50 protein-coding genes (1 of these 50 cut by a window edge) are annotated in these 56,974 nt (G+C 73.8%); 28 read left to right on the top strand and 22 right to left on the bottom strand.

The genetic code is table 11. The features are described 5' to 3' along the window. The 4 genes from hisG to AAT21_RS30865 form a co-directional block, all read left to right on the top strand. Positions 1-166, top strand: partial view of an ATP phosphoribosyltransferase gene (gene hisG / locus AAT21_RS30880; protein WP_046780303.1) — the 3' portion only. It extends 683 nt beyond the left edge of the window; the window shows 166 of its 849 coding nt (coding positions 684-849); its start codon lies off the left edge, out of view; it ends in the stop codon at positions 164-166. Between the two features lie 65 nt (positions 167-231). Beyond that, the gene (locus AAT21_RS30875) at positions 232-696 is read left to right on the top strand and encodes a PH domain-containing protein (protein WP_046780302.1); all 465 of its coding nucleotides are present in this window, start codon (positions 232-234) and stop codon (positions 694-696) included. A 200-nt stretch (positions 697-896) separates the two neighbouring features. Then, positions 897-2,339 carry a hemolysin family protein gene (locus AAT21_RS30870; RefSeq protein ID WP_079026077.1) on the top strand — a complete coding sequence of 481 codons (1,443 nt, stop codon included), beginning with the start codon at positions 897-899 and terminating at the stop codon, positions 2,337-2,339. After that, entirely contained in the window at positions 2,336-3,379 is a 1,044-nt protein-coding gene (locus AAT21_RS30865; protein ID WP_046780301.1) for a hemolysin family protein, read from the top strand. Before AAT21_RS30870 ends, AAT21_RS30865 begins: the two co-directional genes overlap by 4 nt. Before the next feature lie 70 nt (positions 3,380-3,449). Here AAT21_RS30865 and AAT21_RS30860 read toward each other — a convergent pair whose 3' ends face one another. Further along, a complete protein-coding gene (locus AAT21_RS30860) occupies positions 3,450-5,384 on the bottom strand; it encodes an AAA family ATPase (protein WP_046780300.1) in 1,935 nt (644 codons plus the stop codon). A gap of 389 nt (positions 5,385-5,773) precedes the next feature. Further along, the gene (locus tag AAT21_RS30855) at positions 5,774-6,409 is read right to left on the bottom strand and encodes a uridine kinase family protein (protein ID WP_046780299.1); all 636 of its coding nucleotides are present in this window, start codon (positions 6,407-6,409) and stop codon (positions 5,774-5,776) included. 109 nt (positions 6,410-6,518) lie between these two features. On the opposite strand from AAT21_RS30855, the gene AAT21_RS30850 reads away from it, so the two are divergent. The 5 genes from AAT21_RS30850 (at position 6,519) to AAT21_RS30835 (ending at position 10,860) form a co-directional block, all read left to right on the top strand. Next, the gene (locus AAT21_RS30850) at positions 6,519-7,886 is read left to right on the top strand and encodes a peptidase C39 family protein (protein ID WP_046780298.1); all 1,368 of its coding nucleotides are present in this window, start codon (positions 6,519-6,521) and stop codon (positions 7,884-7,886) included. A gap of 97 nt (positions 7,887-7,983) precedes the next feature. Then, positions 7,984-8,415: an SPW repeat protein gene (locus AAT21_RS30845; RefSeq protein WP_046780297.1), complete on the top strand. Its 432-nt coding sequence runs from the start codon at positions 7,984-7,986 to the stop codon at positions 8,413-8,415. 188 nt (positions 8,416-8,603) lie between these two features. Beyond that, positions 8,604-8,756 (top strand): SCO1431 family membrane protein, encoded by a 153-nt coding sequence (locus tag AAT21_RS37190; protein ID WP_167350637.1) that lies wholly within the window; start codon positions 8,604-8,606, stop codon positions 8,754-8,756. A 94-nt stretch (positions 8,757-8,850) separates the two neighbouring features. Continuing rightward, positions 8,851-9,540: a TetR/AcrR family transcriptional regulator gene (locus tag AAT21_RS30840; protein WP_046780296.1), complete on the top strand. Its 690-nt coding sequence runs from the start codon at positions 8,851-8,853 to the stop codon at positions 9,538-9,540. Between the two features lie 147 nt (positions 9,541-9,687). Beyond that, entirely contained in the window at positions 9,688-10,860 is a 1,173-nt protein-coding gene (locus tag AAT21_RS30835; protein WP_046780295.1) for an acyl-CoA dehydrogenase, read from the top strand. A 51-nt stretch (positions 10,861-10,911) separates the two neighbouring features. On the opposite strand, the gene AAT21_RS36270 is transcribed toward AAT21_RS30835, so the two are convergent. Next, positions 10,912-11,118, bottom strand: a complete 207-nt coding sequence (locus AAT21_RS36270) for a hypothetical protein (protein WP_412180358.1) — start codon at positions 11,116-11,118, stop codon at positions 10,912-10,914. A 473-nt stretch (positions 11,119-11,591) separates the two neighbouring features. Between AAT21_RS36270 and AAT21_RS30825 the strand changes: the two genes are divergently transcribed. Continuing rightward, entirely contained in the window at positions 11,592-12,725 is a 1,134-nt protein-coding gene (locus tag AAT21_RS30825) for a hypothetical protein (protein WP_046780293.1), read from the top strand. A 46-nt stretch (positions 12,726-12,771) separates the two neighbouring features. After that, entirely contained in the window at positions 12,772-13,863 is a 1,092-nt protein-coding gene (locus AAT21_RS30820; protein ID WP_046780292.1) for a phosphotransferase family protein, read from the top strand. 55 nt (positions 13,864-13,918) lie between these two features. Here the strand turns inward: AAT21_RS30820 and AAT21_RS30815 are convergent, their stop codons facing one another. Continuing rightward, positions 13,919-14,389, bottom strand: a complete 471-nt coding sequence (locus AAT21_RS30815; RefSeq protein WP_046780291.1) for a hypothetical protein — start codon at positions 14,387-14,389, stop codon at positions 13,919-13,921. Positions 14,390-14,605: 216 nt separating this feature from the next. Between AAT21_RS30815 and AAT21_RS30810 the strand changes: the two genes are divergently transcribed. From AAT21_RS30810 to fxsA, 4 genes are all read left to right on the top strand, one after another. Beyond that, complete coding sequence (locus AAT21_RS30810; RefSeq protein ID WP_030663734.1) at positions 14,606-15,046, top strand: Lrp/AsnC family transcriptional regulator; 441 nt, start codon at positions 14,606-14,608, stop codon at positions 15,044-15,046. 68 nt (positions 15,047-15,114) lie between these two features. Next, positions 15,115-16,743 (top strand): amidohydrolase, encoded by a 1,629-nt coding sequence (locus AAT21_RS30805; RefSeq protein ID WP_046780290.1) that lies wholly within the window; start codon positions 15,115-15,117, stop codon positions 16,741-16,743. A gap of 364 nt (positions 16,744-17,107) precedes the next feature. After that, positions 17,108-17,905, top strand: a complete 798-nt coding sequence (locus AAT21_RS30800; RefSeq protein ID WP_046780289.1) for a polyprenol monophosphomannose synthase — start codon at positions 17,108-17,110, stop codon at positions 17,903-17,905. 79 nt (positions 17,906-17,984) lie between these two features. Further along, entirely contained in the window at positions 17,985-18,578 is a 594-nt protein-coding gene (gene fxsA / locus AAT21_RS30795) for an FxsA family membrane protein (protein WP_046780288.1), read from the top strand. An 85-nt stretch (positions 18,579-18,663) separates the two neighbouring features. Here fxsA and AAT21_RS30790 read toward each other — a convergent pair whose 3' ends face one another. From AAT21_RS30790 to AAT21_RS30780, 3 genes are all read right to left on the bottom strand, one after another. Then, positions 18,664-19,038: an RNA polymerase-binding protein RbpA gene (locus AAT21_RS30790; protein WP_007262928.1), complete on the bottom strand. Its 375-nt coding sequence runs from the start codon at positions 19,036-19,038 to the stop codon at positions 18,664-18,666. A gap of 313 nt (positions 19,039-19,351) precedes the next feature. Further along, complete coding sequence (locus tag AAT21_RS30785) at positions 19,352-20,734, bottom strand: MFS transporter (protein WP_046780287.1); 1,383 nt, start codon at positions 20,732-20,734, stop codon at positions 19,352-19,354. Between the two features lie 67 nt (positions 20,735-20,801). Next, the gene (locus tag AAT21_RS30780; RefSeq protein ID WP_046780286.1) at positions 20,802-21,572 is read right to left on the bottom strand and encodes a glycerophosphodiester phosphodiesterase family protein; all 771 of its coding nucleotides are present in this window, start codon (positions 21,570-21,572) and stop codon (positions 20,802-20,804) included. A 172-nt stretch (positions 21,573-21,744) separates the two neighbouring features. Between AAT21_RS30780 and AAT21_RS30775 the strand changes: the two genes are divergently transcribed. Further along, the gene (locus AAT21_RS30775; protein WP_046780285.1) at positions 21,745-23,247 is read left to right on the top strand and encodes an SCO1417 family PLP biosynthesis transcription factor; all 1,503 of its coding nucleotides are present in this window, start codon (positions 21,745-21,747) and stop codon (positions 23,245-23,247) included. Between the two features lie 106 nt (positions 23,248-23,353). Here the strand turns inward: AAT21_RS30775 and AAT21_RS30770 are convergent, their stop codons facing one another. Together AAT21_RS30770 and AAT21_RS30765 are read right to left on the bottom strand one after the other, a co-directional pair. Further along, entirely contained in the window at positions 23,354-24,922 is a 1,569-nt protein-coding gene (locus AAT21_RS30770; RefSeq protein ID WP_046780284.1) for a P-loop NTPase family protein, read from the bottom strand. A 68-nt stretch (positions 24,923-24,990) separates the two neighbouring features. Next, entirely contained in the window at positions 24,991-25,185 is a 195-nt protein-coding gene (locus AAT21_RS30765; protein WP_030031218.1) for a hypothetical protein, read from the bottom strand. Between the two features lie 300 nt (positions 25,186-25,485). Here AAT21_RS30765 and AAT21_RS30760 point away from each other — a divergent pair, with 300 nt between their 5' ends. Further along, on the top strand, positions 25,486-25,902 hold the full coding sequence (locus tag AAT21_RS30760; protein WP_046780283.1) for an ankyrin repeat domain-containing protein: 417 nt from the start codon (positions 25,486-25,488) through the stop codon (positions 25,900-25,902). A 320-nt stretch (positions 25,903-26,222) separates the two neighbouring features. Then, the gene (locus AAT21_RS30755; RefSeq protein ID WP_046780282.1) at positions 26,223-27,620 is read left to right on the top strand and encodes a hypothetical protein; all 1,398 of its coding nucleotides are present in this window, start codon (positions 26,223-26,225) and stop codon (positions 27,618-27,620) included. 150 nt (positions 27,621-27,770) lie between these two features. Here the strand turns inward: AAT21_RS30755 and AAT21_RS30750 are convergent, their stop codons facing one another. The 5 genes from AAT21_RS30750 to AAT21_RS30730 all read right to left on the bottom strand — a co-directional run bounded on the left by AAT21_RS30750 (position 27,771) and on the right by AAT21_RS30730 (position 31,718). Then, positions 27,771-28,799 (bottom strand): hypothetical protein, encoded by a 1,029-nt coding sequence (locus tag AAT21_RS30750; protein WP_046780281.1) that lies wholly within the window; start codon positions 28,797-28,799, stop codon positions 27,771-27,773. Further along, positions 28,796-29,368, bottom strand: a complete 573-nt coding sequence (locus AAT21_RS30745; protein WP_046780280.1) for an RNA polymerase sigma factor — start codon at positions 29,366-29,368, stop codon at positions 28,796-28,798. Before AAT21_RS30745 ends, AAT21_RS30750 begins: the two co-directional genes overlap by 4 nt. Before the next feature lie 93 nt (positions 29,369-29,461). Further along, positions 29,462-30,328 (bottom strand): 5-oxoprolinase subunit C family protein, encoded by an 867-nt coding sequence (locus tag AAT21_RS30740; protein WP_046780279.1) that lies wholly within the window; start codon positions 30,326-30,328, stop codon positions 29,462-29,464. After that, entirely contained in the window at positions 30,325-30,954 is a 630-nt protein-coding gene (locus AAT21_RS30735) for a 5-oxoprolinase subunit B family protein (protein ID WP_063838166.1), read from the bottom strand. Before AAT21_RS30735 ends, AAT21_RS30740 begins: the two co-directional genes overlap by 4 nt. Beyond that, positions 30,951-31,718 (bottom strand): LamB/YcsF family protein, encoded by a 768-nt coding sequence (locus AAT21_RS30730; protein WP_046780459.1) that lies wholly within the window; start codon positions 31,716-31,718, stop codon positions 30,951-30,953. Before AAT21_RS30730 ends, AAT21_RS30735 begins: the two co-directional genes overlap by 4 nt. Before the next feature lie 116 nt (positions 31,719-31,834). On the opposite strand from AAT21_RS30730, the gene AAT21_RS30725 reads away from it, so the two are divergent. The 3 genes from AAT21_RS30725 to AAT21_RS30715 all read left to right on the top strand — a co-directional run bounded on the left by AAT21_RS30725 (position 31,835) and on the right by AAT21_RS30715 (position 39,315). Next, positions 31,835-33,337, top strand: coding sequence for a hypothetical protein (locus AAT21_RS30725; protein WP_235439290.1), 1,503 nt, complete (start codon positions 31,835-31,837; stop codon positions 33,335-33,337). Between the two features lie 295 nt (positions 33,338-33,632). After that, positions 33,633-34,535: a hypothetical protein gene (locus tag AAT21_RS30720; protein WP_030964622.1), complete on the top strand. Its 903-nt coding sequence runs from the start codon at positions 33,633-33,635 to the stop codon at positions 34,533-34,535. A gap of 52 nt (positions 34,536-34,587) precedes the next feature. After that, complete coding sequence (locus AAT21_RS30715; protein WP_046780276.1) at positions 34,588-39,315, top strand: hypothetical protein; 4,728 nt, start codon at positions 34,588-34,590, stop codon at positions 39,313-39,315. Between the two features lie 150 nt (positions 39,316-39,465). Here AAT21_RS30715 and AAT21_RS30710 read toward each other — a convergent pair whose 3' ends face one another. Beyond that, a complete protein-coding gene (locus tag AAT21_RS30710) occupies positions 39,466-39,900 on the bottom strand; it encodes a hypothetical protein (RefSeq protein ID WP_046780275.1) in 435 nt (144 codons plus the stop codon). A 384-nt stretch (positions 39,901-40,284) separates the two neighbouring features. On the opposite strand from AAT21_RS30710, the gene AAT21_RS30705 reads away from it, so the two are divergent. The 4 genes from AAT21_RS30705 to AAT21_RS30690 are packed head-to-tail and all read left to right on the top strand — an operon-like array spanning position 40,285 to position 44,623. Continuing rightward, positions 40,285-43,125: a nitrate- and nitrite sensing domain-containing protein gene (locus AAT21_RS30705; RefSeq protein WP_046780274.1), complete on the top strand. Its 2,841-nt coding sequence runs from the start codon at positions 40,285-40,287 to the stop codon at positions 43,123-43,125. Beyond that, on the top strand, positions 43,122-43,559 hold the full coding sequence (locus AAT21_RS30700) for a roadblock/LC7 domain-containing protein (RefSeq protein WP_030964627.1): 438 nt from the start codon (positions 43,122-43,124) through the stop codon (positions 43,557-43,559). Before AAT21_RS30705 ends, AAT21_RS30700 begins: the two co-directional genes overlap by 4 nt. A gap of 55 nt (positions 43,560-43,614) precedes the next feature. Continuing rightward, the gene (locus AAT21_RS30695) at positions 43,615-44,016 is read left to right on the top strand and encodes a DUF742 domain-containing protein (protein WP_030964628.1); all 402 of its coding nucleotides are present in this window, start codon (positions 43,615-43,617) and stop codon (positions 44,014-44,016) included. Then, entirely contained in the window at positions 43,997-44,623 is a 627-nt protein-coding gene (locus tag AAT21_RS30690; RefSeq protein WP_030389931.1) for a GTP-binding protein, read from the top strand. Before AAT21_RS30695 ends, AAT21_RS30690 begins: the two co-directional genes overlap by 20 nt. Positions 44,624-44,781: 158 nt before the next feature. On the opposite strand, the gene AAT21_RS30685 is transcribed toward AAT21_RS30690, so the two are convergent. The 4 genes from AAT21_RS30685 to AAT21_RS30670 are packed head-to-tail and all read right to left on the bottom strand — an operon-like array spanning position 44,782 to position 47,530. Continuing rightward, on the bottom strand, positions 44,782-45,972 hold the full coding sequence (locus AAT21_RS30685; protein WP_046780273.1) for a lipid-transfer protein: 1,191 nt from the start codon (positions 45,970-45,972) through the stop codon (positions 44,782-44,784). Continuing rightward, the gene (locus AAT21_RS30680; RefSeq protein ID WP_046780272.1) at positions 45,969-46,439 is read right to left on the bottom strand and encodes a Zn-ribbon domain-containing OB-fold protein; all 471 of its coding nucleotides are present in this window, start codon (positions 46,437-46,439) and stop codon (positions 45,969-45,971) included. The genes AAT21_RS30685 and AAT21_RS30680 overlap by 4 nt, the downstream gene beginning before the upstream one ends. A gap of 58 nt (positions 46,440-46,497) precedes the next feature. Then, complete coding sequence (locus AAT21_RS30675) at positions 46,498-46,836, bottom strand: DUF962 domain-containing protein (RefSeq protein WP_046780271.1); 339 nt, start codon at positions 46,834-46,836, stop codon at positions 46,498-46,500. Between the two features lie 13 nt (positions 46,837-46,849). Further along, positions 46,850-47,530, bottom strand: a complete 681-nt coding sequence (locus tag AAT21_RS30670; protein WP_079026095.1) for a M15 family metallopeptidase — start codon at positions 47,528-47,530, stop codon at positions 46,850-46,852. 29 nt (positions 47,531-47,559) lie between these two features. On the opposite strand from AAT21_RS30670, the gene AAT21_RS30665 reads away from it, so the two are divergent. Next, positions 47,560-48,069 (top strand): NUDIX domain-containing protein, encoded by a 510-nt coding sequence (locus AAT21_RS30665; protein WP_200904490.1) that lies wholly within the window; start codon positions 47,560-47,562, stop codon positions 48,067-48,069. A 198-nt stretch (positions 48,070-48,267) separates the two neighbouring features. Here the strand turns inward: AAT21_RS30665 and AAT21_RS30660 are convergent, their stop codons facing one another. Beyond that, a complete protein-coding gene (locus tag AAT21_RS30660; RefSeq protein ID WP_046780268.1) occupies positions 48,268-50,940 on the bottom strand; it encodes a glycoside hydrolase family 31 protein in 2,673 nt (890 codons plus the stop codon). A 270-nt stretch (positions 50,941-51,210) separates the two neighbouring features. On the opposite strand from AAT21_RS30660, the gene AAT21_RS30655 reads away from it, so the two are divergent. Beyond that, a complete protein-coding gene (locus tag AAT21_RS30655; protein WP_046780267.1) occupies positions 51,211-53,193 on the top strand; it encodes an acetoacetate--CoA ligase in 1,983 nt (660 codons plus the stop codon). A 108-nt stretch (positions 53,194-53,301) separates the two neighbouring features. Beyond that, the gene (locus tag AAT21_RS30650; protein ID WP_046780266.1) at positions 53,302-54,231 is read left to right on the top strand and encodes a hypothetical protein; all 930 of its coding nucleotides are present in this window, start codon (positions 53,302-53,304) and stop codon (positions 54,229-54,231) included. 60 nt (positions 54,232-54,291) lie between these two features. Here the strand turns inward: AAT21_RS30650 and ptsP are convergent, their stop codons facing one another. Together ptsP and AAT21_RS30640 are read right to left on the bottom strand one after the other, a co-directional pair. Then, positions 54,292-55,962 (bottom strand): phosphoenolpyruvate--protein phosphotransferase, encoded by a 1,671-nt coding sequence (gene ptsP / locus AAT21_RS30645; RefSeq protein WP_046780265.1) that lies wholly within the window; start codon positions 55,960-55,962, stop codon positions 54,292-54,294. Between the two features lie 74 nt (positions 55,963-56,036). Continuing rightward, positions 56,037-56,486 (bottom strand): PTS sugar transporter subunit IIA, encoded by a 450-nt coding sequence (locus AAT21_RS30640; RefSeq protein ID WP_046780264.1) that lies wholly within the window; start codon positions 56,484-56,486, stop codon positions 56,037-56,039. Between the last annotated feature and the right edge of the window lie 488 nt (positions 56,487-56,974).

Here is a 56,974-nt window from a genome sequence, read left to right as displayed (position 1 = left end):
CACCCCGGGCCTGGAGTCGCCGACCGTCTCCCCGCTCCACAACGAGGGCTGGGTCGCGGTCCGCGCCATGGTCCCCGCCAAGGAGGCCCAGCGCATCATGGACGACCTGTACGAACTCGGCGCACGCGCGATCCTCACCACCTCGATCCACGCCTGCCGCCTCTGAGGACCCGCGTGCCCGACCGGCACGCCGCCCCCTCACCCGTACGCCACCCCAGAAGGCAACGCACCATGGCCGAGTCCGCCGCCCCGCCCGCACCGCCCACCCTGCCGGTCACCTTCCGGCCGACCCGCACCCGGGCCGTCCTGCTGGGCGTCGGGCTCGCCATGTTCGCCACCATCACGGCCATCGCCGTACTGCTGGAACGCCTCCAGCCGGGTGAGCGCATCAGCTTCGTCTTCACCGCCGTCCTGCTGACCTCCGTCCTCGTCCTGCTCAGCCGCCCCAAGGTGGTCGCCGACGAGGAAGGCGTCACCGTCGTCAACCTCACCAACACCCGCCGCCTGGCATGGGCCGAGATCCTCCGGGTCAACCTCCGCCCCGGCGACCCGTGGGTGTTCCTGGACCTCAGCGACGGCACCAGCCTGCCCGTACTCGGCATCCAGCCGGGCGTGGCCAGGCAGCAGGCCATCAACGACGCGCGGGCCCTGCGCACCCTCGCCGAAATCCGCGGAACCGGCACGAACGAGCACTGACCGCACCGAACCTCGTCGCTGCGTACCGTTGCGGCCGCGATCCCAATGACTACCCTGGTGGCGGGGCGCAGCCGTGCGCCCTCCCACCGGCCCCGGGACCCCGAGGCCCGCGGGCACCTGCAACTCGAGGAGTGACTCCCTCCAGCAATGGACGGACCGTCCGGTAATACCCGCGCCGCCCTCCCCACGGAGGCGGCGGCATGACCATCCCGCTACTCCTGCTCGCGGCGGCATTCGCCCTGATCCTCGCCAACGGATTCTTCGTGGCGGCCGAGTTCGGCCTCGTCACCGTGGAACGCCCCGAGGCCGAGCGCGCCGCAGCCGACGGAGACCGCCGTGCCCGCACGGTCGTCAAGGCCCTGCGGGAGCTGTCCTTCCAGCTCTCCGGCACCCAGCTCGGCATCACCATCACCTCCCTCGTGGTCGGCATGCTCGCCGAGCCCGCCCTCGCCGCACTGCTGGCCGGGCCGCTCTCCGCGACCGGCCTCCCCAAGGGAGCCGCATCCGGCGTCGCCGTCGTCATCGGCATGCTGCTCGCCTCCGCCGTCCAGATGGTCGTCGGCGAGCTCGTCCCGAAGAACTGGGCGGTCTCCCGGCCCCTCCAGGTGGCCCGCTTCGTCGCCGGCCCCCAGAACGCCTTCTCACGGGTCTTCCGGCCCGTCATCGCCGGCCTCAACGCCGTCGCCAACCGGCTCGTACGGGCCCTCGGCGTGGAGCCCACCGAGGAGATGGCCTCCGCCCGCACCCCGGGCGAACTCGTCTCCCTGGTCCGCCATTCGGCCCAGGCCGGCGCCCTCGAACAGGACACTGCAGACCTGTTCGTGCGGACGCTGTCGCTGGGGGAGCTGACGGCCCAGCACGTCATGACCCCCCGGGTGAAGGTCAGCGCCCTCCAGCAGACGGCCACCGCGGCCGACGTGCTGAACCTGACCCGTGCCACGGGACTGTCCCGCTTCCCGGTCTACCGCGAACGCATCGACGAGATCACCGGCGTGGTCCACCTCAAGGACGCCCTCGCCGTCGCCGAGTCCGAGCGCGACCGCATCAGCGTCGGCCGGATCTGCGTCCGCCCGCTGCTGGTGCCCGGCTCCCTGCCCGTGCAGCCGCTGCTGGAGCGGCTGCGCAGCGAGCAGCCCATGGCCGTGGTCGTCGACGAGTACGGCGGCACCGCCGGCGTCGTCACCCTGGAGGACATCGTGGAGGAACTCGTCGGGGAGGTCCGCGACGAGCACGACCTCGCCGAGGACGAGACCCCCGAACTCGCCGCCGTGCCCGCCGAGGACGGCCGCCCCTCCTGGGAGGCCGACGGCAGCTGCCGCGTGCAGACCCTGCGCCGGATAGGCCTGGAGGTCCCCGAGGGCCCCTACGAGACCGTCGCCGGCCTCGTCGCCGACCTCCTCGGCCGGATCCCCGCCCCCGGGGACCGCGCCGACCTCCCCGGATGGAAGCTGTCCGTCCGCAGGGTCGGCCGCAACCGGGCGGAACGCGTCCGGCTGGTCCGGCTGACGGCCGTACCCGCCGCGGGCTCCCACCGGCAGGCCGACCGGCAGGCCGCGGGCCCGGCCGGCGCCCCTGTGCCCGGCTCCGGCCGCCACGGCGACGCCGCCCCGCAGCCGGCCGCGCTGGAAGGCGCCGCCCGGTGAACGCGCTCCAGCTCGTCTTCGCCCTGCTCCTGGTCCTCGCCAACGGCTTCTTCGTCGGCGCCGAGTTCGCACTCGTCTCCGTACGGCGCAGCCAGATCGAGCCCCTCGCGGCCGAGTCCAAACGGGCCCGCCAGGTGCTCCACGGCCTGGAGAACCTGCCCCGCATGATGGCCGCCGCGCAGTTCGGCATCACCATCTGCTCCCTCACCCTGGGCGCCGTCGCCGAACCCACCGTGGCCCGGCTCCTGGAGCCCGTCTTCCACGCCGTCCACGTCCCGCAGGGCCTGATCCACCCCCTCGGCTACGCCCTCGCGCTCGCCGCCGTGGTCTTCCTGCACCTGGTCATCGGCGAGATGGTCCCCAAGAACCTCGCCATGGCCGCCCCCGAGAAGACCGCCCTGTGGTTCAGCCCCGGCCTGGTCGCCTTCGCCCGGCTGTGCGGGCCGGTCACCACCGCGCTCGGCGCCTGCGCCAAGGTCGTCCTGAAGCTCTTCAAGGTCGAGCCCAAGGACGAGGTCGAGGCCGCCTACACCTCCACCCAGCTCGGCCGGCTCCTCAAGGACTCCCGGCAGGCCGGGCTCCTGGAGCCGGTCGAGCAGGAACGGCTGGAGGACGCCCTGGAACTGGGCAGCCGCCCCGTCACCGACGTTCTCCTCGACCGGGACCGCCTGGTCACCGTCGGCCCGGCCGTCACCCCCCGGCAGATCGAACAGCTGACCGTACGCACCGGCTACTCCCGGTTTCCCGTCCGTGCCGACAGCGGCGCCTTCATGGGCTACCTGCACGTCAAGGACGTACTGGACCTGGAGGACCGGGAACGGGCCGTGCCCCAGCGGGTCTGGCGGCGCATGACCACACTGTGCGCCACCGTCCCGCTGGACGACGCCCTCGGCGTCATGCGCCGCGACGCCACCCACCTGGCCCAGGTCGCCGACCAGAGCGGGCGGGTCCTCGGCCTGGTCACCCTGGAGGACGTCCTGGAAATGCTGGTCGGCGAGGTCCGCGACCCGGCGCACCGGGTCCCGGCGGGCCGCCCGTAGCCCAGCGGGCCGCAGCGACCGCACACCGCCGGTCCGGCCCCGCCGTCCGTTTCCGTCAGCCGCCGGTCCCCTACAGGGCCGGCGGCTCCGGGCGTTCCTGGGGGCCGCGGCCCGACAGGACCTCCCCGTACGCCTGCATCAGGTCCGGCAGCCGCAGGGTGGCCAGGTCGTCACGCGACGGCTCGCCCGCGAAGCCCGCCAGCCGCAGGTCCCGGTACGCGCAGCTCTTCTCGTACAGGGTGCGCAGGAAGCGGCCGTTGCCGAGCTCGTCGATCCAGCCCTGCTCCACCACGTGGCCGCTGATGCTGCGCAGCTCCTCCAGGGCCTCCTCGTCCCACCGGTCGCCGTTGGCGTCCGCCAGGACGCCGCCGATCGCCGTCAGCTCGGGCGGCCGGTAGCTGGGGAAGTCCACCCGCGTGGTGAACCGCGACGACAGCCCCGGATTGGCCGCCAGCAGCCGGTCCATCCCGGCCGGATACCCGGCCAGGATCACCACCAGGTGGTCCCGGTTGTCCTCGGCCCGCTTGAGGAGCACCTGCAGGGCCTCGTCGCCGTACGCGTCACCCTTGCTGTAGCCCGTGTTCGACAGCGAATACGCCTCGTCCACGAACAGCACCCCGCCGATCGCCGAATCGATCAGCTCGTTGGCCTTCACCGCGGTCTGCCCCAGGAACTCGCCCACCAGATCCGCCCGTTGCGCCTCGACGAGATGGTCCCCGCCGAGCAGGCCCAGCGCGTAGAAGACCCGGCCCAGGATCCGCGCCACCGTGGTCTTGCCGGTGCCGGACGGGCCGGAGAACACGAAGTGCCGTTTCGGTGGCTGCACCGGCAGACCCTGACCCGCCCGCAACCGCGCCATGTGCAGTTGCGCGGAGAGCGCCTTCACCTGCCGCTTGACCGGCTCCAGGCCCACCATCCGCTCCAGCTCCGCCAGCGCCTCCGCCAGCGCCGCCGGGTCCGGAGGCCCGGCCGGCAGCCCGTCCGCCGAGCCCTGCGGCGGGACGGGCGCCTTGCGCCGTACGCCCTCCGTCCGGCCGGGCGGAGGAGGGGGCGGGGCCAGCGGATCGAGCCCCGCCGGACCGTCCGCGGCGAGATCCTGGACGGGCCCGCCGCCCAGCGGTACGCCCCCCAGGGCGACCGCCGCGAAGTCCCCGCCGGCCGGGGACGGGCCGTGCGCCGCGTAGCCGCCGTACCCGGAGTACCCGGCCAGGCCCGCCAGATCGGCCATCCCGTCGGTGTCGTCGCCGTCCTCGATGGCCGTCAGCCGGGCCGCCGTGTCCATGAACGAGGGATCCACCCGGTGCACCGCCCGGTACAGCGGCAGCGCCGCCGCGCTGCGGCCCGTTCCCTCGTGCGCCCGCGCCAGCCAGTACCGCAGCTCCTTGCGCTGCGGCTGCTCGCTGCGGCAGCGCATCAGCGCCGCCGACAGCAGCGGCTCCGCCTGCCCGTACATCTCCAGCCGGACCCGCGCCATCCCGCCGAACAGGCCCGCCTCGATCCCCAGCAGCGGATCGTTCACCAGCGGCTCGGTGTGCCGGACCAACTGCTCCCAGTCCTTGACCAGATAGGCCCGGCAGGCGTGCAGGAACCGCACCTGCGCGTCGGTGTCGACCGGCGGCAGCGCGGCGAGGGCCTGGTCCAGCTCGGGCACATGGCGGCCGTCCAGCCAGTGCGAGGCGTGGGCGAGCAGCAGGTCCCGCCGGTTCTCCAGCACCGGCTGCACCCACCAGCCCAGCCAGTACCAGGAGTTGAGGGTCCTGCGGTGGCGGGCCCGCTGCTCGCCGAAGCGGTCCCGGTGCGCGTACATGCGCAATAACGCGTTGCCCGTGTCGACCCGCAGCGCGTGCAGGCCCAGCCACGCGTCGGCCATCGAGGGGTCGAGCCGCACGGCCGTCCGGAACTCCTCCTCGGCCTGCGGGTAGGCGCCCATGGTGCAGGCGTCGACCCCCCGCAACCAGGCGAGTTCGGCCGGGGCGTGCATGCTGCCCGGCGTGGCGAAATCCATCACGTCCCCCCACAAGCCTGCCCGTGGTGCGCGGCAACCCCCGCTCCGAACGCGCGAGTTGTCCGGTGCCCCCGCCTGACGTCGCTGAAATCAGGGCTGCATCGTACCTGCGCTTTCGCGCCTTACGTAGGGTGCGGCGGGCCCGGTTCAGGAGCGGACGCGGCACGGCCGAGGTGACACAGAGTGAACGTCGGGGGTGTGTGTGCCTCACGCGGTACCCCTGCCGAGGGGGCTCGCGGGCAGAACGAAGCCCCCGATCACGGGGGAACAACCGGGGGCTTCGTGTGCGCGGCGGCCGGTGAAGGCCCCGCATTGAGAACGTAAGGCCGCTGCGGTCCCCAGGTCAAGCAGGTCGGCGCAGGCCCGGCCGGGCGGAAATCCGAGGCCGATCAGGCCCGGGGGAGTTCGTCACGGTCGGTGAGGGAAGCCGGGTCTCCCGCCGTCGCTCCGGTCCCGGAAGACCACTCGTATCCCGTACGGCTCTGGCGTACCAGAGTGTCGGCGAAGGGGCGCGAAGGATCACTGGAGAAGTGCGCACGCTCCGCGCGCTCCCATCCGTCCCAGAAACCGGCGAGTTCGCGCCCGTCCCGCTCACGCCCCCGCAGCCAGGACTCCGTCCGCGGGGTCTCCATCCACAACAGCCGTGCCAGGTGCGGGCGCAGCGCCCGCCGCCCCGCGCCGACCCCCTCCACCAGCAGCACCGGCGCCGGCTCCAGCACCCGCTCCGGTCCGAAACGGCGCTCCACCCAGTCGTACGGCGCCCAGTGCGCGGGCCGGCCGTCCGCGAGCGGCTCCAGCACCTGCACGCGCAGCCGCTTCTCCCAGTCGAACAGCTCCGCGTGGCTGGCCACGTCGTCCAGGTGCAGCACGGGCGCCCCGCCCAGCGCCTCGGCGAGCCGCCCCGCGAAGGTGCTCTTCCCGGATCCGGCGTGCCCGTCGATCCCGATCAGGCGCACCGGCCCGAGCGAGGCGGGCAGGACGGCGAGCTCCCGGGCGAGTGGCTCAAGTGACTGGTGCGGCTCCACCCGACCAGCGTAGACAAGCCCGACACGACCCGTGGCTTGGGCCCTCGCCCGCCGGGAACCTGGAAGGGTGACACCACCGAAGCGCCGACCCACCCCGGGGGACCACGCGATGACCGCACCCACGCCACGCAGGGCCGTACTCGTCGCCGCGCTCGCGGTGGCCACCGCGGCCACCGCCGCCTCCGTCCCCGGCGGCGGCTCCCCGGCGGCCGCCGCCGGGGCCCCGCGCGCGCAGGGCCCCACCGTCGACAACCGCTTCTGGTTCTCGTACGGCCACTGGCGGGCCGGCACCCACCGGGGCACCGCCGCCGTCGCCGGCGCCCGCCCCGGCCTGGAGATCCGTACGGCCGTCGGCCGCACCGAGTACGCCGACCCGCACACCGGGCGCAAGAGCACCTGGGAGTACGCCACCTGGACCTCCCCGGTGCACGGCTCCACGGTGCCCGCCACCGAGGCCGTCACCTCCTGGAACGCCCGCACCCCGGCCGGCACCTGGATCCAGGTCGAGCTGCGCGCCACCTACACCGACGGCGTCACCGGCCCCTGGTACGTGATGGGCCGGTGGGCCTCCGGCGACGCGGACATCCGGCGCACCTCGGTGGACGGCCAGACCGACGGCCGGTCCACCGTGTGGACCGACACCCTCGCGGTCGACGCGCCCGCCGCGGCCGGCGGCCTGCGCATCGCCGGCTGGCAGCTGCGCCTGACCCTCCACCGCCGGCCCGGCGCCGGCGCCGGCCCGACGGTGTGGCTGGCTGGCGCGATGGCCTCCGACGTCCCCGACCGGTTCACCGTCCCCGCCTCCCGCCCCTCCGGCACCGCCCACGAGCTCGTCGTCCCGCGCTACTCGCAGCAGACCCACAGCGGGCGCTATCCCGAGTACGACAACGGCGGCGAGGCCTGGTGCAGCCCCACCTCCTCCCAGATGGTCATCGAGTACTTCGGCCGCAAGGCCGACCCCGCCGCCCTTGCCTGGGTGGACCCCGCCTACTCCGACCCGCAGGTCTGCCACGCCGCCCGCTCCACCTACGACGCCGCCTACAAGGGCTGCGGCAACTGGTCCTTCAACGCCGCCTACGCCGCCACCTACAGCGGCCTCGCCGGGGTCGTCACCCGCCTCGCCTCCCTGACCGACCTGGAGACCGTGGTGAGGGCCGGCATTCCCGCCATCACCTCCACATCCTTCCGCGCCGAGGAGCTCACGGGCGCCGGCTACAGCACGGCCGGCCACCTGATGACCGTCGTCGGCTTCACCGCCGCCGGGGACGTGGTCGTCAACGACCCCCACGCCCCCGACAACCCGTCCGTGCGCCGGGTCTACCGGCGTGCCGAATGGGAGAACATCTGGCTGCGCACCAAGCGCACGGCCGCCGCCGGGAAGATCGCCTCCGGGAGCGGCGGGGTCTGCTACCTCTACGCGCCCGCCCTGCCGGGACCGGGTCAGGTCCGGGCCCTGCGGGCTGTCGGCGTGCTGTGAGGAAGCGCGAAAATTGCCCGTTGACCGGGCAGCCCGGAAGGGCGGAATATTATGGGGTAAATGGCACATAAAGGCTTCTCATAGGAGGCGGCCCGCCATGACCACCCACCCCAGCATCGAGCACCACCCCGACCTCGCCGAGATGCGCACCCGGTTCGAGCGGGTGACCACCACTCCCCGGGCGCAGGCCGTCGAAGCGCTGGCCCTGATAACCGGCATATACCTGGCCGCCTCTCCGTGGATCGCGGGATTCGGCATCCTGCTCCCGTTGGCGATCAACAACCTGATCGTCGGCCTGGCGTACTGCCTGTGCATGGGCGGCCTGGGCTCCGCCTACGAGCGCACCCACGCGATGGCGTGGACCGCGGTCGCCCTGGGCGCCTGGACGATCATCGCCCCGTGGGCCATCGTCGGTGAGATGGATGCCACGCGCGCGGTGGTCAGCAACGTGATCACCGGCGCCGTCGCCCTGTGCCTCGGCCTCGCGATGGCGGCCATGGCCGGCCGCAGGGGCGAGACCCGGGTCTGACGCGGAAGCCGTCCGAGACGAAAACTGTCGGAAACCGACGCCGGAAGGAACCGGAGGCCGGGCCCCGAACCGCACCGCGCACCAGTCGGAGCGGCCGGGGCCCGGCGGCGTGGCGTGCGTCACCAGTGACCCTCGTCTCCCTGACCCCGCCTACCGCGAATGCCGCGAACGCTGGCACATTGGACACCATGACCGCAGACACCGCCGCCCCGACCGCATCCTCCGGGAGTCTCGCCCGTACCGGGGGCCCCAAGGAGGACTCCAGCTGGCTGGAGCACGTACTCGGCTGGACCCTCGTGGTCGTCGTGGCCATGTTCGTCACCCAGGTCGGCTGGCTCTGACGCCCTCTGACGCCTTCCCGAGCGGGGGGCGGGCCTGACGCCCCGGTCTGCCATACTTCGGCCATCCTGTGGCAGTTCGAGGCTGGGGCCGAATTTGGACAATAGTCAACAGCGTGGAGTGACCGGGCGCTCGCAGGTTCGCAGGGCCGAACTCATAGCCATCGGGCGCAAGTTGTTCGCCGACACCCCCTACGACACGCTCTGCATGGACGACATCGCCAAACAGGCCGGCGTCGCCAAAGGGCTGATCTACTACTACTTCAAGAGCAAGCGCGGCTACTACCTCGCCATCGTCGAGGACTCCATGGCCGGACTCGTCGCCCGCGCCGGCGGCGACACCGGCCTCCCCAACGCCGAGCGACTCCACCGCACCCTCGACGGCTACCTCGAATACGCCGAGCACCATCACGCCGCCTACCGCACCATCGTCACCGGAGGCGTCGGCTGCGACGCCGAGGTGCTCGCCATCCGCGACACCGTACGCGAGGAACTGCTCGCCGCCATCGCCGAAGGCGCGTACGGGCGCCGCGCCCTCCCGCCGATCGCCCGTCTCGCCCTCGTGGGCTGGCTCTCCGCGGTCGAAGGGACCACCCTGGAATGGATCGGCGGGCCGAGCGTCCCGGACCGGCCCGGACGCGCCCGGCTCGGAGCCCTGCTGGTACGCCAGCTGCGCGCGACATTGGCGGTGATCGAGGAGTTCGCCCCGGAGTGTCCGGCACCTCCCCCTGCCGAAGAGCCGTTCGAAACGGTCGGTGATCTTGCCCCGGTGACGGGAAGCCCCTGATCGGGCATACTCAAGCCGCCGCAGCCGCTGAACAGCCTCTTCCGTGACCCGGGAGGGCAGCACCGGCTGCACAGAGCCCGAGATCCGGCGGCGCGTCCCACACCTCACGCGCCGCCGCCATGCCCGACCAGGGAGGAGAGCGCCGCCATGACAGACCGCGCCCCGCAGCCGGTGGACCGACAGCTGCCCACCGAGGAGTCCCGCGACCTCCTCGCCCTCGTACGTGAGATCGCCCAGCGCGAGATCCGTCCCCGGGCCGCCGAGGAGGAGGACTCCGGGCGGTTCCCCCGAGAGGTCTTCACGCTGCTCTCCGAGGCCGGGCTGCTCGGCCTCCCGTACCCCGGCGAGTACGGCGGCGGCGAGCAGCCGTACGAGGTCTACCTCCAGGTCCTGGAGGAGCTGGCCGCGGCCCGCCTGACCGTCGGTCTCGGCGTCAGCGTGCACTCCCTCGCCTGCCACGGCCTCGGCGGCTACGGCACCAAGGAGCAGCAGGCCGCCCACCTGCCCGACATGCTCGGCGGCGGCCTCCTGGGCGCCTACTGCCTCTCCGAGCCGGCCGCCGGCTCCGACGCCGCCTCGCTGAGCACCAAGGCGGTCCGCGACGGCGACGACTGGATCATCACCGGCACCAAGGCCTGGATTACCCACGGCGGCGTCGCCGACTTCTACACCGTCCTCGCCCGCACCGGCGTCGAGGGCCCCAAGGGCATCACCGCCTTCCTGGTCCCCGGGGACGCGGAGGGCCTGACGGCGGCCGTGCCCGAGAAGAAGATGGGCATGAAGGGCTCGCCCACCGCCCAGCTGCACTTCGACGGCGTACGCGTACCCGACTCCCGCCGTATCGGCGAGGAGGGGCAGGGCTTCTCCATCGCCCTGGCCGCGCTCGACGCGGGCCGGCTGGGCATCGCGGCCTGCGCCATCGGCGTCGCCCAGGCGGCACTGGACGAGGCCCTCGCCTACGCGCTGGACCGCAAGCAGTTCGGTCACCCCATCGCGGACTTCCAGGGGCTGCGCTTCATGCTGGCCGACATGGCCACCAAGATCGAGGCGGGCCGGGCGCTGTACCTCGCCGCCGCGCGGCTGCGGGACGCGAGCAAGCCGTTCTCCCGGCAGGCGGCCATGGCGAAGCTGTTCTGCACGGACGCGGCGATGGCCGTCACCACCGACGCGGTGCAGGTCCTCGGCGGCTACGGCTACACCGCGGACTTCCCCGTCGAGCGGCTGATGCGCGAGGCGAAGGTGCTCCAGATCGTCGAGGGCACCAACCAGATCCAGCGCATGGTCATCGCCCGCCACCTGGCCGGGCCCGAGACGCGCTGACGCGATCCGACGCGATCCGACGCGGTCCGGCGCGGTCCGGCGCGGGACGGGTCAGTACAGCCCGCTGCTGATGGAAGGCCAGACCGGCGAGGACGTGAGGCGCGACCACTCCGGGTCCCGCCGGCCGGGCAGGGTCCGGCCGGCGTCGGCCCAGCGGGCCAGCAGGTCCCGGTAGATCGGCGGATCGGGCACCTGCTGCTCGCGTTGCGGCTCACGCCGAAGGGGGCGCTGAACCGATTCTTCGAAACCCGAGGACATCGGACGGCGCCTTCGGCCCGTTGAAGACTGAAGCGTGCTCATACCGGGCCAACGCCGCACCGAAGCCACGGGTAATCGCCCCCGCGGTACGCGTATCCGTTCGACGGGTCATAGGAGCGGCGGGGGCGGAGCGGGGCGGGGGCGAACGCAGGCGGGCGCGACCGGCTCCCGCCCCCACGCCACCGCCGCGCCCCTGGCTCCCGCCTTGCTGTGGTTTGCCTCGAAGCCGCCCCGCGCCTCTGGCCTCCGCCCCGCTGTGTGGCCACCCCCGCACCGCCGCGGCGCCTTCCACTCCCGCCCCGCTGTGCCGCCGCCGCCGCATCGCCGCCGCGCCTTCCACCCCCGCCCCGCCCCCCGGCCACTTCGTGCCCTGCTGTCAGGGCGTGCCAGAAGGGTGGTCGGCAGGTGGGATTCTGACGTACCGTCATATCCGCTCGCGCCGCCCCCGACGTCACCCGCCCCGGAGGTCCGTCATGCCCGCAGACCGGCCCGTCGCCCTCGACGAGTACCCCATCCACCAGGCCCCCTTGTCGATGAAGCACCTCGTGAGCGGCGACCGGAACGCCTACGACCGGTGCATCTTCCACGTCTTCGACCACGCCGGCCGCGCCGTCCTGATCCTCGGCCTCGGCGTCTACCCCAACGCCGGAGTCATCGACGCCTACGCCACCCTCCGCCTCGGCGACGAACTCCTGGCGGTCCGGGCCTCCGACGCCCTCACCGACGACCGGATGAACCTCTCCGTGGGACCCCTGTCCATCACCGTCGACGTACCGCTCCAACGGCTCACGCTGCGCTGCGCCCCCGACGCGGACGACCCGCACGGGCTCTCGTACGACATCACCTGGACCGCGGAGTTCCCCGCCGTCTGGGAGCCGCACCACATCCAGCGGCGCGGCGACCGGCTCATGCTGGAAGGACGCCGCTTCGTCCAGGCCGGCAACGTGACGGGCACGATCCGCGCCAAGGGGGAGGAGTTCACCCTCACGGCGGGGGAGTGGACCGGTACGCGCGACCGGAGTTGGGGCGTGCGCCCGATCCCCGGCGAGGAGGGCGGCCGGGCGGCCGAGGAGTACCGTCCCGACGGCTTCCACTGGCTCTGGATCCCGGTCCGCTTCGCCGACCGCTTCGTCATGGTCATCGCCCAGGAGGACGCCGACGGCCACCGCACCCTGAACGAGGCCGTGCAGGTCTTCCCCGAGGGCAGCGGCCGCGCGGACGTCCAGCTCGGCTGGCCGCACACCGAGATCCGCTACCGCCCCGGCACCCGGCACCCCGAGAGCGCCACCGTCCACCTCACCGACCCGTCCCGGAAGCCCCTGGAACTGGGCGTGGAGATACTGAACTCCTCCCCGCTCGCCGTGGGCGCCGGCTACCCGCCCGCAAGTGACTGGCAGCACGGCACCTGGCAGGGCCGCGGCTGGAGCGACCGCCGGGTCTACGACCTCTCCCACCCCGCCGCCCACCCCATGGCCGCCTTCGGGGTCACCGACCACTCGGCCCGCTTCACCCTCGACGGGCAGACCGGTCACGGCATCTTCGAGCACGGCAGCTTCGGGCGCCACGATCCGAGCGGCTTCGCCGGCTACTCCTCCGTCGCCCCGTAAGCCGCACCTCCCGATCCAGGACCCGAGCGTGAGAAGAGGGGTACCCATGGCAACCGCACCACGTCCGCGCACCTCCACCCGCGAACCCGAGGAGCTCGGCCGACGACTCGGCGCCTGGCTCGACGGCAGGCTCCCCGGGGCGAAGATCACCAACATCTCCGTCCCCGGCTCGAACGGGATGTCCAGCGAGACCCTGCTCTTCGACATAGAGCACCCCGACACCCCGCTGAGCGCCTGCGCGCTGCGCCTCGCCGCCGACCCGGCGGCCTACACCGTCTTCCCGACCTACGACATGCCGCGCCAGCACCGCGTGATGAGCCTGGTCGCCGAGCACACCGACCTGCCCGTCCCGCGCGTGCAGTGGCTGGAGGAGGACGCGGGGCCGCTGGGGGCGTCGTTCTTCGTGATGGCCCGCGCGGAGGGCAGGGTCCCGCCCGACGTCATGCCCTACACCTACGAGGGCAACTGGCTGCACGCGGCGACGGATGCCGAGCGCGGAGCGCTCCAGGAAGCCAGCATCTCCCTGCTGGCCCGGTTGCACGACCAGTTCCCCGCGAAGGAGGCCGAGTTCCTCCTGCCCGAGGGCGAGGGCAGCCCGCTGCGCCGGCACGTGGACGCCCAACGCGCCTACTACACCTGGGTGGTGGGCGGGCTCGCGCCCTCCCCGCTGATCGAGCGGGCCTTCGCCCGGCTTGAGGAGCTGTGGCCGGCCGACGAGGGTCCCGCAGTTCTGAACTGGGGTGACGCCCGTATCGGCAACGTCGTCTACGACGGATTCACGCCGGTGGCCGTCCTGGACTGGGAGATGGCGGCGTACGCTCCGCGCGAGGTGGACCTCGGCTGGACCGTGTACCTCCACCGGTTCTTCCAGGACCTCACCGTGAGCTTCGGCCAGCCCGGCCTGCCGGACTTCCTGCGCCGCGAGGACCTGGAGCGCCGCTACGCCGAACTGACCGGCCACATGCCGCGCGACATGGAGTTCCACACTCTGTACGCCGCCCTGCGGCACGCGATCGTGATGCTGCGCATCGCCTACCGGCAGGCCCACTTCGGCGAGGTCGAGGTCCCGGCGGACCCGGACGGCCTGATCCTGCACCACGCCAGCCTGGCCGCCATGGTGCAGGGGACGTACTGGTAGGGGAACGGGGGAGCGGAGGAGGGAAATTGGACGGGCGGCGCGCCCCCGGCGGTCCTCAGGCCGCCTGGGCGTGCTGCTGGCGCGTCTGCGCCTGCGGCTGCGGCAGCACCGGGCGCACGACGCGGATGGGGCGCGAGCCCGGGCCGCCGACGTGCGAGAACGGCTGCGTCCGCCAGTCCAGGCCCTGGGGCAGGGCCGGCAGGGTGAGGGAGTCGGCCTCCGGCGCCTGCGCCGGCTGGTTCGTGCCGAGGCAGGGCAGGGCGTCGCCGGCGGGCCGGCCGGTGCCGGCGCACACGGTGAGCCCGAAGGGGTTCCACGGGGTCAGGCAGAGCGCGTGCTGCGGCAGGTACTCCTCGTCCGCGACGAGGGCGATGGACTGGCCGCAGTCGGGGCAGATCGCGTGGTGGATCTCGAACCCCTCGGTGTCGTCGAGGTATTCGCCGTCCTCGGGGTAGGTGTCGTCCCCGGAGGCGAGCGGTTCGAGAGGCTCCGGTTCGGTGCGACCGGCGCGCTGGTTGTTCGGCATGGATGTACTCCCCCTTGGGTGGGCCGGGCGGGCAGGTTCTTCGGCCTCGGCCACAGCAACCACTTCCCGCCGTGCGTCACGAGTAACCACAACGGACCGGCCTCCCCCTGCATACCCGTGTGGCCTTGGTCACATGCCCGGCGCAGATGCCTCCAGTGGGCGGACAGCACTGGGCCTGGAGTGCCTTTGGCCGTAAGTTGAGCGGCTATGAGTGCAATGGAGGAGCTGGACCGCCAGATCGTGGATCTGCTCGTGCGGGACGGGCGGATGAGCTACACGGATCTGGGCAAGGCCACGGGACTGTCCACGTCGGCGGTCCATCAGCGGGTACGCCGTCTTGAGCAGCGCGGGGTGATCCGCGGTTACGCGGCCGTGGTCGACCCGGAGGCCGTCGGCCTGCCGCTGACCGCATTCATTTCGGTCAAGCCCTTCGACCCGAGCGCCCCGGACGACATCGCCGACCGGCTGTCCGGCGTACCCGAGATCGAGGCCTGCCACAGCGTCGCGGGCGACGAGAACTACATCCTCAAGGTGCGCGTCGCCACCCCGCTGGAGCTGGAGGACCTCCTGGGCCGGCTGCGCGCCCTCGCCCACGTCGCGACCCGTACGACCGTGGTCCTTTCCACCCCCTACGAGGCACGCCCGCCCCGCGTGTGACACCGGGGACGGTCCCGTGGGGGACCCGGCGGTCGGAAGGGGCGGGGCGACGCGGGACACTGGTCGGCATGACTGACCGCACCGCCCACTCCGCCGACGCCGCCGGAGCGCCGACCAGGACCGTCCTCCTCCGCGGGGGCGAGGTACACAGCCCCGCCGACCCCTTCGCCACGGCGATGGTCGTCGAACGCGGCCATATCGCCTGGGTCGGTTCCGAGGGCGCCGCCGATGCGTTCGCCCAGGGCGTCGACGAGGTCGTCGATCTCGGCGGCGCGCTCGTGACCCCCGCCTTCACCGACGCGCACGTCCACACGACCTCCGCGGGTCTGGCCCTGACCGGGCTGGACCTGACGGGAGCGCGGTCGCTGGCCGCCGCGCTGGACCTGGTCCGCGCGTACGCCGCGAGCCGGCCCGCCGACCGGGTGCTCCTCGGGCACGGCTGGGACGCCGCCCGCTGGCCCGAGCGGCGCGCGCCGCGCCGCGGCGAGCTCGACGAGGCCACCGGCGGCCGCCCTCTCTATCTGAGCCGTATCGACGTGCACTCGGCCGTGGTCACCACCGCCCTGCTCGACCTGGTCCCCGGGGTGCGCCCCGAAGGGGACCTGCCGCTGACCGCCGACGACCACCACGCCGTACGGCGGGCCGCGCTCGCCGCCGTGACCCCGGCCCAGCGCGCCGAGGCGCAGCGGGCCGCGCTGGACCGGGCGGCCTCGCTCGGCATCGGTTCCCTGCACGAGTGCGGCGGGCCCGACATCTCCTCCCCCGAGGACTTCACCGCTCTGCTCGCGCTGGCGGCGGAGCGGCCCGGGCCGCGCGTGTTCGGGTACTGGGCCGACCGGGACCTGGGCCTGGCCAGGGAGCTGGGGGCCGTGGGGGCGGCGGGCGACCTCTTCGTGGACGGCGCCCTGGGTTCGCACACCGCCTGTCTGCACGCCCCGTACGCCGACGCCTCGCACACGGGGACGGAGTACCTGGACGCGGTCGCCGTCGCCGAGCATGTGGCGGCCTGTACGGAGGAGGGGCTGCAGGCCGGCTTCCACGCCATCGGCGACGCGGCGATCACCGCAGTGGTCGAGGGTGTCCGGGCGGCGGCCGAGAAGGTGGGCCTGGCCAGGGTCCGTGCGGCCCGGCACCGGGTCGAGCACGCCGAGATGATGACCCCGGCCACCATCGCCGCCTTCGCGGAGCTGGGGCTCACGGCGTCGGTGCAGCCCGCCTTCGACGCGGCGTGGGGCGGCGAGGACGGGATGTACGCCGACCGGCTCGGGGCCGACCGCGCCCGCACCCTCAACCCGTACGCGGCCATGCTGAAGGCCGGGGTGCCGCTGGCCTTCGGTTCGGACGCGCCGGTGACCCCGCTCGACCCGTGGGGCACCGTGCGGGCGGCCGCCTTCCACCGGACGCCCAAGCACCGGGTGTCGGTACGGGCCGCCTTCACCGCGCACACCCGGGGCGGCTGGCGGGCCCTGGGCCGCGACGACGCGGGGATCCTCGTCCCCGGCGCCCCGGCCGACTACGCCGTCTGGCAGACCGGCGAGCTGATCGTCCAGGCCCCGGACGACCGGGTCGCCCGCTGGTCCACCGACCCCCGCTCGGGCACCCCCGGACTGCCCGATCTGACCCCCGGATCCGAACTGCCGGTGTGCCTGGCCACCGTCGTCGGGGGCCGGGAGGTATTCGTACGCCCACAGGGGTGATCCGGTCGGCCTCGGTTCGGTGCGGGCGGCCGGACCCGGATAGGTTCGGCCGGGTCCACCACAGGACGTCGTGCCGGACGGATCCGTCTGCTCAGCGCGCCCGCGCCTCGGGGGCGAGGGAAGGTTTCGCCGGGCGGCGGGTGGCCCCGGGTCGGGGTCCGGCGGTCCAGTAGACAACGGTCACGGCGGCCCGCAGCCAGCGGGAGTCTGATCGGCCCGAAGGACCGCGGGCCCCGACCACCCGCTACGGCGCGGCCGGGGCGGCCCGGGTGTCGGCACCGCCGGGGCGGGCCGTGGCCGATGTTCTAGAGTCATCCTCTGCGACCGGACGTACAGGACGTGCAAGCGCACAAAAGGGGACTCAGTGAGCGACGGCGGACAGCGGACCCATGGCCCGCTCGGTACAGCCTTGGTGATCATTCCGACCTACAACGAGGCGGAGAACATCGGGCTGATCGTCGGCCGTGTCCGGGCGGCGGTTCCCGAGGCCCACATCCTGGTCGCCGACGACAACAGCCCCGACGGCACCGGCAAGCTCGCCGACGAGCTCGCGGCCGGCGACGACCATGTGCACGTTCTGCACCGCAAGGGCAAGGAGGGGCTGGGCGCCGCCTACCTCGCGGGCTTCGTCTGGGGCCTGGACGAGGGCTACGGCGTGATCGTCGAGATGGACGCCGACGGCTCCCACCAGCCCGAGGAGCTGCCCCGCCTGCTGACCGCGCTGGCCGGGGCCGATCTGGTCCTGGGCTCGCGCTGGGTGCCGGGCGGCCGCGTCGTCAACTGGCCCAAGACCAGGGAGTTGCTCTCGCGCGGCGGTTCGACGTACTCCCGGCTGATGCTGGACGTCCCGATCCGGGACGTGACCGGCGGCTACCGGGCCTTCCGGCGGGAGACGCTGGAGGGGCTGGGCCTGGAGGAGGTGGCCTCCGCGGGCTATTGCTTCCAGGTGGACCTGGCCCGCAGGGCCGTGAAGAAGGGGTTCCGCGTGGTGGAGGTCCCCATCACGTTCGTCGAGCGTGAGTTCGGCGACAGCAAGATGAGCAAGGACATCGTCGTGGAGGCCCTGTGGCGGGTCACCCAGTGGGGCCTCAAGGCCCAGGCGGCCAAGCTGCTCGGCAAGGACACCGGCAAGGACTCGGGCAAGCGGGACAGCAGCGCCTGAGCGGCGGGGCGCCCCCTAAGGGCTGTCCCGTACCTCCGGCTGAGGACACTCTTATCCGGACCCAGGCACACTGGGTGCTATGACGACCGGCACTGGATCCCTGCGAACGGGTACCCCGACGGCCCCCCGTCGGCGTTCGCCCGCCCGAACCTTCCTTCCCCTGGCCATCGCCGCCTGGCTGATCCTGGAGATCTGGCTGCTCGGGATGGTCGCCGACGCGACCGGCGGGCTCGCCGTGGCGGCGCTGATCGCCGGCGGACTGGTCCTGGGCGGGATGGTCATCAAGCGCGCCGGGCGCCGGGCCTTCAAGAACCTTACGGACACCTTCCAGCAGGCGCAGCAGGGCGTGCAGCCCACCCCGCAGCGGCCTGGCCGGGGCAACGGTCTGACCATGCTGGCGGGCCTGCTCCTCATGCTGCCGGGCCTGCTCTCGGACGTGGCGGGCCTGCTCCTGCTGCTCCCGCCCGTCCGGGCCTGGGCCGGCCGCAGGGCCACCCGTTCCCTGGAGCGGAAGATGGCCGCGGCTCCCGCCGGCAGCTTCGGCGACGCCTTCCAGCAGGCCCGTATCCACTACCCCGACGGCAAGGTCGTCCAGGGTGAGGTCGTCCGTGAGGACCGCCCGGGCCCGCAGGAAGGCCCGGACACCACCTATCGCCCGCCGCTCACGCCGTAGGGCCGCGCCGCAGGCACGGGAACGCCGAGGGGCCCCGCCACACAGTGTGTGGCGGGGCCCCTCGGCTTGTGCGTTCGTCCGGCTGTCAGGCGGACTTGCGGCTGTCCCGCGGATGCACGGCAATGTTCATGGCGCCGGAACGCAGGACCGCCAGCCGTTCGGCCAGCACTTCCTCCAGCTCCTCGCGAGTGCGTCGCTCCATGAGCATGTCCCAGTGCGTTCGCGCAGGCTTGCCCTTCTTCTCTTCGGGCCCGTCCCCGTCCACCAGGAGTGCCATGGCGCCGCACGCCTTGCACTCCCACTCCGGCGGAATCTCTGCCTCAACCGAGAACGGCATCTCAAATCGATGTCCGTTCTGGCATGCGTACTCCACCGCCTGGCGCGGGGCCAGATCGATGCCGCGGTCCGTCTCGTAGCTGGTAACCACGAGGCGCGTACCGCGGAGAGCTCGCTCACTCATGAATCGTGCCTCCCGGGCTTGTCGCCCACAGGACAGGTGTCGCTGTCGTCGTCATCCGGTCAACGTCCGGTCGGCGGTATAGATTCCCGCTCCGGGTCGTGCGTCGCCCGTCGTACCGCCCCTTGTTGTACCCACCAGTGCCCGTTTTGTCACATCTGGCAGCAGATGTCACCCAACGTCTAGACTTCTTTAGCGCGCAGTAACGGTCCGCCTGGCAGGCCAAAGGCGTACACTACCGGCCCTTCGCCGCAACGTCTAAATCCGTTCGGAATTCGTTCGTGGATCCGGACCGGGCGCGGGCGCGGACCCGGTCTCAGAGCCGCTCCGGTACAGGATTGCCCGCCGCCTCCACCGCGCGCCGCACCGGCACTCGCGCGAGCAGCAGGAACCCCAGTGCGAAGAACACCACCAGCGAGATGATCGCGTCCCGGTAGCTGCCCGTCACCTGGTAGGTCAGGCCGAAGACGAGTGGTCCCACCCAGCTCAGGCCGCGGTCGCTCATCTCGTACGCCGAGAAGTACTCGGCCTCCTTGCCCGCCGGCACCAGATGCGAGAAGAGCGAGCGCGACAGCGCCTGGCTGCCGCCCAGCACCAGGCCGATCATGGCGGCGAGGGCGAAGAACCACACCGGCGTCCGCGCGGGCAGGAAGTAACCGACCCCCAGCGTCACCGCCCAGGCGGCCAGCGAGCCCAGGATGGTCCGCTTGGCGCCGTAGATCCGGGCCAGCCGGCCCATGCCCAGCGCGCCGCCGACCGCCAGGACCTGCACCAGCAGCACCGCCCCGATGAGGGTGGACTGCTCCAGCTGCAGCTCCTCCGATCCGTAGACGGAGGCCTGGGAGATCACCGTCTGCACGCCGTCGTTGTAGATCAGGTACGCCAGCAGGAACGACAGGGTCAGCGGGTAGCGCCGCATGTCCTTGAGGGTGGCGACCAGCTGCTTCCATCCGCTGAGGGCCGGCGCCGCCCCCGGCTCCCGGACCACGGCCCGGTCCCGCAGCCGCCGCAGCGGGATCAGCGCGAAAGCGCCCCACCACAGGCCCGCGGAGGCCAGGCAGATCCGGACGGCCATGCCCTCCGAGACACCGAAGGCGTCGTGGCCCAGGTAGAGGGCCAGGTTCATGACGAGCATCACCGAACCGGCGGTGTAGCCGAAGGCCCAGCCGCGCGAGGACACCGTGTCCCGCTCGTCCGGAGTGGAGATCTGCGGCAGGTAGGCGTTGTAGAGCACCATCGACACCGACAGCGAGGCGTTCGCCACGATCAGCAGGAACCCGCCCAGCAGGTACCGCTCGCCGCCCAGGAGGAACATCGCGGTCGTCGCCGCCGCCCCGGTGTACGCGGCCACCGCCAGCAGCGGCTTCTTGCGGCCCGTCCGGTCCGCCACCGCGCCGGCGAGCGGCATCAGCAGCACGGCCAGGATCACCGAGGCCGAGACCGAATAGGCGAAGAAGGACCCGGCCCGCACCGGTATGCCCAGCGGGTGCACGAAGCCCTCGGCGTCCGCGGCCGCCTTGGCCACCGACGTGAGGTACGGCCCGAGGAACACCGTCAGCACGCTCGCCGAATACACCGAGACGGCGAAGTCGTAGAAGTACCAGCCGCGCTGCTCGCGCTTGCGTGACGCCGCGGCGGCTCCCTCCTCCTCCGCCCCCGGTTCCGCTTGCTCGGTCCTGCTGCTCTTGTCCGCGCTCACGCGTCGTCCCCCTCGGTGGTCCTGTACCGCACCGGCTGCCGCATCCGTCGCGGCGGCCGGGAGCGGGTCAGGCCCAGGCGCCGCGCCGGTCCAGCACCGTGCGCAACAAGTCGATGTGGTCGGTCATGATGCCATCGACACCCAGGTCGAGAAGAGCCTCCATACGTTCCGGTTCGTTCACGGTCCACACGTGGACCTGCAGTCCGCGCGCGTGCGCGGTCCGTACGAAGCGCTCGTCGACCACGCGGATGCCCGCCTGGGTCTCCGGGACCTGGGCGGCCACCGCCCCGACGCGCAGCGCCGCCGGGATCGCGTACGAGCGCAGCCGCAGCCCGACCACCCCTCGCACGCCGTACGAGGTCGCCAGCCGGGGGCCGGCGATCCGCTGGGCGCGCGCCACCCGGCTCTCGGAGAAGGAGCCCACGCAGACCCGGTCCCAGAGCCCGGCCCGCGCGATCAGGTTGACCAGCGGGTGCAGCGCCGACTCCGCCTTGATGTCGATGTTCCAGCGGGCGTCCGGGAACTCCTCCAGCAGTTCCTCGAAGAGGGGCAGGGGCTCGGTGCCCCCGACCCGGGCCTCGCGGACCTGCTTCCACGGCAGCTCGGCGATCCGGCCCCGGCTGTCGGTGACCCGGTCCAGCGTGGAGTCGTGGAAGGCGACGAGCTTTCCGTCGGCCGTGGCGTGCACATCGGTCTCGAAGTACCGGTAGCCGGCCCCGGCGGCGCGGCGGAAGGCCGCGGCGGTGTTCTCCAGCCCGTCCGCGGCACCTCCCCGGTGCGCGAAGGGAATCGGAGCCGGGTGGTCCAGATACGGATGGCGAAGGCGTACGTGCGTCACGGCGGCAGTATCCCCCGTGGCGGCCGGGGCCGGTGGTACGCGAGGTGAACGGGATGCAGGGGGTCGCGTACGGCCTGGTGCGAGTGGACTGACTCGTGGCACGCTGTGCCCCGGACAGCAAGCCAATCCAGGCCTCCTCCGGGGCCAATCGGACGAAAGTGGACCGCACGCCATGGCCGAATGGACCTCAGCGGTCGGTGCCGCACAGCTGGCCCGTCTCATCACCTCCCAGCAGGAGCGGACCGCCGTACCGGGCGCCCGCAAGCCGCCCGCCTACCGCATCCTCGCCGACGGGATCCGGCTGCTGGTCCTGGAGGGCCGCGTCCCCGTCGCCGCCAGGCTGCCCGCCGAGCGCGAGCTCGCCGTCGCCCTGTCCCTCAGCCGCACCACCGTCGCCGCCGCCTACGAGGCCCTGCGCGGCGAAGGCTTCCTGGAGTCCCGCCGGGGCGCCGGCAGCTGGACCTCCGTCCCGGCCGGGAACCCGCTGCCCGCCCGCGGCCTGGAGCCGCTGCCGCCCGAGTCCCTCGGCTCGATGATCGACCTCGGCTGCGCCGCCCTCCCCGCCCCCGAACCGTGGCTGACCCGGGCCGTCCAGGGCGCCCTGGAGGAACTGCCCCCGTACGCGCACACCCACGGGGACTACCCGGCGGGCCTGCCGGCGCTGCGCCGGATGCTCGCCGACCGCTACACCGAGCAGGGCATCCCCACCATGCCCGAACAGATCATGGTGACCACCGGGGCGATGGGCGCCATCGACGCCATCTGCAGCCTCTTCGCCGGCCGCGGTGAGCGGATCGCCGTCGAGTCCCCCTCCTACGCCAACATCCTCCAGCTGATGCGCGCCGCCGGCGTCCGCCTCGTACCGGTCGCCATGGGCGACGGACTGACGGGCTGGGACATGGACGTCTGGCGGCAGGTCCTGCGCGACTCCGCCCCGCGCCTCGCCTATGTCGTCGCCGACTTCCACAACCCCACCGGAGCCCTCGCCTCCGAGGAACAGCGCCGCGCCATGGTCGAGGCGGCCCGCTCCGCCGGCACGGTCCTCGTCGCCGACGAGACCATGCTGGAACTCCAGCTCGATCCGGACCTGGAGATGCCCCGCCCGGTCTGCTCCTTCGACCCGGGCGGCAGCACGGTGATCACCGTGGGCTCCGCCAGCAAGGCCTTCTGGGCGGGCATGCGGATCGGCTGGGTCCGCGCGGCCCCCGACGTGATCCGCAGCCTGGTGGCGGCCCGCGCCTACGCCGACCTGGGCACGCCGGTGCTGGAGCAGCTCGCGGTGAACTGGCTGATGCGGACCGGCGGCTGGCAGGAAGCGGTGGAGGTCCGCCGGCAGCAGGCCCGGGAGAACCGCGACGCGCTGGTCGTGGCGGTCCGGCGGGAGCTCCCGGACTGGGAGTTCGAGGTCCCGGCCGGCGGCCTGACCCTGTGGGCCCGCGCGGGCGGCCTGTCCGGCTCCCGTCTGGCCGAGGTGGGCGAACGGGTCGGCGTACGGGTCCCCTCGGGGCCCAGGTTCGGCGTGGACGGAGCCTTCGAGGGCTACGTCCGGCTGCCGTTCACCGTGGGCGGCCCGGTGGCTGAGGAAGCCGCCACCCGCCTGGCGGCGGCAGCCCGCCTGGTAGCCACGGGCGCAGGCGACAGTGGCACGGAACCGCCCCGCACGTTCGTCGCGTAACGCGGGATGCACGAGACCGAGCGGCGGATGCGCGCAGAGCACGGGAGCCGACGACATCGGGAGCCCCACCCCACCTAGCCCTGGCCCGGCCCGGGCCGGGCCAGGGCTAGCTCTCCGGCGCCTGCCCCTGGAACGCCTTCGCCAGCGCCGCCCCCGGCGCGGGCCCCTGCTGCCGCTCCGGCAGGAGATCGAGCACGGCCTGCCGGTGCGCCGGATGCGTGCCCTCGTCGTAGGGGTCCGGGGTGGCCGGCACCTGGAGCCGGTGCACCGGCCCGGTGCCCAGCCGGGCGTACCCGCGCCCCGGCGGCACCTGCGCCGTGGGCGTGGTGTGCGGCGGCAGCCCCAGCACGTCGGTGATCTGCTGGGTCCCCGCCGGACCGAGCACGATCCGTGCACGGGTGTGCTGCCACACGGCGTCGTGCAGCACCTCCAGGTGGTCGAACTGCTCGGCCACCGCCACCGTGACGTGCGCCGGCCGGCCGTGCCGCAGTGGAACCTGCAGGTGGTTCATCGGATCGGGCCCGCCCTCGGCCACCGCGAGGTGCGCCAGCACGCTCGGCTGGTCCAGCAGGATCCACAGCGGGCGCCGGGTGTCCTCCGGCGCGGGCCGGCCGGTCTCGCGGGCCCGGTGGATGGCGATGAGCCGGCGTTCGGTCTCCTGCGCGGCCCACTCCAGCGTGGCGACCGCGCCGACCGGCCCGCACTCCACGGCGAGGACCCCGCTGCGGCCGGTCAGGCAGGCGTACTCGCCGGTGCCGCCGCCGTCGACGATCAGGACGTCGCCGCCGTGCCGCAGGGCCTGCAGGGCGAGGGAACGGAGCAGGGTGGAGGTGCCGCTGCCCGGCTGGCCGACGGCGAGCAGGTGGGGTTCGGTGGAGCGGGGGCCGGTGCGCCAGACGACCGGGGGGACGTCGCGGGGCAGGTCGCCGTCCAGTACGGGCAGGGTGCGCTGCACGGTGGCGGAGTCGGTGAAGCCGAGCACGCTCTCGCCCGGGGAGGTGACGAACGGCTGGGCGGCGATGCCCGTCGGCAGCGCCGGAAGCACGCTGAGGTCGAGCCGGTTGCCCTCCTCGTCCCAGTCGAAGAGGTACTCCCGGCCGCGTCCGGACTTGGCGTGCAGCAGTGCCTCGATCCGGGCCCGTGAGGCGGCCTCGCCGTCGGTGAAGTACGCCGGGTAGCGGATGTGGAGCCGGGTGATCCGGCCCGCCTCGTCGAACTCGTAGCCGCTGAAGGCCTTGTCCCACTCCCCGCCGTGGGCGAAGAGCGGACTGGGGTCGTCGGGGATGGAGAAGTACGGCACGAGGGCTTCGTAGAGGGAGCCGAGCCGTTCGGCCTCGGTGTCGCTGGGGCCGGTCTTCGCGGGGGTGCGGTCGCGCCCGTGCCAGGCCGCGGCCGCCATGAGGGTGATCAGGGCGAGCAGCGGCCCGTAGGGGACGAGTGCGACCACGAGGACGCAGGCGGCGCCCAGGAACAGGGCGGGACCGCGCTTGTCCTTGGGGGTCTCGGCCCATTTGCGCCGCCCGGCCGCGGCCAGGACGCGCAGGCCGCGCCCGATGACGAGGAGCGGATGGAGGACGTCCGTGGCACTGTCGGCGGCCGTGCGAGCGAAGTCGCGGCCCCGGGCCAGCGACGCGGTGCCGCTGCTGAGAATGCGGGGAAGTGGGCGCCGGGCCACGGGCGTCTCCTGGAGTTGTGGTCGTGAGCGTTGTTCCGGGTGGGGCTGGGGTTCCTGCTCGGGGGCGGCTAGAGCTTGATCCCGCCGAGCAGGCTCGCGAGGCTCGCTGTGCTCGCCGTGATGCTCGGGGCGATGGCGGAGCCGGCGAGGAAGAAGCCGAAGAGCGAGCAGACGAACGCGTGGGTCAGCTTCATCCCGTCCTTCTTGAAGAACAGGAAGCAGATGATGCCGAGCAGGACCACACCTGAGATGGACAGGACCATGGGGGTTCTCCTGGTTGGTGGGGACAGTCACCATCAGTTGTTCCAGGCTCACAGGAAGTATCAATGCGAAAAAAGGTGCATATGGGTGAATCTGTGGGTTTTTCACTTGACCGGCTCAGCCCGGGTGGCGCGCCAGCCGCGCAGGGGGTCCGGGGTGATCCATCCCTCGGACCGGCCCGGACATGCGCAGGCCAGGGCGCTACTCTGGCGATTCACCCGTACGGCCGCAGTGCCGTGCACCCCTGCCCGCACGGCCCGGGGAAGCTTCATGCCAGCACCGAGTGAAAGGCGGTACGCGCGATGAGCGAGCACACCGAAGGCGCCTCCCCGGAGGGTCCCGACGAGGACGTCATCGAACTGGCGACCAAGATCTTCGACCTCGCCCGTCAGGGCGAGAGCGCGCAGCTCGCCGCGTACCTCGACGCCGGGGTCCCGGCGAACCTCACCAATGACCGCGGCGACACCCTCGTCATGCTCGCCGCCTACCACGGCCACGCCGACACCGTCACGGCACTGCTGGCCCGCGGCGCCGAGGCCGACCGTGCCAACGACCGCGGCCAGACCCCGCTCGCCGGTGCGGTCTTCAAGGGGGAGGGGGCGGTGATCCGCGCCCTGCTCGCCGGAGGGGCCGACCCGAACGCCGGAACCCCCTCCGCGGTGGACACGGCGCGCATGTTCGCCAAGGCCGACCTGCTGGAACTCTTCGGAGCCGAGTAGTCCGCTTTTTGCCGGGCCACGACCGGCGCAGAGCTCACAGGTTGGTCACGGCGGCCGTAAATGTGGTCGCGGCGCACAAACCGGCTGGGTCATCATGGCGTCGGATTCGATTCGCGAGCACGGGGGACGGGCAGACGGGCAGGACACACAGGGTGTCCGGCCCCGGTCCGGCCACCCCTGGTCACGAACCACCGACGAGAGTGAGAAGGCAATGGTCTACATCGAGCGGAACAAGACGGCGGACGTCCTCACATGCTGTTACGCGGCCCTGTGAATCCCGATTCCCGGTTGCGTCCCCAGCTTGATTTGAGGCCATTCCCATGTTCGAACCAGTCATAGCGCCGAGCGGTACCCTGCTCGGCCTCCTCCAGCGGGGCCGTGGCGACGGCACGCTGCACGCACTCGCGGCGCCCAGGGCGGAGGCCCTCGCGGCCCTCAACCAGTGCGTGCTCCGTGATCCGCGCCAGGACTGGCAGGTCGAGAACCGCTCGCTGTACTACGCCAGGCTCTACCTGGACCTCGACGGCCCCCTCGGCGAGATCGAGAGCCACCTCTTCGGCGCCGACGACCTCGTCGACGACACGGACCACCGCACGGGCCTCGCCCTGTCCGTCCTGGGCCACCTGGCCTCGTACGGACGCGACGACGCGCTCATGCTGCTGCGCCGCTACGCCGCGTCCGGAGCCAACTGGGCGTGGGCCCTCGACGAGCTCGCCCTGCGCGACGACGACGAGGGACTGCGGTCACTGGCCGCACCCGTCCTCGCCCGCTTCCCCGCCACCGCGGAGGGTGAGGCGCGGCTTGCCGCCGCCGTCCGCGACGCCTACGAGCCCCGGCCGTGGTGCCTGTGGGAGGAGTCCCCGCTGTACGGGGAGCGCTTGAGCGCCGCCCGTAGGCAGGGCTCCTTCGACCGCTGGCAGCGGCAGCTGACCCCGAGCGGCCCCCGGCCCGGCTGGGGCGTCCAGGCCGTGTTCGACTGGGCCGCCGAGGGCCTGCGCCGCGGCACCCCGCTGCACGTGCCCGCCGCCCGCTGTCTGGCCGCCGTGGCCCAGCCCGAGGACCGCTCCGCCATCCTCGCGGCCGCCGCCGGCGCCGACGGGGAGGCCGCCCGGGCCACCGCCCTGCACCACCTGGTCCTCGCCGAGCCGGACAACCCGGCCGTGCTGGACCTCATCGAAGCCGCCGCCGACGAGCCCGCCGTGGCCGCGTACGAGCGCATGTGCGGCCCGGAGGCCGTCGAACGCGCCCGGCGCTGGGTCCACCGGCCCGACGCCCTCGGCGAGGCCGCCGCGGCCGTCCTGGCCGCCCGGGGCGGGGCCGAGGACGCACCCCTGGTCCTGAGCGCCCTGCGGTCCACCGTCCGCGGCTCGGGCCCCGACACCCAGCGGCTGTTCGCCCTGGTCGACGGGGCCGGCCGGCTCGCCATCGGCTGCGCGGCGCCCGTACTGCGCCACGTCTACCGCGAGACGTCCTCGTCCCACCTGCGCGGCCGGGCCGCGCGGGCCCTCGCCAGCACCGACCCGTCCTTCGCGGCCGGCTTCGCCGTCGAATGCCTCTGGGACTGCGAGGAGACCACCCGCGAGGTGGCCGCCCGCCACGCCGAGACCGCCGACGCCCGGGTCGCCCCGCGCCTGCGCCGCCTGGCGTCGGACCCCGCGGAGGAGGAGGACGTACAGTCCGCGGTCCGCAGCCGCATCGCCCCGGAGTCGGCCGTGTAGCGCCCCCGGGAAGCCGAACCCCCGCGCCCGGGCCCCGTGACGACGGAGCCCGGGCGCGCGCGTTCCCGCACGCGGGCACGGCTCCGCCCCGACCCTCGTGGCGGGGCCGGGGCGGACGGCCCGTCCTGCCGGATCCGGGCGCGCGGGGGGTCAGCGAGGCGAGAGGGGAGTGTCCGGCGGAGGGGGAGCGTCCAGGGCGTAGTCGACCTCGCAGGGCGTGACCTTCGACGTCTCCTTCACACCGGCACCGACCTGGTCCGAGGGGTTCGCCGGCTTCGAGAAGACGAGGGTGTACCCGGGCGGAACCGTCTTGGCGTTGATCTTCAGGCTGTTCATGTCGTCCCTGTCCCGCAGCTCCGCCTCGGGGTCGGCCTGCGGACCTCGGTACCCGCCACCCGGATGCGGGCACTCCGCCGCGGGCTTCGACTCGCTCACGGCCACGCTGATCCCCTGTGCCTGCAGACCGCGCACCACTTCGGGCAGTTCCCCGGCCGTGGGCCGAGGAATGCGGAGGGTGCCGGCGGGCTCTCCCACGGGGTAGCCGGCGCCGGCCTTCAGTATGTCGTCCAGGCCCTCGGAGTAGTCGACGCGGCAGGACGGGACCTTGGAGGTCTCGATCACTCCGTAGCCGATGCTGCGGCTCTGGCCGAACGGGTAGTAGTCCGCCCACGTGAACGTGAGCGAGTACCCGGGCGGCACCGTTTTGGCGTCCACCTTGAAGGAGAAGCCGTCGGCGGAGCGCTGATTGACCTCCGCGGCGGGGTCCGCCTGCGGCCCGCGGTAGCCCCCGCCGGGCTCGGAGCACTGCGACCGAGGCCGCATCGGTACGAGCACCGCCGGCACGCCGAGCTTCTTCAAGGCGTCCACGAGCGCCGGGACCTGAGCGGGCTCCGGCATTCCGAACCGCACTGTGCCGTCCGGGTCCTTCCTGATCTCGGGCGCGCCCGTGGCCGACGGGCTGGGCGTTCCCGTGGGGCCGTCGGCGGGCCGGGAGCCGTCGCGGGTGCTCCCGGGCACGGTCATCACCGCGGCGACTGCCACCGTCGCCACGCCCACCGCGAGGGGGACGCCGTAGCGGCGGGCGAAGGAGCGGGCCGGCGTCGGGGGCGGGGTCTCCGGGAGGCGGGCCAGCAGGGCCGCCTTCAGGCGGTTCTCGAAGCCGCGGGGCCTGCTGCTCATCGGGCTACCTCCAGCCGGGACTCGCTCACGGGGCCCGAAGCGCGCAAGGCGCGCCGGGCGCGGTGCAGGCGGACGCGGACCGTCGCCTGTTTGATGCCGAGGGCCTGCGCGGCCTCGGCCGGGGTGAGCTCGTCCACCACCACCAGGTCGAGGACGGCCCGCAGCGGCTCGGACAGGGCGGCGTGGCGCGCGGCCAGGTCCCGGAAGGCCCGCTGGGCGTCGATGCGCTCCTCCAGCGCGGCGACGTCCTCGTCGTCCAGCAGCCGCCGACCGCTCAGCCGCGCCAGCGCGCCGCTCTCCCGCGCCTTCCCGCGGGCATGCCCGGCCAGGACGTTCCGGGCGATTCCGAACAGCCAGGCGACCGGGACTCCCCTGTGACCCCGGTACGTGCCGGCCGAACCCATCGCCGCGAGGAAGATGTCCGCCGTCAGGTCGGCCGCCAGGTGCGGATCTGCGACCCGGCGGGTGACGAAGCCGAGCACGGCGTCGATGTGGTCCTCGTAGAACGTCCCGAATCCCTCGGCCGTGGTGAGATCCGGCGGGCCGGTCTCGTGTCGTGGGCTGTGCACCCGGTTCCTCCCCTGCACCGGGGACCCCGTCGGCCCCCTCACCCCGTACTTGGCCGCAGCCCCCGAAAGCGTTTCACCGGGCCCGTACGAAGGTCACCGGGCCCGTACGAACCTGACCGGAGTGCCCGGCCGGGCCTGCGCCGCCGCGTCCAGCGCCGGGCCCGGACCGACCACCCCGACCACCGGATAGCCGCCGGTCACCGGATGGTCGGCCAGGAACACCACCGGCAGGCCGTCCGGGGGCACCTGGACCGCGCCGAGCACCATGCCCTCGCTGGGCAGCTCCCCGGCCCGCGCGCGTACCAGCGCGGACCCGCCCTCCGTGCGCAGCCCGATCCGGTTGGAGCTCGGCGACACCCGGAACGCCGAGCGCCACAGCCCGGCGAGGGACGCCCCGGTGAACCAGTCCGCCCGCGGTCCGAGCCGCAGCGGCAGCACCAGCTCCGACGGCGCCGCGGGCAGCCCGTACGCGTCCGCGCCGGCCACCGGGTCCGGCCCGGCGGGGCCCACCGCAAGCGTCGTCCCGGCCGTCAGGACCGCCGGCCCGAGGCCCGACAGCAGGTCCGTCGAGCGACTGCCCAGGACCGGCGGGACCGCCAGGCCTCCCCGGACCGCGACGTAGCCGCGCAGGCCCGACTCCGCCCGGCCCACCTCCAGCTCCGCCCCGGCCGGCAGCCCGACCGGTGCTCCCCAGGCCACCGGGCGCCCGGAGACCCGTACCGGACAGGGCGCGCCCGTGACCGCCACGACCGTCGCGGCCAGCGCCCGCAGCGACACCCCGTCCAGGGTCGTCTCCAGCACCGCCGCGTCCGGCGGGTTACCGAGCAGCCGGTTCGCCAGCGCGTACGCCGCCGTGTCCAGCGCCCCCGAGCGGGGGACCCCCAGGTGCGCGTACCCCGGACGGCCCCGGTCCTGGACCGTCGTCAGCGCACCCGCCCGCACCACCAGCAGTCCGGTCACGCCCGCTCCTCCTGTACGAACCGCACCCGGACCCCCGGGGCGAACAGCGCCGCCGGTTCCCGCTCCGGGTCCCAGAGCACCGCGTCGGTGGAGCCGATCAGCTGCCAGCCGCCGGGGGAGGAGCGCGGGTACACCCCGGCGTACTCGCCCGCCAGTGCCAGCGAACCCGCCGGGACGGCCGTGCGCGGGGTCTCCCGGCGCGGTACGTGCAGCCGCTCCGGCAGCCCCGTCAGATAACCGAAGCCCGGCGCGAACCCGCAGAAGGCCACCCGGAACTCGATCGCGGCGACGATGCCCGGCACCTCCCCGGCGGCCACGCCCCACAGCCGGGCCACCTCCGCCAGGTCGGGCCCGTCGAAGCGGACCGCGACCGTGACCAGCGGGCCTTCCCGGCGGGTGAGCGGCGGGACCTCCCAGGAGGCGATCCGGGCCCCGAGCGCGGCCGGATCCCGTACGCCGTCCAGCAGGACGGTCCGGGCCGCCGGTACGAGGTCCCGTACGGGCCCCAGGGCACCCGCGTCCCGGCGGCGCAGCAGCTCGGCGTGGAGCGCGGCGACCTCCTCCGCCGAGTCCAGCTCGACCAGCAGCGCCTGCGCGCCCACCACCAGCGTCCTCGGCGTCCTCACGTGAAGGCCTCCACCCGCACCCCGGCCGCGCCCAGCGCCTCCCGGACGCGCAGGGCGAGCCCGGCGGCGCCCGGGGTGTCCCCGTGCAGGCAGAGCGAGCGGGCCGCCACGGAGACGGCCGAACCGTCGGCGGCCGTCACGGTGCCGCCGGCCGCCATCCCGACGGCCCTCGCCACCACCGCGTCCGGGTCGTGCAGCACCGAGCCGGGCTCGCTGCGCGGCACCAGCGTCCCGGCCGGGGTGTAGGCGCGGTCGGCGAACGCCTCGGGCACGGCGGCGAGCCCGGCCTCCTCGGCGGCGGCCAGCAGAAGCGAGCCGGGCAGGCCGAGGACGGGCAGGCCGCCCGTCGCCCCGGCGCCCGCGGCCAGCCGGACGCCCGCGACGACGGCGGCGGCCTGGCCGGCGTCGTGCACGGTCCGGTTATAGAGCGCGCCGTGCGGTTTCACGTAGGACACCCGTGAGCCGGCCGCCCGCGCGAAGACCTCCAGCGCACCGATCTGGTAGGCCACCTCGTCGGCGAGTTCCCCGGGAGGTACGTCCATGGAGCGCCGGCCGAAGCCCGCCAGATCGCGGTAGGAGACCTGGGCGCCGATCCGCACGCCGCGCTCGGCGGCCCGTTCGCAGACCCGGCGCATGATGGACGGGTCGCCGGCGTGGAAGCCGCAGGCGACGTTGGCGCTCGTGACGACCGAGAGCAGGGCCTCGTCGTCGGTGAGCGTCCAGCGCCCGAACCCCTCGCCGAGATCGGCGTTGAGGTCGATCACCGGAGTGGATGCGATCATGGAATCCATGCGCCGAGCGTAGAGCAGCGAGCCGGGGGACGTTCCGGCCGAACCATGCCGTTTGGGATGTTGTCACTGTCAGCGCCTAGTCTTTGTCCGTGACTTTCCCAGCCCCGGCGAAGACCCTTCCCTCCCCGGCGCCGGGCCCGGCCGCCGACGAGGGCCTGGCCCGGCGGCTGCGCGCCCTCGCCTGCACCGCCCCGCTGCACGACCTCGACGTACGCAAGGCCAATCTGGCGGGCGAGTACGGGATCTACGCGATGGCGGAGGTCGCGCTCGCCGCGATCGACCTGGTCACCCTCAACATGGACTTCGACACGGGTGCCGACCACGAGCAGATAGTGGCCAGGCTGCTGCCGCGCGTCGCGGCCCAGGCCCCGGCCCGCCCGGCCGCCGAGCACGAGCGGGTGGCCCGCTGGGTGCTGGAGAACCTGATCAACGTCGGCAGCGTGGACCGCGGCTTCCGCGCGATCTACGGCACGTTCGGACCCGACGGCGTCTACGTGCGCCGCGACTACGACTTCAAGCTGATCGAAGAGGTCCCCTACGGCGGCGCCGTCTACCTGCGCACCACCGACGAGGCCGTCAACGTCCTGGTCGGCGCCCTCGACACCGACGTCACCAGCGCCCAGATCGCCGCCGAGGTCAAGCTGGAGGTGCTGATCAGCCGCGGGCGGCTGGCGGACGCCCAGCTGGCCGCCGAACAGGCCCGCTACCGGACCGTGCAGTACGCGGAGACCCTGCGCCGGACCCTGGACGCGACCCGGCGCAACGTCCGGGCGGTGGACTGGCTCCAGGCCGTCCCCGACATGATCGCCGAGGCGCTGGAACACGTCGCCGATCGCTACCGCCACGAGAACGCGATCCTGACCAACATCCGCAGGGCGCGCGACGAGGCCGAGGAGCCGGAGAACAAGCGCCGCGCCGCCGAACTCGTCGACATCGTCAAGGACTGCATCCGCCGCCACACCCAGCTGCAGTCCCGGCTGCTGGACGCGGGCCCGCTGTTCCGTGCCGAACAGGACCGCCAGGCCTTCGCCGCCCCGGCGCCGCGCACCGGCATCGACCTGTACGGCCAGCTCGTCGCCCCGATCCTGCCGCTGCCCGTGGAACAGGCGCGCCGGGTCACCGACGCCTTCTTCGCCGCCGGTACCGGGCTGCGCACCCCCGTCTCGGTGCGGGTGGCCGACCTCGTGGAGATCCTGCTCACCCCGCCGGTGGAGCGCGAGCACCTCGGCGCGGAGATGCCCGAGCCCGACCTGATCGCCACCCCGGACGACAGCCGCTTCAGCGAGGAGCAGCTCGCCGCGGCCACGCAGCTCCTGGACCTGCCGCACGACGCCCCGCGCCGGCTGTCCGGCCTGCTCGCCGAGGCCCGGCGCAGCGATCCCGACCTGCCGTACCTGGTGGCCCTGCTGGCCGTCCACGCCGCGAGTCCGGCCGTCGGCACCGCGTACCGCCAGGGCGAGGAGCGGCTGCTCTTCGCCGTCGACGACGGCACGCAGCTCGACGACCCCGAGTTCGGCGGCGCCGACCTCATCGTCGGCACCGCCCTCCTCGATGCCGCCGGCATGGCCGCCGATCGCGCGGAGGCGTCGTGACCTGCCGTTCGCACGCCACCCGGCTCGCGCAGGCCCCCGCCTCGCCCGTGCCGAACCCGGCCCTGCTGGAGCCGAATCCGGCCCGGCCGACGCCCCGTCCAGCCTCGCTGGCGTTTGAGGCGCGGGGTCCGGGGCGGAGCCCCGGGGAACCCGGCTCCGCCGGGCATCCGGCCCTGCCCGGCCCCCACCGCGCGCCGCACCCCGCCCGCACGCCCGCGCCGCCGAACCGGACCCCCCGTCCACCCCGTACCACGCGTACACCCCGTGCCACCCGTACCGCCGAGGAGACCCGCCCGTGAGCGACCACCACGCCGAGCACCCCGCGTGGAGCGAGCCCGACACGCCGTCGGCTCCCGTCGCGCCCGCCACCGGAGGGTCCGTGACCCCGGCGGACGCCGCCGACGCGGCCCGGCTCGTCGCCTTCGGGCTCCAGCCCAAGCTGGCGCCCGCCCGTGACGCCGAATACGCCGAACTGCTGCGCCGCTATCGCGAGGAGCCCGCCTTCGGCCGCCTCGCCGACGCCGTCGCGACCGGCCTCGGCCTGGTCGTCCTGGAGGTGTCCCCGCGCGCCGGCATGGCCGTGGCCGCCGACGAGGACTCCGTCTTCGCCGTCCGGATGGGCGACTACGCCCGCCGCACCGCCGCCGACTCCGCCGACCGGTTCCTGCACGGCCTCGCCCACCTCGCCGTCGCCGCCCTGGCCTTCCCGCGCCCCGAGGACCTCGCCGACGACGGCTACATCGGCCGCGTCACGGTCAACGGCGTCGACGCCTTCGTCCGGCAGACCTGCCGCCGCCTGGAGGAACGCGCCGAGGAACTCGGCGAGAACACCGACCCGGCCTCCGACGCCCCCGGCCTGGAGGCCGCCTGGCGCGTCTACGCCCGCCGCAGCGCGACCGGCGCCACCAAGGACGCCCGCCGCCTCGCCGGCTCCACCACCGGCATCGTCGGCAAGGCCGCCGCCTTCCTCACCGACTCCGGCTTCCTCCAGCGCACCGGGGACGAGGCCGGCGGTACCTACCGCACCACCCCCCGCTACCAGCTCCAGGTCCGCGACATGGCGGGCAGCTCGGCCATGGCCGAGCTCCTGGAACTCGGCGTGGTCCCCGTCAGCGACGGCTCCGCCACCCTGCTGCCGCCGCCCGAGGGCGACGACCTGGAGCTGGCCGCCGACGCCGGACTGCCCTTCCACGCCTGAGTCCTGATCCCCGTAGACCTGCCTCACCCAGACACCACGAGAGTCCGCCGCCATGTACGAGCTGTCCCGGATCCGCCTCTACTCCATCGGGCCCGCCGGCGCACGCTACGCCGACACCGTGCTCGACCTGCGCGGAGTCGGCGAGCCGGTGCCCCACCCGGCGCCGGCGCAGGCGGAGTTCTTCGAGGAGGAGCCGACCGGGCCGCCGCGCCGCCCCGCGCCCGCCGGCGTGCTCTTCCTGGAGAACGGCGGCGGCAAGTCCGTCCTGCTCAAGCTGATCTTCTCGGTGATGCTCCCCGGCCACCGCAACACCCTCGGCGGCGCCAGCTCCGGCGTCCTGCGCAAGTTCCTGCTCGCCGACGACTGCGGACACGTGGCCCTGGAGTGGCAGCACACCCAGACCGGCGAGTGCGTGGTCGTCGGCAAGGTCAGCGAATGGCGCGGCCGCCAGGTCTCCAACGACCCCCGCAAGTTCGCCGAGGCCTGGTACTCCTTCCGCCCCGGCCCGGGCCTGAGCCTCGACAGCCTGCCCGTCGCCGAGTCCACCGCCGTGCGCCCGCCCGTCGAGGGCGCCTCCGGCGCCCAGGGCCGCCGCCGCACGATGAAGGGCTTCCGGGACGCCCTCACCGAGGCGGGCAAGGCCTACCCGCACCTGGAGGTGTACTTCGAGGAGATCCACGACCGCTGGAACGAGCACCTCACCGAGCTCGGTCTCGACCCCGAACTCTTCCGCTACCAGCGCGAGATGAACGCCGACGAGGGCGAGGCGGCCGGTCTCTTCGCGGTCAAGAAGGACTCCGACTTCACCGACCTGCTGCTGCGCGCCGTCACCGACACCCGTGACACGGACGGCCTCGCCGACCTCGTCCACGGCTTCGGCAACAAGCTCGGCCGCCGAGCCGAGCTCATGGCCGAACGCGACTTCACCGCCGGCTCCGTGGACCTCCTCACCAAGATCGTCGAAGCGGCCGCGACCCGCTCCCGGCTGCGCGACGTCCACGCGGGCGCCGAGCGCCGCACGCGCACCCTCGCCCGCCGGCTGTCCGCCCGCGCCGCCGAGGAACGCGGCCGGGCCGCCGACCTCGCCCAGCGCGTCACCGCCGCCGCGCACGACGTCACCGCCGCCGAGTCCGCCCGTACCCGCAGCGCGGCCGTCTCCGCCGAACTCGCCTACCGCCACGCCTCCCTGGCCCTGACCGTCGCCGACAAGGCCGCCGCCGCCCAGCGCCGCGAACTCCTCGAGGCCCGCACCCTGCACTCCGCCTGGCAGGCCGCCGAGACCGTGCTGCGCCACCGCGCCGCCGCCGACCGCTCCGCCCGCGTCGCCGCCGCGATCCGGGAGGCCGAGCGCGACGCCGCCCCGGCCCTGGCCGCCCGTGCCACGGCCGCCGGTGAGCTCGTACGGGCCCTGCACACCGCCGCCGAGGACGGTGAGCGGCTCGCCAACGAGGAGGAGGAGCGCTCCGCCGCCCTCCAGGCCACCGGCGAGGACTCCCACCGCGACGCCACCGCCGCCGCCACGGCCGCCCAGCGGGCCCGCAGCGAGGCCGAACACCTCAGGACCAGGCTCAGCGAGGTCCAGCAGGAGACCGCCGAGGCCGTTCGCGCCGGCTGGCTCGACGACTCCGCGCCCGACGCCGACCCGGCCCGGGCCGCCCTCGCCGCCGCCGACGCGGAGAAGGCCGCCGTGGCCGCCTGGGACGAGGCCCGCGAGGCCGCCCGCGCCGCCGCCGAGGCCGCCCGTGAGGCCGCCGCTACGGAATCCCGGGCCGAGCTGACCGCCGCCCGCGCCGCGGACGCCGCCGAAGCGGCCGAGGCCGCCCACGACGCCGAGCACCGCGCCGCCACCTCGCTCGCCGCGTCGCCGCGGCTGGCCGAGCTCCTCGGGCTGCCCTCGGCCGCGGGCGCCGCGGAGGTGTCGGTCCCCTCGCCCCGTACGGGCGACGGCGCCAGCGGCCAGGCTCCCGCGGGCCCCGGCACCCCGGGCGGCCCGCACGGCGAGGCGCAGGGCGCCGGACGTGCCGCGCAGGCCACCGCCGTCGGCCTGCTCACGGCCGAGGACCTCGACCGCGGCGCCGAGGACCTGCGCGAACTGCTGTCCGAAAGTGTCGCCTCGGCCGAGCGCCAGCTGTTCGAGCTGCGTACCGCCGCCGCCGACGACGCCCGCATCCTCGGCGCACTCGGCGACGGCGGCCTGCTGCCGCCCGGCCCGGACGTCCTCGCCACCGTCGAGTACCTCGGCGAACACGGCATCCCCGCACTCCCCGGCTGGCGCTACCTCGCCCAGGCCGTTGATCCCGCCGACCACGCCGCCGTCCTCGCGGCCCGCCCCGAACTCGTCGACGGCGTCGTCATCACCGACCCCGACACCCACGGCAGGGCCCGCGAGGTCCTTTCCGGCGCGGCTCTGCTGCCCCGCTCCACCGTCGCCGTGGGCACGGCCGCCGCGCTGCTCGCCCCCGTACCCCCGGCCGGTCCGGACGACGCCGTCACCGGCATCTTCATCGTCACGCCGAACCCGGCCATGCACGACGAGCACGCCGCCGACGAGGAGCGGCAGGCGCTGCGCACCCGCGCCGGCGCCCGTGACACCGAGATCCGCGACCTCGCCGCCCGCCTCGCGGGCGACCGCGAGCTCTCCGCCCGGCTGGCCTCCTGGCGCACCGGCTGCCCGCCCGGCCGCCTCACCGAGCTCGCCGAACAGGCCGCGGCCGCCCGGATGTTCGCCGAGGAGACCGACGCCGAGCTCGCGGAGGCCCGTACCGTACGCGCCGAGGCCGACGAGGCCGCCGCCGACGCCGCCCGTGTCCGCGAGGAACGCCAGGACACCGCCCAGCGCGCCCGCCGCGCCGCCGACGCCCTCGCGGGCCTCGCCTTCCGCCTGCGCGAGCGCGCCGGCTGGCAGGCCCGCGTACGCGAACTCGCCGACGAGGCCGCCGAGTCCGAGGCCCGCGCAGAGGTCTGCCTGGACCGGGCCCGCGCCGCCGACGAGGACCGCCGGGCCGCCCAGCGCGCCGCCGACGACGCCCGGCGCACCGCCCGCGCCCTGCGCGCCGAACGCGCCGAGATCGCCGGCGCCCCCGACCAGCTGCCCGACGCCGCCGACGGTCCGCGGGTGCCGCTGCCCGACCTCCGCGAGGCCTACCGCGCCGCGTCCCAGCTCTACGAGAAGGTGGGCGTCGGCGCCGACCTGCGGGCCGAACAGGCCCGCGCCGAGAGCGACGAGAGCGCCGCCCTCGCCGAACTCGACCGCCTCACCAACAAGGTCCGCACCCGCGCCGCCCAGCTCCTGGAGGGCACCGACGGCGCGGACGGCCCGTCCCGCCAGGCCGCGGCCGCCCGCGCCGAGTCCCTCGTACAGATGCTGGAGACCCGGGCGTCGGCCGCCAGCGAGCAGCTCGGCCGGCTGCGCGGCGAGGCCGAACGGCACGCCCCCGCCGAGGGCGAGGCGCACACCGACCTGCCCGAGGAACTGGTCCCCGGGGACGTCGACCAGGCGCAGGCCCTGCTGCGTACGGCCACCGCACAGCTCGCCGCCCACACCGCGGCCGTCGAGGGCGCCCGCGCCGCCCACACCGACCTGCTGCGCGCCCACCGCACCGCCGAGGACGGCGCCGGGGGCTTCGACGAGACCGCGGCGCTCCTGCGGGACCTGCTGCGCGACCACACCCACCAGGACGACGATCAGGAGCCGGTGGCCCACCCCGGCACCCTGGAGGAGGCCCGCCAGTCGGCCACCGAGGCCCGCCGCTCCCTGCGCGGCTGCGCCGCCGACCTGTCGGCCGCCGAGTCCGCGGTGCGCGAGGCGAGCGACATCCTGGTCCGGCACGCCAACGCCACCCGCTACGAGCAGGTACGCACCCCCGCGCGCCAGCAGATCCGGGAACTGCCCGCCTCCGCGCTGCCCGAGCACGCGGCGGCCTGGGCGGCGGCCTTCGCCCCCCGGCTGCGCGTCCTCACCGACGAGCTGGCCCAGCTGGAGCGCAACCGCGACAGCATCGTCGACCGGCTGCGCGGCCTGGTCGAATCCGCCCTGGCCACCCTCCGTTCCGCGCAGCGCCTCTCCCAGCTCCCCGAAGGCCTCGGCGAATGGTCCGGGCAGGAGTTCCTGCGGATCCGCTTCGAGGAGCCCGACCAGGCCACCCTCACGGAGCGGCTCGGCGAGGTCATCGACGAGGCGACCCGTACGGCCGTGAGGAAGAACAGCAGCGCCTCCTTCGGCGAGGGCCGCCGCGACGGCATGTCCCTGCTGCTGAGGGGCGTCCAGGCGGCCCTGGAACCCAAGGGGATCTCCGTGGAGATCCTCAAGCCGGACGCGGTACTGCGCGCCGAGCGGGTGCCGGTGGGGCAGATGGGCGACGTGTTCTCCGGCGGGCAGCTGCTGACGGCCGCGATCGCGCTCTACTGCACGATGGCGGCGCTGCGCAGCAACGACCGGGGCCGCGACAAGCACCGGCACGCGGGCACGCTGTTCCTCGACAACCCGATCGGCCGCGCCAACGCCACCTACCTGCTGGAGCTCCAGCGGGCCGTTTCGGACGCACTCGGCGTCCAGCTGCTCTACACGACCGGACTGTTCGACACGACCGCCCTCGCCGAATTCCCGCTGGTGATCCGCCTGCGCAACGACGCGGACCTGCGGGCGGGCCTGAAGTACATCAGCGTCGAGGAGCACCTGCGCCCGGGCCTGCCGCAGCAGTCCCCGGAGGGGGAGACCATCCACGGCGAGATCACGGCCACCCGGATGTTCCGCCGAGGCGCAGCCGCCCCGACCGCCTGACGCCCCACGCGCGCCCGCCCGCGCCGCGGCGCGCCGTGTGCCGGGCGCAGGCACGGACGTACGCGGGCCCGGGCCTGCGCCCAGGCACGCGCGTGCCTGCGCCGGGCCGGCGCGGGGACCGGCATGTCCCGTCCGGCCTTCGACCTCAGCTCAGTTCCGGCCGAACCCCGCGAGGGGCCCGTCCTCGCGGACTATTCGGGCCGAGCCCGCGACCTTGCGCGCCGCCCGCGCGGCCCTGGCCGCCCGGCGGGCCTCACGGCGGCGCAGCCGCGCCGTGCTGCTCGGCTCCGACACGACCCCGTACCGCTGATTCCACGTCTGCCGGGTGATCCACACGTCCAGCACGGCCCAGGTGGCCAGGACGGTCGCGGCGACCGCGCCGAGCACCATCGGGAAGGCCAGCCAGGAACCGGTCAGGCTCAGGAAGAAGGTGATCGTCGCCTGGGTCAGGGTCACGGCCACCACCAGCACCGCCCGGACCGCCGAGACCCGCACCGGGTCCGGCATCCGGCGCCGGCGGGCCGGCTCCTCCACCCACAGGCCGCGCCTTGCCGCACGGGCGCCGCCGCCCTCGTCACTGCTCATGGTCCGCTCACTCCCCACCCGCGGTCCGCCATGCCTACCCCCACACGTCTACCCCGACGTGCTCCTCGTACTGACAGACGTCCGGCGACGCCCGGAGATTCCCGGACACCGGATGTCCCACCGGCCCCGTAGATCGCGGAACGAATAATTCCAGCCATCCATCAGGGTGCGGGAACTGACGCCCCACCAAGTGTCATCTGCCACAAATCGGGCCTGACTTGACCGGAAGTATCGGACAACTGGTGATCTTCGTCCAGGGGTCAGGCCGAAAACGTCCGGACACGCCTTCGAACCTGCTCCCCAGCAGTAGTAGGCTCACGCCGTTTAAATGACGGAACACCGACCCCCGGCAACGGGGTTGACCTGGGGGAGGCTGGGGAGGCCATGCGCTTTCGCGGGAAGTCCATCCGCCGGAAGATCGTGGCGTTGCTCCTTGTGCCGCTCGTCTCCCTGACTGCCCTCTGGGGCTTCGCCACGGTCATCACGGGTCGTCAGGCGATCCAGCTCTTCGACGTGGCCTACGTCATCGACAAGGTCGGCTACCCGATCGAGGACGTCGCCCGCGTCATCCAGAAGGAGAGGCGCCAGACCCTCGTCGTCCTCGGCGACCCCCGCGCGGCCACCGCCACCGCCGAACTCGTCAAGCGCCGCACCGAGACCGACCAGGCCGTCGAGAAGATCAGCGTGAGCGCCCGCGACCCCAAGGTCGTCGACGAGCTCAGCCCGCAGAGCGCCCAGCGCCTGCGCTCGATCGTCTCCGCCTTCCACGGCATCGGCTCCATGCGCCGCTCCGTCGACCAGAACGCCCTCGACCCCGGCCAGGCCCTGGAGCTCTACAACCGGCTGGTCGACCCCTGCTACGACTTCCTGATGAACCTCCACGGCCTCGACAACGTCGAGGTCGACAAGGAGGGCCGCGCCCTCGTCGGCATCAGCCGCGCCCGCGAGCTGCTCTCCCGCGAGGACGCGGTCATCGCCTCCGCCCTGGCCGCGCGCAACATCACCGCGGGCGACGTCCGCCGCGTCTCCGACTTCGCCGCCAACCGCTCGCTGCTCTACGAGTTCAACCTCGTGACCCTGCCCGCCGGCGACCGGGAGATCTTCGAGCGGTACTGGCAGGACCCCCAGACCCACCCGCTGCGCGAGGCCGAGGAGCGCTTCATCTCCGGCGGCGCGGTCAACAAGCCGCGCAACCTCACCTCCGCCCAGTGGGACGAGGCGTCCTCCAAGGTCCTCGACGACCTGGCGAGCATGAACACCGAGGCCGGCGACCGCTACCAGCGGCGCATCGAGCCCGTGGCCGCGGACGTCATGATCCAGGCCGCAGGCGCCGGCATCCTCGGCCTCTTCGCCCTGATCGTGTCCCTCGTCCTCTCCGTGCGTATCGGCCGGGACCTGGTCCGCGACCTCTCCCGGCTGCGCAAGGAGGCCCACGAGGCCTCCGGCGTCCGCCTGCCCAGCGTCATGCGCCGCCTCGCCGCCGGCGAGCACGTGGACGTCGAGACCGAGGCCCCCCACCTCGAATACGAGAAGGACGAGGTCGGCCAGGTCGGCCAGGCCCTCAACACCCTCCAGCGCGCCGCCGTCGAGGCCGCCGTCAAGCAGGCCGACCTGCGGCGCGGCGTCTCCGAGGTGTTCGTCAACCTTGCCCGCCGCAACCAGGTCCTGCTGCACCGCCAGCTGACCCTCCTCGACACGATGGAGCGCCGCACCGAGGACACCGAGGAGCTCGCCGACCTCTTCCGCCTCGACCACATGACCACCCGCATGCGCCGCCACGCCGAGGGCCTGGTGATCCTCTCCGGAGCCGCCCCCTCCCGCCAGTGGCGCAAGCCCGTCCAGCTCATGGACGTCGTACGGGCCGCCGTCGCCGAGGTCGAGGACTACGAGCGCATAGAGGTACGCCGCCTCACCCGCCTGGGCATCGTCGGACCCGCCGTCGCCGACGTCACCCACCTCATCGCCGAACTCCTGGAGAACGCCACCGTCTTCTCGCCGCCGCACACCGCGGTCCAGGTGCACGGCGAGCGCGTCGCCAACGGCTTCACCCTGGAGATCCACGACCGCGGCCTCGGCATGACCCCGGAGGCGCTGCTCGACGCGAACCTCCGCCTCGCCGAGACCCCCGAGTTCGAGCTCTCCGACACCGACCGCCTCGGCCTGTTTGTCGTCAGCCGCCTCGCCCAGCGCCACAGCGTCAAGGTCGTCCTCCAGCCCAGCCCGTACGGGGGCACCACCGCGGTGGTCTTCCTCCCGTCGGCCCTGCTGACCGACGCTCCGGAGACCAGCGGTACCGGCGTACGGCTGGACGGGCCCCGGCCCGGCAAGACCGGCAGGGCCGCGAAGGCCGGCCAGATCGGCCGTACGCACTCCGAGCGGCCGGTGACCTCCACCGCGGAGCGCGCCGCCGTCGGCCGCCCGCTGGCCACCGCCGAACTGCGCGGCCCGGTCGAGCTGGAGGCCCCGCTCGCCGGCCGCGGCCTGGACGGCCTGGACACGCTCGACGACCCGGCCGCCCTGGACGACGACCCGGCCGTCGGCACGGGCCGCCCCGGCTCCGGCCGCCCGGCCATGGCGACCCTGGACGACGAGACCCCGCCGAACGGCACCCCGCGCAGCGCCCTGCTGGGCCTGCGCCCGGCGGACCGCCCGCACACCGACCGGCACGCCGAGCGCAACGGCACCGCCCGCGGCGGTGCCCGCAGCGGCACCCGCCCGGGCGAGCGCGACCGGGAACGCGAGCCGCTCGCCCCCACCGGACCGGTCCGGCTGGACGCCCAGCGCCTGGAGGCGCCCCGTCCCGACGGCCCCCGCTCCGCGGGAGCCGTGCCGCTGCCGCGCCGGCGTCCCACGCCGACCCTGGTCGCCGAACACGGCCGCCGGGTGGACCCCCGCCCGGTCTCCGCGGTCCCGCAGAACGCCCCTGCGGCCGGATCCGACGACACGGAACCCGCCGCAGGCCCGGACACCGGCGGGCTGCCCCGCCGGATCCGTCAGGCCAGCCTGGCCCCGCAGCTCAAGAAGTCCGCGTCGTCCGCGCCCGCCGAAGCCGCCCCCGACCAGGTGGCAGACCGCGACGCGGAGGACGTACGCACGCGCATGTCCGCACTCCAGCGTGGCTGGACGGCGGGCCGCAACCGGCACGCACAGCAGCAGTCCGAGACCGAGGCGGGCACATCCTCCGCCGGCGGTCCCGCGAACGAGAACGAAGGGGACGGTCGATGACCGCACCGCAGACCGGCAACGACAGCAGGGGCCGCGGCTCCGGCCCGCTCAACTGGCTCCTCGACGAGCTCGTCGACCGGGTCGGGTCCATCCGCAAGGCGGTGGTCCTCTCCGGCGACGGCCTGCCCACGGGCAGCTCCAAGGACCTGACCCGCGAGGACAGCGAGCACCTGGCGGCGGTCGCCTCCGGGTTCCACAGCCTGGCCAAGGGCGTCGGCCGGCACTTCGACTCCGGCCGGGTCCGCCAGACCGTCGTCGAGCTCGACGAGGCCTTCCTCTTCGTCATGGCCGCCGGCGACGGCAGCTGCCTGGCCGTACTGGCCGACGCCGACTCCGACGTCGGGCAGGTCGCGTACGAGATGACGCTGATGGTCAAGCGGGTGGGCGACCACCTGGCGACCGCCCCGCGCACCGGGCTGCCAGCCGGAGGGTGAGTCGGAAGGCATGAGCGACCCAGGCCAGGACCATCTCGCCGACGCTCCCGTCGGCATGCCCTTCGACCCGTCCGCCTTAGACCACGCGCACTGGTTCGACGACGACGCGGGTCCCGTCGTACGCCCCTACGCCATGACCCGCGGCCGGACCAGCCATGCGGGCCAGCACCGCCTCGATCTGATCGCCCTCGTCGTCGCCGAACCGGCGGCGGACGATCCGGTCTGGGACATGACCCTCTCCCCGGAACACGCCCACATCCTCGGGCTGTGCCGGGAACGGCCCCAGTCGGTCGCCGAACTCGCGGCCGACCTCGACCTCGCGGTCGGGGTCGTGCGCGTCCTGATCGGCGACCTGGTCGATGAGGAACTGGTCCACGTGACCAGGCCGGTACCCCCGGCAGAACTGCCTGATGAATCCATTCTGCGTGAGGTGATCGATGGCCTTCGGGCGCTTTAGCCGCACCGGTGCCATGCACGCGGTGTCGCCGGTCGAGCCGCTGACCTTGAAGATCCTGGTCGCGGGCGGCTTCGGGGTGGGCAAGACCACCCTGGTCAGCGCGGTCAGCGAGATCAGACCGCTCCGGACCGAGGAACGGCTCTCCGAGCCAGGCGTCGGCGTCGACGACACCGGGGGAGTGGAGGGCAAGAGCACCACGACCGTGGCCATGGACTTCGGGCGCATCACGCTCCGCGAGGACTTGGTGCTGTACCTGTTCGGCACGCCCGGACAGGACCGCTTCTGGTTCCTGTGGGACGAGCTGGCCCAGGGCTCCCTGGGCGCGGTGGTCCTCGCGGACACCCGCCGCCTGGCCGACTGCTTCGCCGCCATCGACTACTTCGAGCGGCGCGGGATCCCGTTCGTCGTCGCGGTCAACTGCTTCGACGGAGCCGACCGCCACCCCGTGGTGACCGTACGGACGGCACTCGACCTCGACCCCGGGGTGCCGGTGCTGCTGTGCGACGCACGGGACCGGGAGTCCGTGAAGGACGTGCTGGTGGGGGTCGTGGAGCACGCGATGTCCCTGGCACGCGAGCGGCGCCGGAGCCTGTCCGCGGGAGCCTGATCCGCGGACGGACGCCCGGGCGCGACCCGTACCCCCGCCGACTGGGGTACGGGCCGCAGCTCTCACGGGTGGTTCACGGTCCCGTCGCTGCGCGGGACTGTGGAGCGAGTGTGAACCTGCCGCCCGGGGTCGTCAAGCGTTGTGACGGCACGAGCTGCTCAGCGCACGGCGACGACGGCCGAACCGTGCCCGAACAGCCCCTGGTTGGCGGTGATCCCCACCCGCGCCCCGGGCACCTGCCGCTCCCCGGCCGTGCCACGCAACTGCCATGTCAGCTCGCACACCTGCGCGATGGCCTGGGCCGGCACGGCCTCTCCGAACGAGGCCAGCCCACCACTGGTGTTGACGGGGATCCGCCCGCCCAGGGCCGTCGCCCCCTCCCGCAGCAGCTTCGCCCCCTCGCCCTCGGCGCACAGCCCGATGTCCTCGTACCACTCCAGTTCCAGGGCGGTGGACAGGTCGTACACCTCGGCGAGTGAGAGGTCCTGCGGCCCGAGCCCCGCCTCCTCGTAGGCGGCGCGCGCGATCGAGGACCGGAAGGATCCGGCCACCGGCTCCACGGCCGTCGTCGAGTCGGTGGCGATGTCCGGCAGGTCCAGCACCGTCCGCGGATAGGTGGGCGTCACCGTCGACACGGCCCGGATCCGCACCGGATCGGCCACCCCGCGCGAGCGCGCGAAGTCCATGCTGGTCAGCACCAGCGCCGCGCCCCCGTCGGAGGTCGCGCAGATGTCGAGCAGCCGGAGCGGATCGGCGACCACCGCGGAGGCGGCGACCTCCTCGGCGGTGACGGCCGTACGGTAGCGGGCGTGCGGGTTGAGCCGCCCCGCCGCCGCGTTCTTCACCTTCACCCGGGCGAAGTCCTCCAGGGTGTCCCCGTGGACCGCCATCCGACGACGGGCGTACAGCGCGAAGTACGCCGGGTTGGTCGCACCCAGCACCCGGAACCGCAGCCAGTCCGGATCGTCCGGCCGGTCACCGCCGGCCGGTGCGAAGAACCCCTTGGGCGCCGCGTCCGCGCCGGCCACGAGCACCACGTCGGCCAGCCCCGCCAGGATCTGCGCGCGGGCCGTCCCGATGGCCTGCGCCCCGGACGCGCAGGCCGCGTACACGCTGGTCACGCGGGCGCCCTGCCAGCCGAGGGCCCGGGCGAAGGTGGCTCCGGCCACGTAGCCGGGGTAGCCGGAGCGCACGGTGTCGGCGCCGACGACCGACCCCACGTCCGTCCAGTCCAGTCCGGCGTCCGCGAGTGCCGCCCGCGCCGCGGTCCGCCCGTACTCGACAAAGCTGCGGCCCCATTTGCCCCACGGGTGCATGCCGGCCCCCAGGACGGCGACGTCGGCGCTCACGAGGTCCCTCCCACCGGCCTGAACCGCCAGGTCACCCAGGTCGTTTCGGCGTCCTCGTCCAGCACGCCGCCCACCACCTCGACCTCCGTGCCCACCGCCAGGTCGGCGACCCCGACCCCGGGCACGGCCTGCCCCAGCACGACCATCCCCTCGGCCTCCAGCTCCACCGCGACCAGGGTGTACGGCTCCCAGGGCTCGGCCGGGTCGGACACGTACGGCGCGGGCGGCCGGTAACGCCCGTCGGTGCAGGACCAGACGCGGCCCCGGGGCGAGAGCGGCACCTCGGCGAGCTCCCCGCCGCCGGGGCACCGCGGGTTGCGGCAGTAGGCGTCCTCGCGGGGGAAGAACACCGCGGTACAGGCCGAGCACCGGGTGCCGAGCAGCCGGAAGCCGCCCCCGTCCGGCGCGTTCTCGGTGAACCACCCGCTCACGACGGGTGTGCGTGTGCGTGCCAAGACCCCTCCCATACCGAAGAGCTGACGCATCGTCAGAAGTTAGGAGTCTGCCACGGCCGCCCGGCCCGGGTCACCGGTTCTCGGCGAGCCACTTCCGGGCGATCTCGTCCAGCTCCGCGTCCCGCCCGGCCAGCATCATCCGGATCATCTGCGCGTCCCCGCGCAGCGACCACGCCGGATGCCCGAACGTGGCCGGATTGTTCCCCTCGATCAGGAAGTGCGCCGGCCAGGCGGTCCCGTACCCGATCAGGGGAAGAGCGGCGAGCCAGCGCCTGCGCCCGCGCGCCACCCCGTAGGCGGCCAGCGCCAGGCCGGTGAGCGTGCCGGTGAGGTGCACCCAGCGGGTGGCGGCGCGGGAGTGCATCGCGACGTAGTACGGCCAGAATTCCTCGTACGAGCTGAAAGTCATGCGGGCAAGGTACTCACGGCCGGACCTCGGCGACAGCGACGGGGAAGTCGAAATACGTGTCCGGGTACGCCTCCGGCTTGTAGGTGAAGTGCCACCACTCCTCGGGAAGGTTCACGAACCCCTGCGCGCCCAGCACCCGCTTCAGCACCTGCCGGTTGGCCCGGGCGGCGCCCGTCACCCGCGGATCGTCCGTGTGCGACAGCGGATCGAAGAAGTCGAAAGGCGTCCCCATGTCGACCTCCCGGCCCGGGAGTTCCTCCAGGGTCACGTCGACCGTGCTCCCACGGCTGTGCCCGGACCTCTCCGCGACGTACCCGTCGGCGATCAGCCGGCCGCGTTCCACCCGCGGATAGAACTCCGCCTTGCGCGCCAGGTCCTCGCCACCGTCCTCCCCCCGAGCCCACCGCACGAACCGGTCCACCGCCCGCTGCGGCCGGTAGCAGTCGTACACCCGCAGCGAGTAGTCCCGCCGCAGCAGCACCCGCTGCGCCCGCCGCAGCGCCTCCGCGGCGGGGCGGGCCAGCAGGCACTCCGGCTCCTCGTACCCGTCGACCACAGCGCCGGTGAAGTTCCGCTCACCCGCGTACCGCATGTCCTGCCGGATGCTCGGATCCACCTCCCGCAGCGCAGTGAACCCCGGCGGCGCCGCGGCCCCGCCCGCCAGCACCCCGACCAGCCCCGCAACAGCCGTCATCCGCATACCCCTTGGCATACCATCACGGCATGCCGGCACACCTGAGGGACTCGCACTGCTCCACCTGCGGAGCGCCGTACGGTACGACCACCTGGCCCCGCACCTGCCCGTCCTGCGGTGCCACCGCCTACCGCAACCCGCTCCCCGTGGCCGTCACCCTCCTCCCCGTCGAGGACGCGGACGGCACCGGCCTGGTGGTCATCACCCGCACCATCGAACCGGCCCTCGGCGGCATCGCCCTCCCCGGCGGCTTCATCGACTTCGGCGAGGACTGGCGCGACGCCGTCGTCCGCGAGCTGCGCGAGGAGACCGGCATTACCGCCTCCGCCGCGGACGTCACCCTGGCCGACGCCCTGAGCTCCCCGGCCGGCCACCTCCTCCTCTTCGGCCTCCTCCCGCCGCGCCCCGCCGACACCCTCCCCGCCTCGAAGCCGACGGACGAAACCACGGGCTGGCACGTCCTGCGCACCCCCGAAGCCCTGGCCTTCCCCCTCCACACCCAGGCGGCGGCGTCCTGGTTCGCAGGCCGCTACGCCTGAACCTCCGCCTGCGGGGCCACCTCGCAGCGCCGGTGGCGGTTGAGGTGCGGGCCTCCGCTCAGCCCCGGCGACGGTCGAGCCACAGGCTCACGCGCAGCCCCGCCGGCGTTTCATTTCCAGCCCCGCCGGCGTTTGAGGCGCGGGGTCCGGGGCGGAGCCCCGTTCTGGAACTCGCACCGGCCGCCACGGCTCGCCCGCCTACAACCCCCGCACCACCACGCCCTCCACCGGCGCCCCCGCCTCGTCCTCCACCACCACCGCATCCCCGGCCCACCGCGAGGTGTACCGCTCGACCCGGCCCGCCCCGAACCCCGGCCCCGGGTCCCGGACCACCACCCCGCTCCCCGTACGCCCCCGGGCCGGCGCCCAGACCTCCAGCTCCACCCCGCCGCCCGCGGACCGCACCGGCAGCACCGCACCCGCCCGCGCCAGCACCGGGATCCGGCCCTGCGGCGCGTCCAGCAGGATCTGGCCCGGCCCCTCGTGCGCCGCCCCCGTCGCGGTGTCGTACCACCGGCCCCGTGGCAGCCGTACCGCCCGCCGGTCCGCCCCGCACTCCAGCACCGGCGCGACCAGCAGCGCGTCACCCAGCAGGAACGCGTCCTCGCAGTCTCGCAACCGCCGGTCCTCCGGCGCGCCCCACCACACCGGCCGCACGTACGGAGCGCCGGTCCGGCGCGCCATATGGGCGAGTGTGACGAAGTACGGCCGCAGCCGCTCCCGTTCCGCCGTCACCGCCCGCGCCTGCTCCTCCACCTCCGGCCCGAACTCCCACGGCTCCCGCCGCCCCGCCCAGATCGCCGAATGCGTACGGAACAAGGGCAGGTACGCGCCCAGTTGCAGCCACCGCACGTACAACTCCGGCGACGGCGAACCGCCGAACCCACCCACGTCCGGCCCCGAATACGGCACCCCGCACAACCCCAGCCCGATCACCAGCGCCAGCGAGGCCCGCAGCCCCTCCCAGCTGGTCTCCACATCGCCCGACCAGGTGCCCCCGTACCGCTGCATGCCCGCCCACCCCGAACGGGAGAACAGGAACGGCCGCTCCTCGGGCCGCAGCCGGACCAGGCCCTCCCATCCGGCCCGCGCCATCCCCAGCGCGTACACGTTGTGCCCCTCGCGATGGTCACCGCCCGCCCCGTCCATCGCGTGCCGTGCCGACCGCGGCAGTGTGGCGTCCCCGAACGCCGCGAAGGACACCGGCTCGTTCATGTCGTGCCAGAAGCCGGAGAAGCCCTGCCCGAGCCGCTCCTCGTAGAGCCCGCCCCACCAGTCCCGGACCTCCGGATCCGTGAAGTCCGGATAGGCGCACTCGCCCGGCCACACCTCCCCGCGCACCTCCCGCCCGCGCGCGTCCCGTACGAAGGCGCCCCCCGACCCCACCGTCAGCCCGGCCGCGTGCAGTGCGTCACCCGCCTTCACCGCCGGGTCCACGATCGACACCAGCCGCACCCCCTGCTCGCGCAACTCCCGCGCCAGCCCCGGCAGATCGGGGAAGCGCTCCTCGTCCACGGTGAACACCCGGTGCCCGTCGTAGTGGTCGATGTCCAGGTGTACGGCCGACAGCGCGAACCCGCGCGCCGCGTACCCCGCGACCACCCGCCGCACCTCCGCCGCACTCCCGAACCCCCACCGCGCGTGCTGGTACCCCAGCGCCCACCCGGGCGGCACCGCGGCCCCGCCCGTCAGCGCCGACCAGCCCTGGAGCACCCGGGCCGGCGTCCCCACCAGCACCCAGCACCGCAGCGGCCCGCCCTCCATGCGCAGTTCGCTCGCCCCGGGACGGTCCGGCCCCGAACCGACGCCCTCCTCACCCTCGCGCAGCACCACCCGGCCGTCCCAGCAGTTGTCGTGGAAGACCAGGTGGGTCCCCGCGTCCGCCACGACCATCTGCACCGGCATGGTGAGGTAGAGCGGATCGACGCCCGGCCCGAAGCCGCCCTTGGGGTCCGTGTTCCACAGCCGGTACGCCCCGTCGCGCAGCCGCGGCCCCGAGGCCCGCCCACCCAGCCCGAAGAACCGCGCATCCGCCGACACCTCACTCCGCACCCCCCACCGCCCCCCGCCGCCCGCCGTGGCGGAGGCCGCCTCGTTCCCCCGGCTGCCGGCCCGGTCCCCGCCGGTGCCCGCCGAGGCCGTCCGGTCCGAGCCCGGCTGCGTCTCGCCGGAGCCCGACCTCGTCCCGCCGGAGCCCGTCACTGCCCCGCCGGAGCCCGCCGCTGCCTGGCCGGAGCGCGACCCCGTCCTGCCGGGCCCCGGCCCATTCGTACTCGCCCCGGCCCCGCCGGAGAGGGCACCCGTCCCGCCCGGTCCGGCGGGCCCGGACCCGTCCGAGCGTGCCGCCGTTGCGTTTGCGGGGCGGGCCCGGGCCGAGGCCACCCCCTCCGCGGCCTCCCCGGCGAGGGGCACCGGTTCCCACCATCGCGGCGGCGACTCCCGCCGCAGCACCGTCCCGCCGGGGGTGCGCACCTCCAGCGCCCCGTACCGGGACACGGCCACCGTCACCCGCTCCGACACCACCCGCCAGCCGCCCCCGGTGTCCGGCTCCAGCACGGCCCGCAGGTCCGGCTCCGGCCCGCTCCCCACCACCGCGTACGACGGCGTCGCCCCGGCCCCGTCCCAGGCCCAGAACACCACCCCGCCCGCCATCACCCGCACCACCAGCTCCGAGCGCGCGAACCGCAGCACGCCCCCGCCCGGCCTCGGCTCCGTACCTACCAGCAGCCCCGGCACCCGCGCCCGTTCCGCGCCCCGGCGCGGGAGCCCCACCGCGTCCGCGCGCCGCCGGCGCCACGCCGAGAGCCAGGCCCGCCGACCGCGCTCCGTACCGATGTCCTTCACCGCACGCACCAGATCACGACCGTCCATGCCGCTCACCCTGCCACCGGCCCCCGGCCGAGGGGACGGCGTTCAACTGCCGTTCACCCACCGGCGGCGTCCGCCGCCGGTCACCCGACCGGCCAGGTCGGCCCTGGTGCAGCCGTCGATCACATGGCATCGTCCCTGTGAGCCGCCGCACGCGCACCCCCGCGCGCGATGGCACCGTACGCACACGTACATGCACACGTCACGTACATGCACACGTACACCGCACACGCACACGAAGCGCGAGCCGCAGACTTGACCGGGAGCCGACCCATGACCTCAGCCACCCAGCCGGAACCCCTCTGGGCGCCGGGCCCCGACCGGATCGCCGCGGCCCGGATCACCGCCTTCCAGTCCTGGGCCGCGACGCGCTTCGGAGCCCCCGCGGACGGCGGCTACCCGGCCCTGCACCGCTGGTCCGTCGACGAGCTCGACATCTTCTGGCAGGCCGTCGCCGAATGGTTCGACGTCCGCTTCACCACCCCGTACGAGTCCGTCCTCGCCGACCGCTCCATGCCCGGCGCCCAGTGGTTCACCGGAGCCACCCTCAACTACGCCGAGCACGCGCTGCGCGCCGCCGAGGACCCGGCCCGCGCCGACGACCCCGCCCTGCTGTACGTGGACGAGACCCACGAGCCCGTCCCCGTCACCTGGGCCGAACTCCGCCGCCGGGTCGGCTCCCTCGCCGCCGAGCTGCGCGCCCTCGGCGTACGCCCCGGTGACCGGGTCAGCGGCTACCTCCCCAACATCCCCGAGGCGGCCGTGGCCCTCCTCGCCACCGCCGCGGTCGGCGGCGTGTGGACCTCCTGCGCCCCCGACTTCGGCGCCCGCAGCGTCCTCGACCGCTTCCAGCAGGTCGAGCCGGTCGTCCTGTTCACCGTGGACGGGTACCGCTACGGCGGCAAGGAGCACGACCGCCGCGAAGCCGTCGCCGAGCTCCGTGCCGAGCTCCCCTCCCTGCGCGCGGTCGTCCACATCCCGCTCCTCGGCACGCCCGCCCCCGAAGGCGCCCTCGAATGGTCGGCGCTCACCGCCGCGGACACCGAGCCCGTCTTCGAGCCCGTCCCCTTCGACCACCCGCTCTGGGTGCTCTACTCCTCCGGTACCACCGGTCTGCCCAAGGCCATCGTCCAGTCCCAGGGCGGCATCCTCCTCGAACACCTCAAGCAGCTCGGCCTGCACTGCGACCTCGGCCCGGAGGACCGGTTCTTCTGGTACACCTCCACCGGCTGGATGATGTGGAACTTCCTCGTCTCCGGACTCCTCACCGGTACGACGGTCGTCCTCTACGACGGCAGCCCCGGCTACCCCGACACGGGCGCGCAGTGGCGCATCGCCGAGCGCACCCGCGCCACGCTCTACGGCACCTCCGCCGCCTACGTCATGGCCTGCCGCAAGGCCGACGTCCACCCGGCCCGCGATTTCGACCTCTCCGCGGTGAAGTGCGTGGCGACCACCGGGTCCCCGCTCCCGCCCGACGGCTTCCGCTGGCTCCACGACGAGGTCGCCGAAGACCTGTGGATCGCCTCCGTCAGCGGCGGCACCGACGTCTGCAGCTGCTTCGCGGGCGCCGTCCCCACCCTGCCCGTCCACATCGGCGAGCTCCAGGCGGCCTGCCTCGGCACGGACCTCCAGTCCTGGGACCCCTCCGGCAAGCCGGTCGTCGGCGAGGTCGGCGAACTCGTCGTCACCAACCCCATGCCGTCCATGCCGGTCCACTTCTGGAACGACCCCGACGGCAGCCGCTACCGCGACAGCTACTTCGAGATGTTCCCGGGCGTCTGGCGCCACGGCGACTGGATCACGATCACCGACCACGGTTCGGTGATCATCCACGGCCGTTCCGACTCCACGCTCAACCGCCAGGGTGTCCGCATGGGCTCCGCCGACATCTACGAGGCCGTCGAACGGCTCCCGGAGATCAAGGAGTCCCTGGTCATCGGCCTGGAGGAGCCGAACGGCGGCTACTGGATGCCGCTCTTCGTCCACCTGGCCCCCGGCGCGGCCCTGGACGACGACCTGCGCGCCCGGATCAAGGCGACGATCCGCGAGGAACTCTCCCCGCGCCACGTCCCCGACGAGATCATCGAGGTGCCGGCGATCCCGCACACCCTCACCGGCAAGCGGATCGAGGTCCCGGTCAAGCGGCTCCTGCAGGGCACGCCGCTGGCGAAGGCGGTCAACCCGGGGTCCGTCGACAACATCGGCCTTCTGGGCTTCTACGAGGAACTGGCCCGCACCCGCAGCCGCGCCTGAGGCCGGCCACGGCTCCCGAGCTCCCGTCACTGTCGCTGTCAGTGGTGATGGTTACGCTGAGTGAGCAAATGATCGCAGCCACGTGATCGCACTCAGGGGGAGCCAGCCATGCCACGCAAGAACGACACCGGTACCCACCGGAGCCGCAGCACCCGCAGCACCCACCGGCGGCGCGCGCTGCGCCGCGAGGTCCCCGGCACCGTCGGCCTCCTGGCCGACGCCGGGGACTTCGCGGCCATGTGCGGCTACCGCACCTTCGGCTTCGACCACCAGGCCGACTACGCCGACTACCTCCACCACGTCGACGGGCTGCTCCGGTCCTTCGCGGCCCGGGGCATCCACACCACCGTCGCACTCTTCGACCCCGACGAGTACGCCGAGTACTGCGGGGAACACGGCCTGGACCCGGACATGCCCGAGTCCCGCACCCGCTTCACCGCCGAACTCGCCGGCAGCGGGACCGTCCTGCCCTACACCGGCCAGCCCATCGACGAACTCGTCCCGCTCCTCGTCGACGAGGCCGTCCGCCAGGCCACCTGGGAGTACGCCACCGGGGTCCTCGCCGGCGTGGGCCGCTGCGCCGACTGCGGCGAGGACATCGGCCACGCCTCCTTCGACCGCGCCACCGATGCGCTGAAACGCCTCCTGGCCGGCGCGGGCCCCGGCCACCACCACTTCGTCTGCAGCGTCCCGACCGAGGAGGAGCAGCTCGTCGCCGTCCTGCACGCCGACACCACCGGGGACCCGGACGCCCCGCCGCGGATCGACGGCCGCGAGAGCCTCGACTTCGTGACGGTCCTCGCCGCGGGCCTCGCCCTCGGCGGCCCCGGGGGACTCGTCGTACGCAGCACCACCGAGGGCCATCGGGACCGGGTCCACGGCTGGCGCCTGGACCGCGGCCGCCTCACGGCCCTCTCGGCGGCCGCCGTGTTCAACGCGTACTGCACCGACGCCGACACCGGAGACCTCGTCGCCCCCGAGCCTGGCGTCGAATACTGCCCGGGCTACGACGTCGACGACCCCGGCCCCCACCACTGATAAGCCCGAGGGGCCCCCGCCACCGGCGAGGGCCCCTCGTTCCGCACGACAACCGTCCGGCTACTCGCCGGAGAGCACCGCCTGGGCGGCCACGCGGGCCTCCTCGGCGCTGTCCGCCGCACGGGCCGCCGCCGCGGCCCGCTCGCACTGCGCCAGCGTGTGCTTGGCGAGCGTCGCCCGGACGTACGGGATCGACGCGGCACCCATCGACAGGGAGGTGACACCCAGACCGGTCAGCACACAGGCCAGCAGCGGGTCGGAGGCGGCCTCGCCGCAGACACCGCAGCTCTTGCCCTCCGCCTTGGCGGCCCCGGCCGCCATCGCGATCAGGTCGAGCAGCGCGGGCTGCCACGGGTCCTGGAGCCGGGAGACGGCGCCGACCTGCCGGTCGGCGGCGAAGGCGTACTGCGCCAGGTCGTTCGTGCCCAGCGAGAGGAACTCGACCTCCTGGAGGATCGAGCGCGCACGGAGCGCGGCGGAGGGGATCTCCACCATCGCGCCGAACTTCGCCTGGAGCCCGGCTTCGCGGCACGCGTCGGCGAAAGCCTTCGCGTCGGCGCGGTCGGCCACCATCGGGGCCATGACCTCAAGGTGGACCGGCAGCCCCTGCGCGGCCTTCGCCAGCGCGGTGAGCTGCGTACGCAGCACCTCCGGGTGGTCCAGGAGCGAACGCAGCCCCCGTACACCCAGAGCCGGGTTCGGCTCGTCGGCAGGCGTCAGGAAGTCCAGCGGCTTGTCGGCGCCTGCGTCGAGCACACGCACGACGACACGTCCCTCGGGGAAGGCTTCGAGCACCTTGCGGTAGGAGTCGACCTGCTTCTCCTCGGACGGCGCCTTCTTGCTGTCGTCCAGGAAGAGGAACTCCGTGCGGAACAGGCCCACGCCCTCGGCCCCGGCCTCGACGGCCGCCGGCACGTCCCCGGGACCGCCGACATTGGCCAGCAGCGGCACCTTGTGACCGTCGGAGGTCGCACCCGGACCGGACGAGGCGGCCAGCGCCGCCTTGCGCTCGGCGGCCGCGGCCTCCAGCTCGGCCCGCTTTTCCGCGGACGGGTCGACGAACAGGTCACCAGTGCTGCCGTCCACCGCGATCATGGTGCCCTCGGCGATCTCGCAGGCCCCCGGCAGGGCCACGATCGCCGGCACGCCCAGGGCGCGCGCGAGGATCGCGCTGTGGCTGGTCGGCCCGCCCTCCTCGGTCACGAAGCCGAGGACGAGAGCCGGGTCGAGCAGGGCGGTGTCGGCGGGCGCCAGGTCCCGCGCGATCAGCACGTACGGCTCGTCGCTGTCGGGCACACCCGGCATCGGCACGCCCAGCAGCCGCGCCACGATCCGGTTGCGTACGTCGTCCAGGTCGGCCACCCGGCCGGCCATGTACTCGCCGGCCCCCGCGAGCAGGTCGCGGTAGGCGGCGAAGGCGTCGTACACCCCGCGCTCGGCGGTGCTGCCGACGGCGATCCGCCGGTCGACGTCCGCCATCAGCTCGGGGTCCTCGGCGATCATCGCCTGGGCCTCAAGGACGTGCTGGGCCTCGCCACCGGCCAGCTGGCCACGCGCGATCAGGTCGGCCGCCACGGCTTTCACGGCCTGGCGGGCGCGCCCCTGTTCGCGCGCCGCCTCGTCGGCGGTGATCTGCCTGGCCGGCGGTTCGAGGACCGCCGTGCCCATGTGCCGCACCTCGCCGATCGCCACCCCGTGGCTCACGCCCACGCCTCGCAGCGTTGTCTCCATTTGACCCGTCTTCGATTGGGCGGCGGCCCCGGCCGCCGCGATGGATGTCCGTCCCGCTCGTGCGGGCGGAAGGCTCACTGCCAGCTGAAGAGCGTGTCGTCAGCCTTCACGTCGCCGGACTCGACGACATCGGACAGGGAGTCGGTGGTCGCCTCGAGTGCCACGACGGGGCAGATCGGGGACTTGCCGAGGGCCTCGACGGCAGCGGGGTTCCAACGGATGACCGCCTGGCCGCGGGTCACGGTGTCGCCCTTGTTGACGAGCAGCTCGAAGCCCTCGCCGTTGAGCTGGACGGTGTCGATGCCGAGGTGTGTGAGTACGCCGTGGCCCTCGCCGTCGACGACTACGTACGCGTGCGGGTGCAGGGAGACAACCACACCGTCGACGGGGGACACCGCCTCCGAGGGCTCGCGCACGGGATCGATGGCGGTGCCCGGGCCCACCATCGCGCCGGAGAACACCGGATCCGGCACTGCCGCGAGTCCGATGGCGCGACCTGCAAGTGGGGACGTCACGCTGGTCATGAGGGGCCTCCCAGGGGCGGGGCTCTTGGTTTCGCCGTCACTGACTGTCGCGAACGGCGTACTCTTGAGAAGGATAAGTCACTAGATGTTCGGGTTAGTCCGATGTAGGTCCCGATCCGGACTGGTCCCTTCGGCACGGAGACTAGTGGACTAGACCGGTGGACTAGACCATACGCCTGAATCGATTTGCTTGGGCACCCCCCGGCCTGTACTGTCGTGACTCCCGCCAGGACGCCCCGCGTGAACACTTCGCGAACGGCAGCTGGACGGGAACCTTCCTCTTCAGCTTCGACTCAATCTCCACTGCTCCTTCGTATGCCCTTTCGGGGAATGCGGCGAGTGGCCGGGGAGAAGGAAATTCGCTGATAGGGTCGGGATCGCCGGAAAGGGAAACGCGAAAGCGGAAACCTGGAAAGCGCCGAGGAAATCGGACACGAAAGAGTCTGATAGAGTCGGAAACGCAAGACAGCAGAACGAAAGCCCGGAGG

Origin of the sequence: Streptomyces yangpuensis, assembly GCF_001005295.1 — a bacterium.
Lineage (GTDB): Bacteria > Actinomycetota > Actinomycetes > Streptomycetales > Streptomycetaceae > Streptomyces > Streptomyces yangpuensis.
This window is presented reverse-complemented; position numbering and strand designations above follow the sequence as displayed.

Bases quoted from the DNA above. Each gene is read 5' to 3' on its own strand.
- AAT21_RS30875 (WP_046780302.1), top strand. From the start codon at position 232: ATGGCCGAGTCCGCCGCCCCGCCCGCACCGCCCACCCTGCCGGTCACC.
- AAT21_RS30870 (WP_079026077.1), top strand. From the start codon at position 897: ATGACCATCCCGCTACTCCTGCTCGCGGCGGCATTCGCCCTGATCCTC.
- AAT21_RS30860 (WP_046780300.1), bottom strand. From the start codon at position 5,384: ATGGATTTCGCCACGCCGGGCAGCATGCACGCCCCGGCCGAACTCGCC.
- AAT21_RS30850 (WP_046780298.1), top strand. From the start codon at position 6,519: ATGACCGCACCCACGCCACGCAGGGCCGTACTCGTCGCCGCGCTCGCG.
- AAT21_RS30845 (WP_046780297.1), top strand. From the start codon at position 7,984: ATGACCACCCACCCCAGCATCGAGCACCACCCCGACCTCGCCGAGATG.
- AAT21_RS37190 (WP_167350637.1), top strand. From the start codon at position 8,604: ATGACCGCAGACACCGCCGCCCCGACCGCATCCTCCGGGAGTCTCGCC.
- AAT21_RS30835 (WP_046780295.1), top strand. From the start codon at position 9,688: ATGACAGACCGCGCCCCGCAGCCGGTGGACCGACAGCTGCCCACCGAG.
- AAT21_RS36270 (WP_412180358.1), bottom strand. From the start codon at position 11,118: ATGTCCTCGGGTTTCGAAGAATCGGTTCAGCGCCCCCTTCGGCGTGAG.
- AAT21_RS30825 (WP_046780293.1), top strand. From the start codon at position 11,592: ATGCCCGCAGACCGGCCCGTCGCCCTCGACGAGTACCCCATCCACCAG.
- AAT21_RS30820 (WP_046780292.1), top strand. From the start codon at position 12,772: ATGGCAACCGCACCACGTCCGCGCACCTCCACCCGCGAACCCGAGGAG.
- AAT21_RS30815 (WP_046780291.1), bottom strand. From the start codon at position 14,389: ATGCCGAACAACCAGCGCGCCGGTCGCACCGAACCGGAGCCTCTCGAA.
- AAT21_RS30810 (WP_030663734.1), top strand. From the start codon at position 14,606: ATGGAGGAGCTGGACCGCCAGATCGTGGATCTGCTCGTGCGGGACGGG.
- AAT21_RS30805 (WP_046780290.1), top strand. From the start codon at position 15,115: ATGACTGACCGCACCGCCCACTCCGCCGACGCCGCCGGAGCGCCGACC.
- fxsA (WP_046780288.1), top strand. From the start codon at position 17,985: ATGACGACCGGCACTGGATCCCTGCGAACGGGTACCCCGACGGCCCCC.
- AAT21_RS30790 (WP_007262928.1), bottom strand. From the start codon at position 19,038: ATGAGTGAGCGAGCTCTCCGCGGTACGCGCCTCGTGGTTACCAGCTAC.
- AAT21_RS30775 (WP_046780285.1), top strand. From the start codon at position 21,745: ATGGCCGAATGGACCTCAGCGGTCGGTGCCGCACAGCTGGCCCGTCTC.
- AAT21_RS30765 (WP_030031218.1), bottom strand. From the start codon at position 25,185: ATGGTCCTGTCCATCTCAGGTGTGGTCCTGCTCGGCATCATCTGCTTC.
- AAT21_RS30760 (WP_046780283.1), top strand. From the start codon at position 25,486: ATGAGCGAGCACACCGAAGGCGCCTCCCCGGAGGGTCCCGACGAGGAC.
- AAT21_RS30755 (WP_046780282.1), top strand. From the start codon at position 26,223: ATGTTCGAACCAGTCATAGCGCCGAGCGGTACCCTGCTCGGCCTCCTC.
- AAT21_RS30750 (WP_046780281.1), bottom strand. From the start codon at position 28,799: ATGAGCAGCAGGCCCCGCGGCTTCGAGAACCGCCTGAAGGCGGCCCTG.
- AAT21_RS30715 (WP_046780276.1), top strand. From the start codon at position 34,588: ATGTACGAGCTGTCCCGGATCCGCCTCTACTCCATCGGGCCCGCCGGC.
- AAT21_RS30710 (WP_046780275.1), bottom strand. From the start codon at position 39,900: ATGAGCAGTGACGAGGGCGGCGGCGCCCGTGCGGCAAGGCGCGGCCTG.
- AAT21_RS30705 (WP_046780274.1), top strand. From the start codon at position 40,285: ATGCGCTTTCGCGGGAAGTCCATCCGCCGGAAGATCGTGGCGTTGCTC.
- AAT21_RS30700 (WP_030964627.1), top strand. From the start codon at position 43,122: ATGACCGCACCGCAGACCGGCAACGACAGCAGGGGCCGCGGCTCCGGC.
- AAT21_RS30695 (WP_030964628.1), top strand. From the start codon at position 43,615: ATGCCCTTCGACCCGTCCGCCTTAGACCACGCGCACTGGTTCGACGAC.
- AAT21_RS30690 (WP_030389931.1), top strand. From the start codon at position 43,997: ATGGCCTTCGGGCGCTTTAGCCGCACCGGTGCCATGCACGCGGTGTCG.
- AAT21_RS30680 (WP_046780272.1), bottom strand. From the start codon at position 46,439: ATGGGAGGGGTCTTGGCACGCACACGCACACCCGTCGTGAGCGGGTGG.
- AAT21_RS30675 (WP_046780271.1), bottom strand. From the start codon at position 46,836: ATGACTTTCAGCTCGTACGAGGAATTCTGGCCGTACTACGTCGCGATG.
- AAT21_RS30670 (WP_079026095.1), bottom strand. From the start codon at position 47,530: ATGACGGCTGTTGCGGGGCTGGTCGGGGTGCTGGCGGGCGGGGCCGCG.
- AAT21_RS30665 (WP_200904490.1), top strand. From the start codon at position 47,560: ATGCCGGCACACCTGAGGGACTCGCACTGCTCCACCTGCGGAGCGCCG.
- AAT21_RS30660 (WP_046780268.1), bottom strand. From the start codon at position 50,940: ATGGACGGTCGTGATCTGGTGCGTGCGGTGAAGGACATCGGTACGGAG.
- AAT21_RS30655 (WP_046780267.1), top strand. From the start codon at position 51,211: ATGACCTCAGCCACCCAGCCGGAACCCCTCTGGGCGCCGGGCCCCGAC.
- AAT21_RS30650 (WP_046780266.1), top strand. From the start codon at position 53,302: ATGCCACGCAAGAACGACACCGGTACCCACCGGAGCCGCAGCACCCGC.
- ptsP (WP_046780265.1), bottom strand. From the start codon at position 55,962: ATGGAGACAACGCTGCGAGGCGTGGGCGTGAGCCACGGGGTGGCGATC.
- AAT21_RS30640 (WP_046780264.1), bottom strand. From the start codon at position 56,486: ATGACCAGCGTGACGTCCCCACTTGCAGGTCGCGCCATCGGACTCGCG.